The sequence below is a fragment of the Streptomyces sp. NPDC045899 genome (genome assembly GCF_056431485.1).
Genome location: NZ_JBWKKP010000012.1, coordinates 168,106 through 225,129, shown reverse-complemented (window position 1 = coordinate 225,129; position 57,024 = coordinate 168,106). Strand labels below are relative to the sequence as shown.

The following is a 57,024-nucleotide window of genomic DNA, read 5'->3' as shown; positions in this document are numbered from 1 at the left end:
GGGCTGAGCGAATAGCACGGGTCCGGGCACCGGCCGTGAACCCCGCTGACCCCGATTCTATCGAAATCCCTAGTCCCGGGCCCCGGAACGAGCCTGATCAGGCATTGCTGGCGTAGGAATGTGCCTGTTCCCCGAAAGCCCCGAGGGTCCGGCTGACAAATCGTCACTCCATGTCAGGAAAGACTGCTTCGGGGGCCGTACGCGGGGCGGCAAGCCCGAAGCAAGGAGAATGCAAGCTCACGCCAAGGACATTACCCGCCCGGCACCTGGACGTACGGTCCACAGAGGGAACGTGGGAAATCCCACGGTCATCGAGCATACGGTGACACCGAATTCCTTGAATTCGGAGCAAGAACGACCAGAGAGGTGTACCTGATGTCCGCAACCCACGAATCCCGCATTGCCGGCTGGGCCCAGAGCAATGCCGCGGAGCACACGGACTACCACGTGCCCCACGCCCCGGAGACCGTCCCGGCTCTGGGCGCCACCGATGTGGCCGCCGCCGCGCCGCCGGAGATCCCCACCGCCTACTGGACCGGCTACCAGGCGGGCGACAAGACCCTTCCGCGCACCGGCCTGGAGTCCGGCGGATCCGTTCAGGACCTGCTGCGCGGCCACCCCGGGTGGATCTGACCGGCGCGCTCGGGCGGATCTGACCGGTAGTCCGCCCCTCTGACCGCTCGGCGTCCCCGACGGACCACCGATCCGCCGGGGGCGCCGAGCTCTCATTCGTCCGGCACACCGGTGCCGCACCTCTCCACGCCGCCCCATCTGCTCCGGAGCGCATATGCATGACGAAGAGCGCGATGCCGTTGACGCCGTCTTCCGCAAGGTCGAGCTCATCACCTCGATAGGCCAGGTCATCGGCAGTCTGGAACAGCTGGCCACTTCCGCCCAGTTCGCCGGCAGCGGCCTCTTCAGCTGGCGCATCGGCAAGCTCCGCATGTCCCAGGCGTGGCCCGGCGTGGGAGACCGTCTGGACAACGTCTTCGGCTATCCGAACGTCATGGCGCTGGTGCACACCCGCGGCGTCGCCGGTCTCGGACTGCTGCTGCCCGACGCGAGCCGTGCCCGGCGCGGTGTCCTCGCCGCCACGATGTGCGCGACGGCCTACGGGTTGCAGACCCGTACGCGGTACGGGTTCGACGGCTCCGACCACTTCGCCTTCGTGAACTACGCCTGCGCGGCCCTGGAGAAGGCGTTCCCGCACGACGAACGCGCCCGGGAGGCCGTCGTGGCCTTCCTCGCCGCGCAGGCGTGCCTCTCCTACGCCACGTCCGGGGCGGCCAAACTCATCTCACCGGTGTGGCGCGACGGAAGCGCCATCCCCCGCATCTTCCGCACCACCACCTACGGCGACAGCTCGTTCTACCGGATGGTCCACGACCGCCCGTGGCTGGCCAAGGCGGTGGCCTGGTCCACGATCGCGGGCGAGTTGGCCTTCCCGCTGACGCTGGTGGCCCCGAAGCCCGTCGCCCGGGGGATCCTGGCCGCCGGAGCCGCCTTCCACCTCGGCAACGCCCGCTTCATGGGGCTCAACCGGTTCGTGTGGTCGTTCGGCGCGACCTATCCGGCGGTCGCCCATGTGTCGCGCGCGCTGGGACCGGGCCCCGGGGCGGCGTCGCGGTCCCCGCGCCGTCCTGCCCCGCCGAAGTCCCCGCCGGCAGCGCCGACCCGACCAGGTGTGGTGCGCAACGCGGTACTCGCGGGCGCGGGGGCCGCTGTGCTCGCGGGCGCGGCGGTCCACCGCGCCGCCGGGCGCCGCCGAGCGCGGCTGAGGACATCGGCACCCGGTGAACTGGTCCGTGTGTACGGGCACGAGGTGCACGCACTGGCGAACACCGGCGGCGCCGGGCCGACGGTCGTCTTCGAGAACGGCATGGCCTGTCCGGCCACCGAGTGGGGCTGGGTGCTGGGCAAACTCGGCCCCGGCACGAGCTACGTGGCGTACGACCGTCCCGGTATCGGCTGGAGCGCCGCGGCGCCGGTTCCGCGGGACGCGGACTGGAGCAGCGCGAGACTGGGCGCCCTGCTCTCCGCGCTCGGTGCGCGGCCGCCGTTCCTGCTCGTCGGCCATTCGGTCGGCGGGGTGCTGATCCGGTGCTTCGCGCGCCGCCATCCCGAACTCGTCGCGGGGCTCGTGTTCGTGGACTCCTCCCATCCGGATCAGCTGAGGCGGTCGACGGGTCAGCGGAAGACCTTGCCGTGGGTCCGGCAGCAGGTGACCACATCGTGGCTCCGGGCCGTGGCCGGCGTGCCGCGCCGGTCGCCGGAGTACCGGCCGTTCGGCTCCCTGCCCGGCGACATGGCCGAGGCGACCGAGAGGTGCGTGGAGGCGCCGGGCACCTGGTGGGCGACCCGTCAGGAGATGCACCACTGGCAGCACTCGTGGTCACCCGACGCGGCGCGGCTGTCGGCGGTCTCCCGGCCCGTGGCGGTGCTCACCGCGGAGGAGACCGTGCGGGCGGACCCGGCACACGAGGGCCTCCAGCGCGAGCTGGCGGGGCTGTCCACGGTTTCGCGGCATGACGTCGTGGCGGACGCGGGCCACAACGCCCTGGTGATGGCGCCGGAGCACGCACCGGCGGTGGTCGAGAGCATCGAGTGGGTCCGCACTCACGCGACCGGACTCGCCAACAACCGCCCCGGCTGAAAACACATCACGGTCCCCGATACGCCCACCGACTCCGAATGAGGAGAACCACCGTGGCCCTCCGTACACCGCTCCCCCGGTACGGCCTGTACGGGGTGCTGCTCTCGTGGTTCGGGCTCACCGTCGCCCAGCAGTTCAAGAAGCGGCCACGCTTCCTCGAGGCGGTCGACCCCGCCAACGTGACCCTGCCGATCTCGACGTTCTTCGCGCCGAACCCCGGCAGCAACGACACCCACCTGCTGATCCGGAACCGGCTCGCCGACGGCGGGGTGAGCGTATGGATGGAGCACGCGATGACACAGGCCAGGTCGGTGCGGCAGATGGTCTGGCACCCAGGGCGGCGGGGCGAGAAGGCCCTGCTCGACATCGTCACCGACCTCACGGCGGTGCTGCGTGTGGAACGGCGGGTGGAGCACGTCCAGATGACCGTCCCGTACCTCAGCCTCCTGAACTTCGTCACGCACCACGGCGAGCACGTGCCGAACGCCGTGCAGGTGCAGTTCCTGCTGGTGTCCTCGGCGGGGTGCGATCAGGACGAGGAGCCCACGACCCTCCTGGCCTCCGCGTTCCACGACATCGGGACCTAGTGCCCCATCAAGCCAAGGTTTGCCCCGCTCGCCGCCCTGGCACGGCCATCTGCGGGCGACGAGGCCGATCCGGCGCCTCGCAGCCGACCGCACCAAGACGCCTCGCTACCGGGCAAACCCTGGCTGACGCGGCACGAGGTGTACTGACCTGGAGCGTTGTTCACGCGGGTGATCGGTGGTTGTCCACGGTCGGCCAGGACCGCGTCGCCCTTCGCCCGAACGGTCAACCGGGCATGACGGTGGGACATGAAGACCTCCGGTGCGGTGGAGACCCGACGTCTCCACCGCACCGGAGGTCTTTGCCATGATCAAGACACCTCCAGGGCTTCCACGCAGCACACACGGCGACTGTCAGACGACCCCGGACCTCAGAAGCCTCAGGAATCAGCCATCAACTGGAGAAGGTCGCGCAGGTCGCGCCGCTGGTTCTGGCCGAGGGCTGCCAGCGGGTCGCTCGCGAACCGCAGCCGCTTCTGCAAGTCCCGGACCACCGCCTTCCCCGCATCGGTCGTGGCCAGAAGCTTTACCCGCCGGTCGTTCGGGTCGGGGCGGCGCTCCACGAGGCCGCGGGCCTGAAGCCGGTCGATGACACCCGTCAGATTGGACGGCTCGGCTCCCACACGCTCGGCGATCCGCCGCATCGGCAGCGATGTCTCATCCAGGGCGAGAAGCACTTTGACCTGTTGCGGCGTGATGCGGTGTTCGGCGGCCGCCGCTTCGTACTCCTGGGTGTAGCGGGTCGTGATCTTCCCGAAGAGGGCGATCACCTCGGAGGACAGCGGGTCATGCGCGGAAACCATGGCCCTCAGCCTAGAGGAACTGGTACAGGACTACCAGTGTTGACAATAATGGTTATGCATCATAACTTCATGTCCATGAGAGCGCCGCCAGACGCGCACCTCCACACTTCACGCAGAAGGAGCCGCACCATGAAACTGCGCACCCTCGGTACCGACGGGCCTACGGTCCACCCCCTCGGACTCGGCCTCATGGGCATGTCGGAGTTCTACGGAGCCGTCGACGACACCCAGTCGATCGCCACCATCCACCGCGCCCTCGACCTCGGCGTGAACCTGCTCGACACCGCCGACGTCTACGGTTCCGGCCACAATGAGGAACTGCTCGGCCGCGCCCTGGCCGGCCGCCGTCGCGAGAAGGCCGTCGTGGCCACCAAATTCGGCGCCCGCCGGCACGGGAACAGCGTCACCGTCGACTCGACCCCCGAGTATGCAAAGCAGGCGGTCGATGCCTCACTCGCCCGCCTCGGACTGGACCACATCGACCTGTACTACCTGCACCGACGCGACCCGCAGGTCCCGATCGAAGACACCGTCGGCGCCCTGGCCGAACTCGTCGCCGCGGGAAAGATCCGCCATATCGGGCTGTCCGAGGTCAGCGCAGCGACCTTGCGCCGTGCCCACTCGGTCCACCCGGTGGCCGCCCTGCAGACCGAGTACTCACTGTGGGAGCGCTCGGTGGAGGAGGACATCCTGCCCACAGCGCGCGACCTGGGCATCGCCCTCGTCCCGTACTCCCCCGTGGGCCGCGGTTTCCTCTCCGGCGCCGTGACCGACCTCGCCTCGCTCGCCCAAGACGACTACCGCCGGGTCGACCCGCGCTTCCAGGGGGAAAACCTCCGTCACAATCTGCGCCTGGCCGAACAGGTCCGCGCCCTCGCCACCGACATCGGAACGTCGCCGACGCAGCTCGCCCTCGCCTGGCTGTTGCACCAGGGCGAGAACATCGTGCCCATCCCGGGCACCAAGCGCATCGCGTACCTCGAGGAGAACGCGGCGGCAGCAGATGTCCGCCTGGACCAAGCGCACCTCGCGGCGCTCGATCAAGCCCTGCCGCCCGGCGCGGCCGCGGGACTGCGCTACCCGGAGCAGCTCATGGACCGTATCAACAACTGAACCACGCCCCGCCACCACCTCGGCTGCCGGAGAGGGACAGATCCGGTGTTCCTCATGACGCCGGGCCCTGCCCGGCCGTCCAGCGATGGCCGTCTTCGTCCGCGGCCGGACGGAGCCCGACCCTGCTGCCGGACGTCGCATTCTGCGGGGTGAGTTCGAACCCCGGAGCGATCAGCGGCCGTATGCTTCCCGACGGATCGGCCCTGAAGACCAGGTTCTGCGGTTGACTTCCCTCGATGGGATTGCAGGGCCAGACGCCCACGTTCCCCTCCGTGCTGCCCCGGGTGTCGAGGCAGAAGTCGGGGTTCTCCCCCAGGTGCACCAGCCCACGCTCGTCCAGCCCCCATTGCTGCGAGCGGGAGCCGCCGCAGGGGGCGGTCATCACGTCCGGACGCTGTGCGAGCTCGGGGGACGCCACGTCCAGGCAGAGCCCGGAACCGGCGTTCACCAGCGGGGAGAACCTTCCGCCGAGGACGGGGGGCACCGTCGCCGAAGGCGAGGTGGAAGCTGTGGGCGCCGGAGTGGGCGTCCTGGTCGCCCTGGTGGGTCGCGGCGTCGAAGGGCCCGGGTCCGGCGGGCCCTCGGTGGTGAACGTAGCGGCAGGAGTGGACGGCGCGGGCGGAAGAGGCACGGGCGGCAGGTCGCCGCCGACAGCTGCCTCCGGTGCCCGGTTCCCCGTGTCGGACAGGTGAAATGCGACCGTGACACCCCCCACCACGGCCAGGGAGAGGAGGAGGAACGGCAGGACCCACGACACGTCCCGGTCCGCCCGCCCGTCAGAGCGGGCGGAAGCTGTGTCGGCCCGGAGGAGAGCGGACACGGCGGGCTGGAGATCCGCCGTGACGATCGAGGCGGTGAGGTCCCGGGATGGACAGTCAGTGACGTACTCCGCCGCGCCCCACCCGAGCAGGCGCTCGGCAAGGGTGTTCCCTGGATCCCGCCGGAGCGCGTGGAGCTCGTCCATCGCCTGCCGGCAGCACGGACATCGGGAGAGGTGCTCATCGAGGTCCTCTTCCCGCTGCCCGGCGGCCGCCTCCGTCGCGGCCTCCATCAGACGGTGGAAGGCCCGGCAGGTGGCGTTGTCGGTGTCCTGTGAATAACGGTGCAGGTAGGCCTGGCGTACGGCCTTCAACGCCTGGGATGTCAGCAGTGGTACGGACGTCGGGGCAACGCCCAGGAACAGGGCCACATGGGATGCCGGTTCCTTCTCCACGACTCCGTACCAAAGGACGCCGCGGGTGCGGGGAGGAAGGCAGCGGAATGCAGCGCGCAGGACGGATGAGGTGCCGGGCGGCAGCTCGTCGCACGGCGGCTGTCGCCCCTTCTCGATCCAGTCGGTCAGATGGGGAGCCAGCCGCGCTTCCTGCCCGTTCGCAATCCGATCGTCGGCCACGCGCTGGACCAGCAGCAGCAGGTGGTATCCCCAGGGCCCCGGGGGGTCGATGCCCCGGCACGCCTCCACCGCCGCCTCCGAGAAGGTCTGGGCGGCGAGCTGCCTGGCGGTCTCCTCGTTCCGGGCGGCGAGACGCGCGTAGGCAAGGACCGCGGACCTATGACGCCGACGGAGCTCCTCCATGGCCGGGCCGGCCTCGGGGGCACCCGCCTGGACGCACCGGCTGAGTTCCTCGTCCGGCAGGCCGGCCGGATCATTTGTGCCTGGCGCGGTGTCCTCAACGGCTGGTTGAGCCCCACGCACATGCTTCTTCCGCACCTCATCCACTCCTCGTACGCGTTCACGGGTGCGTGCGAGCGAGACAACTCGCTTCGTACAGCGGGCAACGGGGTCCCGTTCGTGTTCCCGGTTGCCCGCCCTCCGGCCGGGCCGGCTCGTACGGGGGCGCGCATCGCTCAGTCACGGGTACCGGCAGGCGGCAGCGGCAGCGCGATCCACGCCACCTTGGCACCGTCGCCGAGCTTCCGTATGCCCCATCGCCCGCTGGTGAGGCTGTGCACGATGTGCAGTCCCCGTCCTTGCTCGGGCAGCGCGGCGCAGGAGGCGTACGAACTCCCTCCGCCGTCCTCGGGTTCCGGCTCGAGAACAGAGGCGGAGGGGTGGCCGCGGGCTTCCGGGAGTCGGGGATCGTGGTCCAGGACTTCACAGATGACCTCCCCGCCCGTACGGCGCAGACGCAGCTCGTACGGACCCACGGCGTGCTCGTCCGCGTTCGCAATGAGTTCCGACGCCGCCAGAACGCTGTCGCCGATGAGCTCCGCCGGCAAGCCGGTCCGGTCCAGGGCCCGGCGCAAGGCGGAGCGCGCTTCGGCAGTCGGGTTCGCGGTACTGCTGGTCCAGCGGTAGAGGTTCACCACATGGCCGCTCGAGATGGTGGTCATCGCTCTGTGTCACCCCGGGCGGAGTGGTGCTCCCGGAGGGCACGGCGGAGCAGCATCGAGCCGGTGAGCGTCGCACCCTCGCGGGAGGTGTGGAACAGGGTGGTAGGCAACATGAACGCCTCCGTGGGCAATCCGGTGGGGGCAACCACGACGCTGTGGTGCTGCGGCAGGAGCGGCACTTCCCCCGGCGTGCACTCCGAGTCCTCGAGCCCACGACCTCGCGGGCTGAACGACCTCGCGGGGCCGGGGCACCGCGGAGGACGCGCCGGGTCGGGTAGGGGGCCGGGCGGCGCGCATGCCTCTGCCATCGGCTGGCGCGCTGTGCACCGCCCGGCCCTCGAAGTCCCGGGCGCTTACGCGAACGTGACGATCACCTCCAGTTCGACCGGCGCCCCCATGGGCAGCTCCGCCATGCCGATGGCTGAGCGGGCGTGCTTGCCCGCGTCCCCGAATACCTTCTCCAGCAGGGCCGATGCCCCGTTGATCACAGCCGGCTGGTCGGTGAACCCCTCGGCCGAGGCGACAAATCCGGTCACCTTCACCACGTCCACCACTGCGTCGATGCCGATCTCCTTGTCGATCACGGCAAGGGCGTTGAGTGCGCATGCCCGGGCCAACTCCTGCCCGCGCAGGGGGTCCACCTCGGCCCCGACCTTTCCTACGGTCCGGAGCCTGCCGTCCTCGTAGGGCATCTGTCCTGAGGTGAAGAGCAGGTTTCCCGCCCTCTTGGCCGGTACGTAGACTGCCGTGGGAGGCACCACCATCGGCAGTACGAGCCCGAGGTCGATCAGGCGCTGACTCGCGGTCATGAAGACATCTCCTTGTCGTTGATCACTTGCTCGACCCATTCCGCGACCGCCAGGACGCGTGGGTCACCGGCTCCGACGAGTTGCAGCCCTATCGGGAGTCCGGAAGTCGGCAGGGGCAGGCTCAGGGCCGGATGCCCGGTGAGGTTCATAGGACGTGTGTTGCGGAGCAACAGCTCCCTGACCGGCCGTGGTTTCCCGGTGTGCCCCACCTGACGCGCGTCAAGGGCAGGGGCGGTGATGGGCACGGTCGGCAGGACGACGGCGTCGACGGTGTGCAACAGCTCGTCCACCGCGGCACCGATCATCGAGGCGTGTGCGCGTGCCCTCGCGTGCCGCCAGGGCGGAACCCGGGACCCGGCGAGCAGTCGCTCACGAACGTCAGGCTGGTAGTCCCCGGGCTGACGGGCCAGGATCTCCGCATGGACGACATGTGCCTCAGGCCCCTGAAGGTCGAGGGCCGTTTCGTTCATCTCCGGCCAGTCGGGCAGGGCGATATCCACGAATGAGGCTCCGGCAGCGGCCAGTCGGTGGAGGGCGGCGCGGTAGGCATCGCCGACCGTCGGGGCACACTCCCCGGGTTCCGGATTCGCGAGCCGGCCCAGCGTCGGCGGCCCGGACAGCGACCACCCGGACAGATCGGCCGCGCCCAGAACCTCGACGGCGAGCCTGGCATCGGCCACGGACCCGGTGAGCACACCGGCATGGTCCAGACTGGGCGACAAGGGGAAGACGCCGTCCAACGGCAGTGTTCCGCGGGCCGGCTTCACTCCGACGACGCCACAGAGCGCGGCGGGGACGCGGACCGAACCCGCGGTATCGGAGCCGAGAGCCAGCGGGACCACGCCCGCTGAGACCGCGGCCGCCGAGCCGCTGCTGGAGCCGCCGGTCATACGGGCTGAGTCGGCCGGATGCCGGCAGGGCCCCAGCCGGTTGGAGGTTCCGGTGCATCCGTAGGCGAACTCGTGGCTGTGGCTGAGTCCGATGATCACCGCGCCCGCTTCCCTGGCGCGCCGTACGATCGTGGCGTCGTGGACGCCCATCCTGTTGGCGAAGACCCTCGATCCGCAGCGGTGAGGCATTCCACGCACCTCGATGATCTCCTTCACCAGCACCGGGACACCTGCCAGACGGCCCTGGCGGCTGCTCGCCACGGCCCGGGCAGCACGCCGAGCACCTTCGGCGTCGAGATGAACGACCGCACCGAGGCTGCCCGCCAGCAGCGCGCGCTCGATCGCGCGCTCGGTCAGCTCCACGGGGTCGAGCTCACCTGCTCGCACGCCACGGGCCAGCGACTCCACCGACGCCCAGGCGGCGTCCTCCCGCCCGCCCATCACACCGACACCGCCGGCTTCGTCCGGTGCGATCCGAATGTCACCTTCTGGCGCGGGTCCACGAACACCATGGCCAGCATGCCCAGTACGCAGGCCACCCCTGCCCCGATGAACATGGCGCCGTACCCGTGCTCGGACACGAGGAAACCGGTCAGTGTCGGCGCGAGGATCGTCGCGACATTGGCGAAGAAGTGCATGATGCCGCTGAATGTGCCGGCGCGCGCTGCCGCGATGTCGACGACCACAGCCCAGTAGACGGTGTCGGGAAGGAAATTCAGCGCATTGCCCACAGCCAGGAGCGTCAGCACGGCATACGGGCTGTCGACGAGCGGAATGCAGAGGAAGACGGCACCGGTGAGCGCCAGGCTGACGAACGCGAGCCAGGAACGGGCGATCTTCAGATTGCCGGTCCGGCGGGCCAGCCAGTCGGAGATCCTTCCGCCGAGCAGGATCGTGACGCACGCACCCGTCCAGGGCACCATGCCGAGGTACCACAGTGAGGACAGGCTGAAGCCGAACTCGTCCTCGAGGTACTTCGGAGTCCAGGTCAGCAGCAGGAAGTTGACGTAGAGGAAGGCGAAGAAACCCACGGTGTTGGCCACGAGCGACCGGCTACCGAAGAACGTGCGCCAGGTCTCGGCGCCCAGGCCCTTGCCGGCAGGCCGGGCGGCCACATCATCGGAGCCTGGTTTCAGCAGTTCCCGCTCGGCCGGGCCGACTTTGGGGTGATCGGCGGGACTGTCGGTGAACACCCGTGTCCACAGGGCCACCCACACCAGACCTGCCAGGCCGAGCACGACGAACATCACACGCCAGCTCCCCAGCGCCAGCAGACCGACGGCGATGGGCGCGGTCAGGAGGGCACCCAGCGGTGTGCCGAGAACTCCGAGTCCGATGGCGGTACCGCGTTCGGAGGGTGCGGCCCAGACCGCGAGGGTGCGGTTGATGGTGACGAAGGCGGGCCCTTCGGCAAGTCCGAACAGCACACGGAAGACCGCGAAGCCCACCAGCGCCGATCCACCGAACAGAGCGACGCCGACGTCCCCCGCAAAGATCATGCCGACTTCCAGCACCGACCACGCGGTGCCCGAGAGCATCCACATCCACTTCGGTCCCTTGGTGTCGGCCAGCATGCCGCCCAGCAGGGCGCCCACCATGTAGCCGTAACCGAAGTAGCCCAGGACCGAGCCCCAGGCGGCCTTGTCCAGGCCGAACTCGCTGGTGATCGGGCCGGAGGCATAGGCGATGGCACCCCGGTCCACATAGTTGATGATCACCATCAATGCCATCAGGCTCATCACGACGTAGCGATAGTTACGCATGGCCATCCAGTGCACCTCCCTTGGAAAGTTATGTGCAATCGATTGCATGCAATCGATTGCGGAAACAACCGCCGCCTGCGGGACCCGTGTGCAATCGATTGCATCCAACGTAGGTTCCTCATCCACCTGCGTCAATGGGTCTCCCTTAGAATGCTGGCGTGGACACATGGGGTGTACGGCGCGTGACGCTCAACGACATTGCCAGGGCTGCCGGGGTACACAAATCGACTGTTTCGCGAGCCCTGCGCTCGACCAGCCAGGACGCCCAGGTCCTCCGCATCAGAAAGCTGGCCGAGGAGCTGGGGTGGACCCCCGACCTCATCGCGGCCGGCCTGCGGAACCAGCGGATGCAGACCATCGGGGTCCTCGTCCCCCGCCTCACCGACCAGGTCCTCTCCACGATCTTCGAGGGGATCGACCACACCCTCTCGCAGCAGGGGTGGCAGGCGGTCGTCGCGAGCACCTGGGACGACCCCGAACTCCAGCGCTCGCGGTCCAGGATGCTCCTCAGCCACCGGGTCGGCGGACTGATCATGGCGGACAACCGGGAAGACGATCCGTACGTCACCGAGATCGCCGACCGGGGCGTCCCCATCCTCCTGGTGAACCGCTCCTTCCCCGGCTTCCCTTCGATCACCTGCGACGATGAGCTCGGCGGGCGACTCGCGGCCGAGCACTTGATCGATCTGGGACACCGGCGACTCGGCGTGATCGCGGGCATGGACTACGCGCGTAGCCTGAACAACCGCGTCCGGGGGTTCCGCGATGCGGCCCGCAACCGCGGTGTCGAGGTCACCGACGAACTGGTCATCCACTCCACCATCTACCCGTCCGCGGGACGGGAGGCGGGCACCCGACTGCTCGAACTCCCCGACCCGCCCACCGCGTTCTTCGTCGTCAACGACGCCGCGGCGATCGGGCTCATGGGACTCCTGCGGGAACGCGGTCAGCGGGTCGGCGAGGACATCAGCGTCATCGGATTCAACGACGTACCCGAGGCGTCCGAGTTGCACGTTCCCCTGACGACGGTCCGATCCCCGCTGCGCGAACTCGGCGCGGTGGCGGCGAATGAAGCCCTGCGCATGATCGGTGGCGAGAAGGTGGACAACCAGGTGCTGCGTCCCGAACTGATCGTCCGTTCCAGCACGGGACCCTCGCCCACCCGACGCAACCGCAGTCCCAGCCGGGCTCCCGGCGACCGGACGTGAGAGCTGCCCGCCACAGACGCCCCCGCAGAAGCAGGCACGCTTGCCGGGGCGGCTGACGGTGAACCCTCGCGTCCGCAGGGTATTTCTCCTGTCGGTAGGCATCGGAGCCAGGGGGGCAATGCACGCGAGCGCGGTCAAGAGCCCGGGAAGACGCATCGGTCGTGTGGTGTTCCACCTCGTCATGACGGTGCTGGTGGTCATGCTCGCCCTCCGCACCTATGAGGAGACCGCCATTGCGCACGCCCGGTCGGCCGGGTCCCTGCGGACGGCGTGGGCCACCGTGGTGAAGACGAACTCCCACACGACCTCCGGAGAGACCGGCGGTGGTCAGGACGGCGGAGGGAAGCCGTTCACCTCCAGCTCGTACTCGGTCGAACTACGCGTGGACGGGGAGCGGAGGACCGTCGACGAGATCGGGTCCGACGCCGCGCAGGAACTCAGCAAGGGCCGGACGGTCGAGGTGGGCCTGTGGCACGGGCGGGTCGTGGAGATCGCGGGGCACCCTGTGTGGCCCGGCTGGCATATCACCCCCGTGGACGGCACGCTGTTCGTGCTGTATCCGCCGACCATGGGCTATCTGATCGCCCTGGCCGTGGCCGCGCGCGCGTATCTGGCGCGCCGGACCTCCCGGATCCGGCTGACCCGGGACGACCGGTTCGGAGCGTTGTGGCCCGGCCTCATCGTCGGAACGGCGGCGATATTCGCGCTCCTGATCTGCGGTGCCCTGGGGAAGGCGCCCGTGTACTGGCCCGTCGTCCCCGTCGGCGCCGGGGTGACCGTCGCACTGCTGAGGTCGCAGGGGTTGATCCGGCGGCGCGACCGCCTCTCCTCGGAGGAAGCGGTGTGATCCGCTCGGCGGCCACCGTCGGCCGATCCCCCGGAAGAGCCAGGCGGCATCCCCATCAGGAGGGGGCCGCACTTCACTCCCGGCCGTGATGTGTCGGGCCTCTCCCGCTGCGAACGTGTCTCACGACCGTTCCGCGCTCGGTGAGCGCGGCCGATTCACGTGCACGGAGAGGCAGTTGTGAAGTCGAGGTTCATATCGAGTCCCGGGACCCCCCGGCGGGCGGTGGCCAGGATCGGCGCCGCCGCGTGGGCGCTGAACGCGGCGCAGTTCCTGGTGGTGCAGCTGATCGTGGGGTCCCGGTGGCGGACTCCCTACAGCTGGGGGGAGAACAACATCAGCGATCTGGGCAACGTCCGGTGCCGGATGTGGGACGAGTCCCGTCCACGCTACGTCTGCTCCCCGCTGCACACCGCCATGAACGCGTCCTTCGTCGTCCAGGGTGTTCTCCTGCTGACCGGCATGGTGCTCACCGGATTCGTCTGGGGCCGGGGAGCGATGGCATGGACCGCTCGGACCCTGTTCGCCGTCGGCGCGGCGGGCTGGCTCCTGGTCGGGATGGTCCCGGCAGACGTGAACGAGGATCTGCACGTCATCGGCGCGCTCCTCATCATGGGACTGGGCAACCTCGGGCTGCTGTGCGCCGGATGGGTCCGCAAGGGCTCACCGCTCGGCCGGGCGCGGTTCGTGAGCCTCGGTCTCGCCGCCACCGCGATCCTCGCGACCTGGATGTTCTTCGCGCGCCACGACCCTGGTATCGGCCTCGGCGGTACGGAACGGATCGCCGCCTGTACCTCACAGGTCTGGACACTCGCCGTCGCCCTCGTCGTCTTCCGCGCCACGGGAAGGTCCCCTTCCCGGCAGGGCCGGTCCGATCATCAGCCGGACGTGGCCCCGCTCAGAGGCAGGGCCATCTCCAAGGAGTGACGTGTGTGCGGTTCGACGTGCCTCACCGCGCGTCGGCGCGGGTCAGCCGCGAGACTCACCGCCATGGATCTCTTCATCGGTGAGGTGGGTTCGCCATGACGGCGGTCAGCAGACGGCGGGTACTCCACGGAGGTGCGGCCGTCGGCGCGACAGCCATCGGGTCGGCCTTCACGGGATTCGGCGGGCTCGTCCACGCCGCGCCACGCGGCGCCCTTCCGGACATCGCGTGGGACGAACTCGCGCGCGGCCTGGACGGCACACTGATCCGGCCCGAGGACGACGGCTACGGCGAGTGGGGCCATCCGCAGAACCTCCGGTACGACGCCAGGCGCCCCGCCGGGGTCGTCGTCTGCCACACCGCCCGTGATGTGCGGACCGCGATCCTGTGGGCGCAGCGGACCGGCATCCATCTCGTTGCCCGGTCCGGCGGACACAGCTACGGCGGATACTCCGCCACCAGGGGACTGCTGGTGGACCTGGGGCAGTTGAACGATGTGCGGCCGGACCGCGAGGCGGGCACCGTCACCGTGGGAGCGGGCGCGCGGAACAGCGGCATCTACTCCGCCCTCCAGCCGCACAACCTGGCCATCTCCGCGGGGCGTTGCCCCACGGTCGGCATCAGCGGACTGACTCTGGGCGGCGGTTTCGGCTTCAGCTCACGGCAGCTGGGCCTGACCGCCGACGCCCTGGCGTGCACCAGGGTGGTGACGGCCGCGGGCAACTCCCTGGTGTGCGACGAGACGCGCCACCCGGACCTGTTCTGGGCCTGCCGGGGCGGTGGCGGAGGCAACTTCGGCATCAACACCGAGTTCACCTTCCGCACCACGCCCGTGGACACGGTGGCGGTCTACCAGCTCGACTGGGACTGGCAGGACACACCCGCGGCGTTCGCGGCCGTCCAGGCCCTGGCGGCGGAGGCGCCGAACACGTTCTCCTGCCGCATCGGCGGAGGCAGTGCGGGCCGGACCCGCCCGGAGATCAGAGCCGCGCGGAAGGTGTCGGCCCTCGGACAGTTCTTCGGGAGCGCGGACGATCTGCGGGACCTGCTCACGCCCGTCCTGCGGGCCGCGCGGCCGAAGCGGGTGCTGATCGACAACCGGACGTTCTGGCAGGCCAAGGACTTCTTCTACCACAGTGTCCCGAGCGACCGGTACGCCGTGACCTCCCGCTACCTGGACAGCCCGCTGCCCGAGCGCGGTGTCGAGGTGTTCATGGAAGCCGTTGACGACTGGCCCGGCAGCTCCAACCCCGACGGCGCGGGCGTCGCCGTGTTCGCGTGGGGCGGCGCGATCGGCGACGTCGCGCCCCGGGAGACCGCGTTCATCCACCGCACCGCCGGCTTCCTGCTGGCCTCCGAGACGACCTGGGCCGAACAGGACGACGCCGCGCTCGTCGCGGCGAACCTCCGCTGGCTGCGGGGGCTCAGCCGTGATCTGGACGCCTACGGCAACGGCGAGGCGTACCAGAACTTCATCGACCCTGGCCTGCGTGACTGGCGGCGGGCGTACTACGGCGCCAACTACCCACGGCTCGCGGAGGTGAAGCACCGGTACGACCCGGGAGACTTCTTCCACTTCGCCCAGGGCGTCACCGGCTGAGCGCGGAGCCCGCCAGCGCTGGACCGCCCGCCGTGACACAGACCCGGCGGGCAGGACCACCGACGTCGACGACCGGTGGCCACCGACCACCCGGCCATCCGGTCAGCCGCGGTCGGCGTCCCGGGCCACCTGCTCCAATCGGCTCCGGTGGCGCTCCCACCATGCCCGATCGCCCGGTGGCATACCGTCGTTGTCCTTCCACATCCCGACCGTCCCGTCGATGAGCTCCCGGACGATGTCGGCGTGGCCCGCATGCCGATGGGTGTCGGAGACGACACGGACCAGGATGTGATGCAGGGTCACTTCCCGACGCTCCCGCGGCCACCATGGAACCTGGCCGGTCGCGTTCAGCGCCAAGGACTCGATGGTACGGTTCGCGTGCTCCCACGCCTGGTGGTAGAGACCCACGATCTGCTCACGTGACTCCTCCGCGGTCGCCCACATGTCCGCGTTGGGTTCGGCGTCCTCCGTGTACCACCACGGCGGGGGCTCCTCAGCGAAGTACGGCCGTGCGAAGGTGTCGCCGAAGTAGGCCAGCTCCACCCCGGCCGCGTGTTTGACCAGTCCCAGCAGATTGGTCCCGGTCGGCGTCAGGGGCCGGCGGACGTCGTACTCGGAGAGCCCGTCGAGCTTCCACACCAGCGCTTCACGGGCGGACTGCAGATAGCGGAGGAGCTCCGCCTTGGGATCGCTCATGCTCGCATTCTGCAGTGGAGGACCGACAACGGAGACCGGCCGGTCCCGGCACGCCCGTAGGGTGGAGGGATGAGTACTCGTACTTTCCGTATCACCGTCCGCGGTGTCTTCGACGGACTCAGCACTGATCAACGGGCCGAACTCATGGCCGACGCCGCGGAGCACGACCCCCTTCGCGCGTCCTTCACCCCTGAGGGGCACCTCAGCTACGAGCTGGCCGCGCGTGCCGCCTTCACCTTCCGCTTCCAGGACTCCGGAGAGGAAGAGGAGGACATCCTGGAGGCCACCGAACGCGCCGAGGAGGCGGCGAAGACGTGGCTGACCGAACGTGGCTACGGCTACAAGAACCTCCGGAGCAAGGCCGAGGACCTCTCCCAGGCACCACTGGGCAAGCGGCAGCGACGCGCCGCGGCACAGAAGCACAGCTGATCCCGCGGGCGGCCATCGCCCTGCCCCGTCGGCCATAGCCGACCGCGCCATCCACCTCGGACGGGCGCTCGTCACCGCACCTCGACATACTTCCTTGACTGCTCGAGCTTTCGGCATATGCTTGAGCAGTCAAGGAGGTAGCAATGAATGAGGCACTGGACGTGTCCCTGCGTCTCGTGCGGGCCCAGACGGCCCTCGTGAAGCGGTTCGACTCCGGTCTGTCGGGGCTGCACGGTGTGAGCCTGGCCGATTTCACGATGCTGCTGCGTCTGGCACAGGCACCCGGCGGCCGGATGCGCCGGGTGGACCTGGCCGAGGCACTGGGGCTGACCGCCTCCGGCGTGACCCGGGGGCTGGCGCCGCTGGAACGGATCGGACTGGTCACACGGGAAACGAACGCCCGCGATGCGCGGGTGGCCTACGCGGCACTGACCGACACCGGCCGGGACCGCCTCGCGGACATGCGCACCACGGCCGAACAGATCGCCGCCGAGGTCTTCTCCGCCACCATGTGGAGCAAGGAGGACCTCGGAGGGCTCTCCGTCCTCCTCACCCGCCTCGGTGGAGCCGGACTCCCCGACCACACGTCCCCGGCCACCTGACCTGACATGACCTGACGGACCCCCAGGGTGTCAGTGGGCCGCGAGCGGATCCGGCGCCCCTGACCACCCACTGATGGTTCGTCACGCCCTCTCGACGATCCGTCGTGAGCGGCGAATCAGGCTCCGCAGCCGCAGCCGGAGGCAGCCGCGGGCTCCCCCGGCTCGGGCTGGTTCGCGCAACAGGCGTCGGCGGCGCCGGGCACCGCAGCCTTACCCAGATGGCCCGCGTCGGCCTTCACCACGTAGACCTCCCAGGGCTCCTTGCCGGGGCCGTGAACCCACACCTTGTCCTGGAGGGCATAGCAGCACGAGGTGTCGTTCTCCTCGAAGGTGGCGAGTCCGGCGTCCTTGAGGCGATCGGTGGCGGCGTTGACCTGGTCGGTGGAAGCGACCTCCACGCCGAGGTGATCGAGCCGGGTGTCCTGGCCCGCCTCACCTTCGATCAACACCAGCTTCAGCGGCGGCTCGGTGATCGCGAAGTTGGCGTAGCCGGGGCGGCGCTTGGCGGGCTCGACTCCGAAGAGCTTGGAGTAGAACGCCACCGAGGCATCGAGGTCGGGGACATTCAGAGCAAGCTGTACGCGGGACATGGCGGTCTCCCATCCGGTTGTATCGATGTCCTTCAATGCAAGGTTGCATCTTGGATCGAAGAACGTCAACATAGAAGAATGTCGAAACAAGACCTTGTGGCGTTCGGGCAGGACGGCTCCGAGGGCTGCTGCCCCGGGCTGCTGACCGCTCCTCTGGACGAAGCGCAGTCCGTCGAGCTGGCGCAGGTGTTCAAGGCCCTGGGCGACCCGATCCGGCTCCGGCTGTTGTCGATGATCGCCTCCCGGGCCGGGGGCGAGGTGTGCGTATGCGATCTGACCCCCGCCTTCGACCTCTCACAGCCCACGATCTCCCACCACCTGAAGCTGCTCCGGCAAGCCGGGCTGATCGACTGCGAACGCCGTGGCACGTGGGTCTACTACTGGCTGCTGCCGGAGATGACCGACCGGCTCGCGGGGATCCTCACCCGCCCCGCGGGTGAGCCGCTGCCCGACCGCGCCACGACGGCGGTGGACGTCTCGTGACCGCAGTCCCCTCGCCCCCTCCGGTCGCCGCGCGCCTGTCCTTCGTCGACCGCTTCCTCGCGGTGTGGATCGTGCTGGCCATGGCCGCCGGGCTCGGCCTGGGGCGGCTCGCGCCCGGGCTCGGCGACGCCTTGGCGAAGGTGACGGTCACCGGTGTCTCCCTGCCGATCGCGCTCGGCCTGCTGGTGATGATGTACCCGGTCCTGGCCAAGGTCCGCTACGACCACCTCGGCACGGTCGCCCGGGACCGCCGGCTGCTGGTTCCCTCGCTCCTACTGAACTGGGTCCTCGGCCCGGCGATCATGTTCGCGCTGGCCTGGCTCCTCCTGCCGGACCTTCCCGAGTACCGCACCGGCCTGATCATCGTCGGCCTGGCCCGCTGCATCGCCATGGTCATCATCTGGAACGACCTGGCCTGCGGAGACCGGGAAGCCGCCGCCGTCCTCGTCGCCCTGAACTCCGTCTTCCAGGTGATCGCCTTCGCCGCGCTCGGCTGGTTCTACCTCACCGTGCTGCCCGGCTGGCTCCACCTGGAACAGACCGCTCTCGACGTCAGCATGTGGGAGATCGCCCGCAGCGTGCTCATCTTCCTCGGGATCCCGCTGATGGCCGGGTTCCTCACCCGGCGCCTGGGCGAGAAGGCCAAGGGACGGACCTGGTACGAGACGAAGCTGATCCCGCGGATCGGTCCGTTCGCCCTGTACGGGCTGCTGTTCACCATCGTCGTGCTGTTCGCGCTCCAAGGTGAGGCGATCACCTCCCACCCGATGGACGTGGCTCGGATCGCCGCTCCCCTGCTGGTGTACTTCGCCGTGATGTGGGCCGGGTCCATGGCGCTGGGCAGGGCCGCGGGTCTGGACCATCCGCGCTCGACCACGCTGGCGTTCACGGCGGCGGGCAACAACTTCGAGCTCGCCATCGCCGTCGCCATCGCCACCTTCGGCGCCTCCTCCGGACAGGCCCTGGCCGGGGTCGTCGGCCCGCTCATCGAGGTCCCCGTCCTGATCGGGCTCGTCCACGTGGCGCTCGCGGCCCGCCGCCACTTCCCCCAGCCGTCCCCCGTCATCGCCGAGCGCGCACCCGCCCAGGAAGGATCCGCCCGTGTCTGATCCCACGAGGCCGTCCGTGCTGTTCGTCTGCGTCCACAACGCGGGCCGCTCTCAGATGGCAGCCGCATTCCTCACTCACCTCGCGGGCGACCGCGTGGAGGTCCGCTCAGCGGGTTCGGCACCCGCCGAGCGCATCAACCCCGCCGTCGTGGAAGCGATGGCGGAAGCCGGGATCGACATCGCGGCAGAGACCCCCAAGGTGCTGACAGCCGAAGCCGTGCGCGCCTCGGACGTCGTCATCACCATGGGCTGCGGGGATGCCTGCCCTTATTTCCCCGGCAAGACCTACCTGGACTGGAAACTCGAGGACCCGGCCGGTCAGGGCGTCGGGGCCGTCCGGCCGATCCGCGACGAGATCCGACGCCGTGTCGAGAGCCTGATCAGCGAACTCATCCCGGCAGACCACGGGTGACCGACCCTCACGCGCAGGGGACCCGCCCACCACGCACTGGATTCACGATTCTCTGAATTCAGGATTCGATGTACTGTCGGGGCGTGCTGACTCTCGCTACGGACATCGAGGTGCTGGCGCGCTTCGGCCGCGCGCTGGCCGACCCCATCCGCTGCCGCATCCTGCTCGCCCTGCGCCAGGCTCCGGCCTACCCCGCGGACCTCGCCGACACCCAGCGGATCTCCCGCACCCGCCTGTCGAACCACCTGGCCTGCCTGCGCGACTGCGGTCTGGTCGTCGCCCTCCCCGAAGGACGGCGCACCCGCTACCAACTCGCGGATGAACGCCTGGGCCACGCCCTGGATGACCTGCGGGCAGCCATGGTCGCCGTCGAGGCGGACAAGAGCTGCCCGGACGCCGATCTGAAGGGCTGTTGCTGAATGACCGCGATATCCCTCGGCCCGAGTCCATCGCGCCGGGACACGCTGACCCGGCGCATACGTCTGCTCGTCGCCGCGACGATCACCTACAACATCATCGAGGCGATCGTCGCGATCACCGCCGGTACGCTCGCCTCGTCCACCGCGCTCATCGGCTTCGGCCTCGACTCCGTCATCGAGGTCTCCTCCGCCGCGGCGGTCGCCTGGCAGTTCTCGGCCCGTGACCACAGCACCCGCCAAGCGCGTGAGAGCCGCACTCTGAAGATCATCGCCGTCTCGTTCCTCGCCCTCGCGCTCTACGTCACCATCGACTCCGTGCGCGCGCTGACGGGCACCGGAGAAGCCGATCACTCCGTTCCCGGGATCGCCCTCGCCGCCCTCTCACTGATGGTCATGCCGTTCCTGTCAGCCGCTCAGCGCAAGGCCGGCCGCGAACTGGGATCCGCCTCGGCGGTGGCCGACTCCAAGCAGACCCTTCTCTGCACCTACCTCTCCGCCGTCCTCCTGGCCGGCCTGCTGGCCAACCTGTTGCTCGGCTGGGCCTGGGCCGACCCGATCGCCGCCCTCGCCATCGCGGCCATCGCGGTCAAGGAAGGCCGCAACGCCTGGCAGGGCAAGGGATGTTGCGCTCCGGCCGTCGACCACGGGCCCGTTGACACCCGGCACGAAGAGTGCGGACGCGCCGAGGGCTGCACCTGCTGACGGCTCGCCGTCGGCCCACGCCCGGAGTCCGGGGCACGTCTGGAACGGTCGGGCCGCCTCGCGCCCTTGACGATCTGCGGGGCGGGGGCCGCGCCGCGCACACGGGCACGTAGCCGGCCGGAGCCGGAGAGTGTGACGCGGCGCCTGTGTGATGGGGTGTTCCCCTCGGGACCACCGCGCGAAGACGACAGGCTACGGACGCAAGGGACACCATCGGTGACATCAGGCTCAATGATCCGCTATGACCGGACCGGTGCACAGCTGCTCGCCCTGTTGCTGGCCGGGTCCGCTCCCGGTGACGCCGGGCGCATACGCCGCCGGTTGGACGAGGACACGCCCCGCTACCTCACCTGGGTGCCACTGGCCGCGGAGGCCCGGGCGAAGGCGGCGGCCGACCCCGATGTGCGCGTACGGCGAGCCCTGGTCCGGGCCGAGGGACTGACCGCCGACGACCTGGCCATGCTGCTCGAACGGCCCGACCCCGTCGTCGACCAGGGCGTGTACGAACACGCCGAGGCCCGCCCCTGGATGCGCCGTCTCATCCTCTCCCCCGGGCGGCACCCCGAGCCCACCGCACTCGCCACGTTGCTGGCCCGGATCCGCGCGACCACCCAGGAAGCAACGGCACTCCCCCACTTCGTGGCCGCGGCCGTGGTGAGCGACGTCCCCGAACTGGCCGAGCACGCTCTGGTCACCCGCGGCCGGGCATTGACGAGCGCCGAGCAACTGCGCGCCGTACTCGGGCTGTTGGCGCGCCCCGAGAGACTGCGCGCACTGCTCGACACCCCGTCCGGCCCCGCTCCTCTGCACCCCGCCGTCGCCGACATCGCACGCGGCGCGCTCGACAGCGAGAAGGGCTCCGGCGGTGACGCGTTGCGCGCCGCCGTGGCCGCCGCCGAGAGTCCGGACGGCATGGTGGCCGGGCTCCGCGCGGGCGAAGCCGAACCGGTCTGGCGCCGTACCGTCGACTGGGACGCCATCATGACGGCCCATCGGTCCGCGCCGCTGCCGGAGTCCGCCGTACATGTGCTCGCCGCTCATCCCGGCTGTCCCGAGCGGTTGCTCGCCGACCTGTACCGCAGCCATCCGGCCGTCGTCGCCGAGGTCGCGCCGCCCACTGCGGCGGTGCTGCGCGCCGCCGTGGCCACGTCCGGCCATCCCGAACTCCTCGGGCTCGCCGCGGGCGTGGGCCCGTCGGGTGATCACACGGAGATCAGCGCACTCGTCCTCGAGACCGTCGCCCCCGCGCGCACAGCGGTCGGCGCCCTGCTCGAGCTCGGACCCACCGCACCGCTGCGTGTCCTCCTCCACCAGCGGCTCGGCGGGGATCCCCGGCGCTGGGCCACCCTGCGCACCTCCCTGTCCCGGTACAAGGGCACCCTCGCCGGCCTGTTGGCCGGTATCGCCGACGGTACGGTCCCCGAGCCCGCGCCCTCGGTCACACCACCGGCGCTGACCAAGCCCTACCGGTTCCTGCTGTACGCCGCCGAACCCGACGATCTGCGTGGGCTGCTGCCGCACCTGCCGGACGAGCTGCTGGTCGCCCTGCTCGGCAAGGGCCCGCTCCCGGCGCACGCCCTGGACACCGCGCTCGCCGCGTCCGCGGCCCGCGTACGCGCCGCCGTCGGCAGGAACATCACCCTCGGCGCGAGCGATCTGCGCCGGCTGATCGAGCGCGACGAGCCGACGGTCAACGCCGCCGTGTACCGCAATCAGAGAGCCACCCTGTCCCTGCGGCGTGCGATCGCCTCCGGCGTGCCCCGCACCCCGGGCCGCACCGAGCCCGTCCCCCTCGACCCGGAGTTGCGCGCCGAACTCCTCGCCACCGAGGACCGGTTCCGCGGCAGCCCGCTGATCATGAGCGACGACCCCGAGTTGCTCCTGCATTCCTGGGGCCCCCGGGGCTCGTGGGCGAGCGATGAGGCGCGCCACTTCTCCGTGGTCCGGGTCTGGGAACGCGGCGGCCCGGACGCCGTACGCCGCCTCCTGGAACTGGCCCCCGACAGCCCGCCCCCGGTCCTCGCCGAGGCGGCCGCCGCGCTGGAGCACCCCGACGGCCTGGACAGCTTCCGGGAAGGGCTGGAGCCCTACGACGACCCCGAAGCGCTGCCCCGGGTCTACGCCACCCCGCGCGGACGCAACGCCACCCGCCGGTTGATGCGGGAGATCGTGCACGAACCCTATGCGTACGACTTCCCGCGCCTGATCGCCGCCCACCACGAGCACACCTTCGAGCCCGAGCCCGTCGAGGAGCTCCTCCGCCACGAGGATGTCGACGAGGCCGTCCGCCAGGCGTTCACCACCAGCGCGAGCGCCATCGGCTCCGAGCCGATCGACCATCTGCGCTCCACCGCCTACGGCACCGGCCTGCACCGCTGGTTCGTCGGCGCGGTCGAGCAGGGTCTGCTCGGGCCCGAGCGGCTCGTCGACACCGCCCAGCCGGCCCAGGCAGCCCTCGCGCACCTCCGCCGCGACGAGGCAGTCGTCCGGGCACATCGCCACGCCATCGACCTCGTACACGAACACCTGGCCGGTCACATCGAAGCGTGGGTCATCGCGCTCAACCTGGTCGGTACCTTCGTCGGCTCACTTGCCGAACTGATCACCGCGGCGGCGCAGGTGGCCGGTCCCCGTCCCGACTCCGAAGAGCTCGCTCGCCTCGACGCGGCCGCCCGCGCCGCCGACGCCTCGGAACCGGACGCACCCGCCGCAGCCACCCTCACCTACGCCGAACAGCGGCAGCGGGACTCCATCCTGGACCGGGGCGGGGCCCTCGCCTCCGCACACCTGCTGCGCTCGCTCGTGGCGGGCGCGCCGCTGCCCACCGACCCCGGTGTGCTCGATGTCCTCACCGCCACCACCACGGCGGACGTCCCCGGACTCGTCCCTCCCGACTGGCTCGTGGAAGCGTGCGACCGACACGCCTCGCCCGATACGCGCCGACGCCTCGCCGAGCGGATGACCGACCAGGTCCGGAAGGACGATCTGCTGGCCTGCCGACAGGGGATCCTCGCACCTGGCGAGATGGTCGCCCGGACCCCCGCACGCGAGATGTGCCCATTCCCGAAAACCTGGTACATCCGTGATGTACCGGCCTCCGCCGCCGTGCGCGCCGCGCGCCGGCTGGTCGCCGACCGGCTCGGCGCCGACCCCGAGCGGTGGCTGGGCGCGCTCGGAGCGATGGACGGCGAAGGGGCCGAGCGGCCCTTCGCCGAACTGCTCGAGCACGGCGGCGCGGACACCATCCCCACGGTGCTCACCCCGGCGACCGCCGGGCTCCTCCTCCACGCGGACACGGACGCTCTCGCCGCCGTGCTGCCACGGCTGGACGCGCGGGCCACGACCACCCTCTCCGAACGCGCGTGCAAGGCCCATCACCTGCCCGACGCCCTTCTGGACCATCTCTTCGGCCACGACGACCGCGCCGCACTGCTCGTCCTGGCGCGGAACTCCCGCAGCCGGGAGCTGCATCTGCGACTCCTGGCCGTCGACGACCCCACGATCAACGCGACGCTGTACGGGGCGGCCACCAGCAGCCACTCGACCGTCGAGATCCGCCGGACCATCCTCTCCCGACAGCCTCAGGGCCGCACCGCCGAGGGGCCGGAGGACCTCCTACCGCTCGCCCCCGAGCTCCGCGAACGGCTCGTCGCGAAGCACTACTCCGACAAGCGGCAGGTGAAGTACCACCGCGTTCTGGTCGAAGCGGCCGATCCGGAGATCGTGGAGCACGCGCTCTCTTCCTTCGGCAAGCGCCTTCCGCTCGCGGACCACCTCATGGCGGCGCGCAACACCCTCCGTCACGGTGGCCCCGACCGTCTCCGCTCACTGGTCGACCGGGGGCTGCTCAGCACGGGCGCCGCCAAGGTCGCCACGAAGGCGCTGTCCACGGCCGATCCGGACGCCGTCCTCACCGCCCGCCTCGACAAGGAGCTGAGCACGGACCGCCTCGTCGCCAAGCTCCGCGCCTGCGGGGAGTACGAACACACCGACATCCTGGACCTCCCCTACGCCCGCGACTGGGACGTCCTCATCCAGGCGCACCGACAGGAGCCGTTCCGCCCGGGGGTATGGGGCACGATCGCCCGGCTGCCGGACGCTCCGGACGAGCTCGCGCCCGCGGCGTTCGGGTTCTGGTCCTGCTTCATCGACCGCACCCTGACCGACCGCGGCCCGGCCTGGGCCCGTGCGGCCATCGGGAAGATCCCCAACCTGTCGCTGCAGCGCAAGGAGTGGGCCGCCATGCTCGACGCCCTGCTCGAACAGGGTCTGATATCCGGCAAGGAGCTCGTCCACAGTGGCGCCCTGGCCAACCGTATGCTCCACTACCTCGCCGAAGCCTCCGTCCGCCAGGAACCCCCCACCGCCCTCCGGGCGGCCGTCCGGGACGCCACGGACGAACTGGCCGCCCTGGCCGACAAGCTCCTGGGCACGGACGATGACACATGGCAGCGCCTCTTCGCCGCCCTGACCGGTAAGGACCCCCACTGGCCCATGCCCGACTCCCGGACCACCCCCGCCGCACTCCTCCACCACGTATCGCGCACACCGCTCGTCCAGCCGCGCCCCTGACGTCCGCACCCGCGGAAGAAGCACGGGCCACGGGCACCCCGAGCGGCTAGAGTCCGGCCAGGACGTGACGAAGGGCAGCCCGTGGCCAAGGTCAGTGTCAGTCTCGATGCCGAACTCGTGGTGGAGGTCATGGTCCTGTCCGGGGTGGGATCGCCCCAGGACGCCGTCGAGGCGGTGGTCCGGGACTACATCGCCCGGGGCCACCGCACGGAGGCCCGCACGGAGCTCAGGGACCGGAGTCTGCGCGAGTCCGACGCCAGACCACAGGATCCGCAGGGCTGACGGCCGTGGGCGGACCGCAACGCCCCGCGGCTGTCCGTCTCCACCGCCGGGGAGCCGCCCTCCGCCGGTAAGATCTCCTTGCGAGGGCAGCGTCGAGGGGAGGCGTCACGATGAATTGCGCCAACTGTGGGGCGTCCGTCATCCAAGGGCCTGACGGCAGTTGGTCGTGCAACAACTGCGGGGCGTCGGGGGTGGCGCCGACAGCGACCGACCTGTACTACCGGACGTACACCTGCACCGGATGCGAGAGCCAGGTCGATGGCGTCGGCGGCAGGTGGGCGTGCACGAGCTGCGGAACCACATCGCCGTACACACCACCGCCCGAGGGCTGGCAGTCGGAGCTGGACGAGCACGTGGGCCGCGACGGCTACGTGGGCACGACCTGATCCCACGGCCTGTTCCGGGAACAGCGCCGCGCGACCGACGCGTGGAGCAGCGCGGCCGCGGTACTAGCCGTGCTCCCGGCCGGGAAGTGGCGCGCCTCGGAGGAACGCCCGGTAGACGTCCGCGGCGTCATCGTCCACCCGCGGCCCCTCGGGTCCGTACCGAGTGTCGCTCCGGTCGCGTTTCGGTCCGGAGACCCAGAACTCCTCATCGGTTTCCACGTCGTAGAAGTTCGCGTCGGACAAGCCGAGACCGGTGGCACGCCGCAGGGTCCTCCCGTGGAGGTAGGCCGTCTTCCAGGTCTTGGAGAAATCCACCCAGCCGATCCACGAGGGTCCGCGGTCCGTGCCATAGCCCGTCTTGAGCTGGACGAACATGATTCTGCGAGGCATGGTCCCAGCTTGACCGATCGCGCCGCCCGGGCAAACCGATTTATGGACGCGCGAGCGCACGGAGTGCTCAGCGGCGGCCGCGCCGCTCCAGGTCTTCGGCGGTGTCCTCGGCCCACTGCCGCAGCACGGTGGTGGTGCGGATGCCCAGGTCGAGCGCGTAGGCGCCGAAGACCGGGTCGTCCGGCCCGGTGCGGGCATCCACCTCAGCCTTGATCTGCTCCAGTTGGGCCAGCTTCACGGCGTGCCGGTCCGCCTCGTCACGCATCACGGCCGCCGCCTGATCAGGCGGGAGGAGGGGGACGAGGAATCCGCGCAGGGCGGTCTCGTTGCGGGCGCTGCGGTACGGGTCCTCGCCGGTGACCCACTGGACGATCTCGTCCCGGCCCGCTTCGGTGACGGTGTAGACCTTGCGGCCCCGTCCGCCACCGGCGTCCTCCACGGTGACGGCGCCGCTCCGCGCCATCTTCGCCAGCTCGGGATAGATCTGGCTGTGCTTGGCCTGCCAGATGTGGTTGATCGAGGCTTCGAACCGTTTGGCCAGTTCATACCCGGACGAGGGGCCGCGAGAGGCGAGCATTCCGAGCAGGGCGATCCGCAGAGACATGGTCACAGAATACCTCTGGGTTGACGTGTAAGGATTTACATGTAGCTTCTTTCACATGAAACGAGACACCCGGCCCCACAGCGGGCTCCTCCTGGTCGCCGTCCTCGGTGGCATGTTCCTGGCGATGCTCGACCAGACGATCGTCGGCACCGCACTGCCCCGGATCACCCAGGACCTGGGCGGCGAGGACCTCTACACCTGGACCGTGACGGCCTACCTGCTGACCTCCACCGTCACCGTCCCGCTGTACGGCCGCCTCTCGGACCTCCACGGACGCAAGCCCATGCTGCTCACGGGCATCGTCGTGTTCCTGCTCGGCAGCGCGCTGTGCGCCCTGTCGCAGGACATGAGCCAGCTGATCGCCTTCCGCGCCCTCCAAGGGCTGGGAGCCGGCGCCCTGTTGCCCCTGTCCCTGGCGCTGCTGGTCGACACGGTCCCGGCGGAGCGGCGCGGCCAGGCACAGGGCGCGGTCGGCGGCGTCATGGCGCTGAGCTATGTGATCGGCCCGTACCTGGGCGGCCTGTTCACCGACCACGCCAGCTGGCACTGGGTCTTCCTGGTCAACCTGCCCATAGGCGCCGCCGTCCTGGCCATCGTCTGGCGGTACCTGCCCGCCGGCAGTCGCGTCTCCGGCACCGGACGGCCCGACTACGCGGGGATCGGTGTGCTGACGCTCGGGATCAGCTCGCTCCTCATCGGCCTGACGATGAAGGGCATCGACGACCACACCTGGACGGACACCGAGGTCATCGGCCCCATCCTGCTCGCGGCCGTCCTCCTGGTGCCGTTCGTACTGATCGAGAACCGGGCCGCCCAGCCGATCATGCCGATGGGCCTGTTCCGCAACCGGGCCTACACCCTGGCCAACATCGCCTCGTTCTTCTCGGCGTTCTGCCTCTTCTCGTCCGTGGTCTTCCTGCCCCGCTTCTTCCAGGAGGCACTCGGCCACAGCGCCAGCTCCAGTGGACTGCGCCTCTACCCGCTCATGATCGCCATGGTCGTGGGCAGTCTGCTCGCGGGCGCCCTGATCGGCGCCTCCGGCCGCTACAAGCCCTGGCTGCTCGGCGGAGCCGTCCTGTCCGCGGCGGGCTCACTGCTGTTCACCGGCCTCACCCTGGACACCTCGTCATGGACGATGGCGCTCTGGATGCTACTCATCGGCCTCGGCATCGGGCCCATGCTCTCGGGGCTGACCATCATCGTCCAGGGCTCCGTGGACCCCGCACACGTCGGCACCGCCAGCTCCAACATCACCTTCTTCCGCCAGATCGGCGGCTCCGTGGCCCTCGCCATCGCGGGCACCGTCTACGCCGACACCCTCACCGGCAACCTCGACCACGGCCTGAACCAGGCACAGGCCGCCGCCACCGCCAGCGCCCTGCCGTGGCTCTCCACCCTCGGCGCGGCCGCGACCCTGCTCGCCGTGGCGTTGCTGCCCCGCCCCCGCCGCGACCCCGAGCAGCCCGCCACCCCCGCGGCCTCGCTGAGCGCGATGGCCTGAGCCACCCCGGAGCCGGGGCGCATCCCGCCCCGGCGCCCGCCTCACCCGGACCGCGGTCGCCCTTGTTCCCGGTGGACGCGGCCACCGGACCGACCGTGGCGGAGGGCTCGCGATCGACGAGGTCAGGCTCCGATCATGCAGAAGCCGCCGTCGGCGTCGAGGTACACGCCGGTCATCCGCTCATCCACGCTCACAGCGCTGTGGACCCGCGGCTGCGTGAATATCCGGGTGGACGTCAGGGACAGCGATCCGTCCCCGCCGGTGGCGACCATGCTCCTCCAAGAGTGCTTCCAGCCCACCCAGCTCCACGGCGTGCACAACGGTTTCGGGGTCACCGAGGTGGTCCGCGAGAGTGCGGCATTCGGTCAGCCGGTCCTTGGCAACGTCGTTCTCGCCACGCAGCAGGGAGAGCCAACCCTCGGCCCAGAGCGCCTTGGCTCTGGCCGGGCTCGGCTGCTGGTCCAGGTCCAAGGCCCGGGCCAGCCAGTGCCGTTCCTCGTCCAGGTTGCCGGCGCTCAGCACATGGCTCCACAGAGGAGTCAGCATCCGCAGTCCGGCGCGGACTTCTTCCGGCGTGCTCAGACAGAACTTCAGGGCGGCACGGATATTGCCGCGCTCACCGCCGACAGGTGTCCGGAGCACTGGTCATGCCTGGCCCTGTCCGCTGCCGGGGAAGAGCGCGCTGCGGCGACCAGGAACGGCCCCCACCCGGGGTCGTCCACCGCGCGCGCCGGTGACGTGCGCGGGTGCGTGCGGGAAGGACGAAGGCGGTGAGCACAGACAGCAATGGTTCGAGCCGCCGATCGTATGGGTGCTTGGTCGACGTCGGATTCCGGTGGGACCGATGCCAGCGGGCAGGCACCACTATGCATCCGATGAACAGGCTACCGGTAGCGTAGAACCACGCGCTTTTTACGCGAACTTCGGAGTTCCTGACCAGTTTGATATCGGTTCCGATATTCCGGGTGGCGATGGCCTGCATACAGACGAGTCGTCAGCGACCAGCGGTTACGAGACAAGCCGCAACCTCAAGTGATCCTTAAGGAACCCCTAAGGCTGACCGTCCGACCATTTCTTACCAGGGGTTACAGCACTCCATGCGACTAGCATGCCAATGGCTGGAACCAGAGGGATCGCGCGCTTGCCACCACGATTCCCTTCCCCCTTCAAGGAACCCGAGCCGTATGCGTAACACGCCATGTGCGTGAAAGGGAGCACCGGAGCGATCAGTCCATGAGGACCTGCCCATACAGCGCCAGACGGTCAGTCAATAAAGCCCCACGTGAATTCATGGGATTCACTTCTCGCTCATCGCGAGGCGGTCGTTGACTCCTCCCGGGGTGGACGTACCCACGGTCGCCGTACAGGGCGATGGACGTCTGTTCCTGGACGGTACAGGAAGCAATCTGCGAAATGAATGAACCAAGGCCCATGTACGGCACCGCTCCAGGGCCGTACACCCCTTTTGTGCGGCCGGTGCTTCGGCACCAGGTGGCGGATGTGCCACAGGCTCGGCTCTTCGACGAGCAGAGAGCCACAGCCGCCGAGGCCACGACCGGTCCGACGGTTCCGGACAAGCGGGTGGAGAGCCGTCGGCCCGGACCCAGACACGGACGAAGGCGGCACCGCCGTCGCCGAACGGCCGGCTGGGGCACACCGGTCCGCCTGAGTTCGAAGGCCGTGGGCGCCGGCCTCCTCGCAGCGGCGGCGTTGACCGCGACACTGTGCGGTGACTGTACGGACACTCCCCCGTCCCCTCAGGGCAGAGCACCGATCGCGGCCCCCACACCGACGACGGCCCCGCCCCCCTCGTCGCCCGCATCGCGGACACCATCGATGCCGACGGCCGGCTCCCCGACGGAGTCGTCCGGACCGGGCGGACGGCCGACGTCGGAATCCGTGTCCGCTCGGGAGTCACAGACGGCCCACTGCCGCGACTCGCCGTCCTGCCGCGCCCACGCACTCTCCCTCAGCCGGGGCGACACGGGTCCCGATGTCCATCGGCTCCAGCGGTTCCTGTTCGGCCAGGGCTTCACCTACGTTTCGGCCTCCGGAGTCTTCGACGAGGCGACCTTCCGAGGTGTCGCGCAGTACCAGCGCAACCGCGGTATCACCGGCGACCCCTTGGGAGTGTTCGGCCCGGCGACCCGTGCGTCCGCACAGACCGCGGGTCAACAGGGCTACACCTGGGGGTAGTCGCATCCGCCAGCCGCGGGCGAGGTGTCACACCCGCCGTGGAACGGTACGGTTACTCCTTGCTCTTCGCCATGATCTCGGCCACGCGCCGGTCCAGGGCTTTCCGCTCGGCCTTGCACGCGCGCTCCGACGCTCGCAGCTCGGGGGTGTCCTTGATGATGACCTTTCCGTCGCTGTCAGCAGTCGGCTGGGTGTAGCCGCTCCGCTTCTGACACCGCTCCCACTTCGTCCTGAGTGTCTTGACCGTGGTGTCCGTGTCCAGTTCGGGTGGCAGTTCGTCCTCCCGCGCCTTGCCGGTGGGGGTCCCGCCGTCCGGCCCCCCGTCGCCGGTGTCCGGGGTCGAGCCACCGGACGGTGTGGCCGACGGCTTCCCCTTCTGGTCCCGCTCCTTGTCCTTCGCGGCGCCATGGCTCTTCGAGGGCGGCTTCTCCGGGGAGCCGTTCACCTCGCTCGAGCCGCATCCCGTCGCGACAACGGCGATGACGGCGCACGCGGTGACGGCGAGACGGACGCGCGGCACACGAACCGGGACATGCATGGTGTTCCTCCACGAACGCGAGTGGTGGACGACGATCGGGCGAGGTGGGGGGACAAGGGCCTCGATCGCGAAGGCACACTAGTGGACCGATCCCGCGGCGTGGTTCCGGTCGCTGGTTTCTCGTACACCGGTGAGTCCTCGGGCTGGCGACGCGGAAACGACGCGGGAATACAGACCACCGCACTTCACATCGCAGGAGAAGGCCCGTCCCACGGTCGGGATACCGCCCGGTGAAGGGATCCGGCCCTTCCCCGCCCTCGGTGCCGTCGGCCGGAAACGCTCATGTGCGGTGCACGGTTCCGGTCCACTGGGCCAGGTACCGGACGGCGTCGGGCACGTTGCCCGGAAGCGCCGTCTGATCGGGGCGGGAGCGCATGCCCTCCAGGCTCAGGGCGAGCAACCGCCAGCAGGCGTTGCGGTCGTCGTCCGTGGTGCGCGGGTGCTTGCTGAAGTGGACGATCAGAAGCGTGACGTCCAGCCATGTGACGTCAGGGCGGACAGTCCCATCGCCGCGGCCCCGCTCCAGAAGGGTTTCCATGCGTTCCCGGCCGCGCTCGTTGGCCGCTTCGATCTCAGGGGTGATGGGCAGCACGCCCGCGAACGCGCTGAAGGCTCCGGCTCGTGCCTCGACCGCCGTGCGGACGAAGTCGCCGAGCGCGTCCCAGGCGGGACCAGGACGGCTCAACGCCTCGTCCAGATCGGCGATCGACTGCTCCATGGCGACCGTGCACAGATGCTGGAGCAGTTCCTCCTTGCTGCCATATCGGCGGTACAGCGACCCCATGCCGATGCTCGCGCGCTTGGCGATGTCGGCCACCGGCGCCCCGGCCCCCTGTTCCGCGAAGACCTCGCGGGCGGCGCTGAGCAGCAGGACATCGTTGCGCCGGGCCTCAACGTACCGCCCTCGTCTGGCTTCTGAGCTCATACGGTCCAGCCTATTGAATTTCGGAGCGATGCGCTCCGATACTCCCGTAGTCGGAGCGAATCGCTCCGAAAACCAGGCGGGAGGAGTTCTCCGTGGAAGCCCCACCCAATCTCTTGACGCTGTCCGTCCCGCTCTACGCACTGCTGATCCTGATCGAGGTCGTCTACTACCGACTGCACCCCGACGAGAGCGCGAGCGGCTACACCCTGCGCGACACCGCGGCGAACGTGGCCATCGGCGCCGGGGTGGCGATCGTCGACATCTTCTGGAAGGGGCTGGCGTTCGTCGCCTTCGTCGGCCTCTACGAGCTGACGCCCCTGCGGACCCCGGTCACCTGGGCGACCTTTCCGCTGATCCTCTTCGCACAGGACTTCTGCTACTACTGGATGCACCGCGAGCACCACGTGGTCCGCGTCCTGTGGGCCTCCCACGTGGTGCACCACTCCAGCCGTCTGTACAACTACACGACCTCGATCCGCCAGCCGTGGACGGGCGTCACCTCACAGCTGTTCTACGTGCCACTGGTCCTCGTCGGTGTCCCGCCGTGGGCGGTGTTCCTGTGCGGCGGCATCAACATGCTCAGCCAGTTCTGGCTGCACACCGACCGGATCGGCACGCTTCACCCGGCTGTTGAGTACGTCCTCAACACGCCCTCGCACCACCGGGTCCACCACGCCTCGCAGGGCGACTACCTCGACCGCAACTTCGGTGGCATCCTCATGCTCTGGGACCGGGTCTTCGGCACCTACGCCGACGAGGTCGAACGTCCCGTGTACGGCCTGACCAAGAACATCGAGACCCACAACCCGATCCGGATCGCCTTCCACGAGTACGTCTCGATCGGCCAGGACCTCGCCGCGGCCCCGACATGGCGGCAGCGGGCCCGCCACCTCCTCGACCGACCCGGATGGCGGCCACCGGGCCCGGACAAGGTCACCGCATCCACGCATGACGAACCGTAGGGCTCGGCCCTGATGGGTACCGCTGCCCCGGCGGCGTCAGCTGGGTGCCTGCCACATGCCGGGGGCCGAACACCTCGTAGCGCACCGCGGACGGAAGGAGCGCACCTGGTGTGCCTCCTCGGTCCGTCGCACTACACGCCAGTACCGCCAGGCCAGACCAGGTTCAGCCTCGGCGTACGACGGCCCCGTTTCCCTTATGAAGGAGCCCATCATGTTGCCCGCTGTTTGGAGCCCCTCAGGAGGGGCACCGGGCAGCTGCGGGACGGGACCCCGCCACCGCGCGCCGGACGGCCGCGGCAGCACGGGGCAGCGGGTGTAACACCGGTGTCAACCAGCCGATGGTCCCGGTCCGGTTGCCCGCAAGGGAAGCGACCCGGCGCTCTCCGCCCGCCCTTCGGCCTCCTCCTTCCGCGCCCGGCCCGGCCTAGGTTCTCCTACGAGGACTTGCCGTACGGCGAGCCATTGAGATCACTGGAGAACCCGATGTCCACCCCCGTTGAGAACCAGCAGACCTACGACCCCAACGCGCCGGTCGAACACCTCGCGCAGACGTTGGAGAACGCCGGCTACCACGCGTCGGCGAGCGCGCTCCGCTCCTACTCGCCGGACAACCTCGGCTTCGACGGGAACCTGGGCACCTTCGAGGAGAACAACGTCGTCGAGACCATCGCGCAGCAACTCGCCCACCAGGCCGCCGAACAGGTGCAGGGGCTGACGCTCCAGGCAGTGGGCGAGTGGCTCGCACAGCACCGGTGGCCCCACCACTGACCCGTCACCGGGCCGCCGGCTCCACGCACGGCACACCGTATGAAGAAGCGCCCCCTCCCGGAAGTGATTCCAGGAGGGGGCGCCGTCGTCGTCCACCCACGGCGTTGTCCTCAAGGGCAGCCGCCCGGACACCGGGGACGCCCGATCGGCCCGCCGCCCGCTTCTCCCGACCGCCACGCGAGGCGCCCGAGGATGAGGGGCCGAGTCGCGACCTGATGCCTCGACACGCGGAGGAAGCCGATGACGGACATACCGATGCTGCACGCCGTGATGCACCAGGAATGGGAGACGAACCTGCCGACCGCGGGGTGGGGCGATTTCATCGAGCACCTGGTGACCACACCCGAACTCAGCGCCTACGCGGACTACTTCGAGGAGTTCACCCGGGGCCACACCGAGCTGTACCACCTTCCCGAAGGGGTCGCACCCGAGGAGTACCGACCCCACGTGCTCGAGCGGTTCATCTCCTGGTTCACCGAGCAGATGCACCAGTACGAGATGGCCGCGGCCGCCGGGACGGCCGCCGGTCAGGACGAGCACCACCACCCCGGGCAGCTTCCCCCCGACCAGCACGACGAGGGCGAATCCGCCGATCCCTTCGCGCTCCTCGACGCGCTGCACATCTTCGCGAGTCATCCGGAGGACGCGGACGACCTCACTCAGGACCACCTCGAACTCCTGGAAGAGCACGGCGTGGAGGTCCGCATGGATCTCGACACGCTCCCTCCTGCGACCGCGGACGCCTGACCCGCGACGGCCCTCCTCGACTGAAAGGGAAGCAGACCGTGAGCGCTCCGATCCCCCCGGTCGGCATCACCACCGCATGGCAGACCGCCGGCATCCCGGCCAATGCCTCAGCGGCAGCCTCCACCATCTACACGATCCTCAAGGACATCGGAGCCCGAACCGACTTCAGCATGACCAGCGGGACACCGATCGACGCGATCCCACCGGCGTACAAGGACGCCCACGTGGAATATCTGACGCGGCAGCACCTGTACGGCGTGTGGTACACCCACTCGATCATCTACCCGGTGGCACGGAAGCTCTCCCTGACGCACCGGCACACCCAACAGGGCGCCGAGGCCGAGAAGGCCCTGATGAAGGGCAAGAGCGTCAGCAGCATCGTGCCCTATGTGTTCAGCTACACCCCCGCCAGGGTGTCGGTCCGCACACAGGACCTCCAGGCGCTCACGGAGGCGGACAAACTGCGCAACGAGGCCCGCGGCATCAACCCCGAATACTGCCGCAAAGCCATCGCGTCCAATCGGGCGGAGGCGGAGAAGTCCCGGGCGGAGGCGGAGAACCTCACACGGGATCTCGAGCGCCGCACCGACGAACTCCGCCCGTTCCAGAAGCGCGACCTCCAGGAGCGCATCGCGGCACTGGAATACCGGGCGAGCGAGTTCGCCCAGGAGTCCCAGGAGGCCAACGACGCCCTCACGCGCCGGCACTACCTCCTCAAGGAGGCGGAGCGGCTGCGGAACCGCGCCTACAGCAAGGAGACGGACTCCCTGGTCTTCCCCACGAACTTCCGTGTGGACCTCGTCGAACAGGTGGGCACGATGAAGATGAGGCAGTCACAGGGCGTCAAGGCCGAGGGAAGCATGGCGATCTCCCCCGTCTTCGGCCAGCAGGACAGTTCCTTCATCTCCGTGCACTTCAACTGGAGTGAACACATCCTGGCGCACACCTGGGCCTGGCACGGAACGCTGAACATCGCGGCCGATCAGAGTTCCGGGGCACCGGTCGTCCTCGGTGGCGAGGGAAAGTTCTTCGAGCGGTTCCAGCAGTTCGCCCGCTGATCCCAGCGGCCCGGGGGCGGTGGCACACGGCCGACCGCCCCCATCGCGATGTCCACGTCACCGTCACACGCGAGGAGTTCACCGCATATGGCGTCATCGTTGCACCGCGCGACGCAGGGGCTCGCGGCGGTCGCCGTGGCGACCACCCTCGTCACGGTGGGATTCGCCGCGCAGAAGGGCGGGCGGAGCGCGGCGCAGGACGTCCCCGTGGACGCGGGGTCACAGGCGGTACCCCGACCGTTCGTCACACCACGGGTGGACAAGACCCCCGCACCGGGTACCCCGGACGCGAAGGCGGGTGAGCGGACCAGACCGCCGTCGTCGGAGCTGACCCTGCCGACCCTGGTCTACCGGGCCTACCTGAACGCCCAGACGCGCATCGCCCGGAGTCAGCCCGACTGCCATCTCACCTGGCCGGTCCTGGCGGGTATCGGCAGGATCGAATCCGACCACGCCCGCGGTGGCGCCCTCACCACCACCGGGGACACCCTTTCCCCGATCGTGGGGCCCGCGCTCAACGGTTCGGGGTTCGCGGCGATCCGCGACACGGACGACGGGCGGTTCGACGGGGACACTCTCTGGGATCGCGCCGTCGGCCCCATGCAGTTCATCCCCTCCTCCTGGGCGGTGTGGGGCAGCGACGGCAACGACGACGGCACGGCCGATCCGCACAACATGTCCGACGCGGCGCTCACCGCGGGCCGCTACCTCTGCGCCGGTGGACGCGATCTGGCCGAGCCGGACCAGTTGCGCTCGGCGATCCTCAGCTACAACGACTCGGCGGAGTACGCCACGACCGTCCTGCGGTGGATCGCCGCCTACGCGGGAGTCGACGAACCACGGCTCAGGCCCGGTCCGAGCCCCAGCCCGTCGCCCACCCCCTCGACCACACCCACCCCGCGTCCCTCCCCCACGGCGAGCCGCTCCACGCAGCCCCCGGAGACGTCCGGCGGTTCGCATACACCATCCCCCACCCCCACGCCGTCCCCTTCCACTTCCGCGTCCGGGAACACCGACGTCACGACGCACGGCAACAGATGAGGTGACTCCCGGCCCGGAGATGCTCCCGCCGCCGCACACCCGCTTCAGGTGATTTTCCTCGGTTGGCCATATGTAAGGGTATATACCTCTGGTAACACCGATTCAGTGCATGAAGTCGCCGCCCGGAGCCATGGTCCGTCGTCGTCCGGGGAGGGAGGCTGATGGGGCAACATCACATAGGCCGCGCTGTGTGGTCGGACGGACCGCGCAGGGGACGCACAAGGTGACCCTTCATGCCCACTGACAGAATCTTCGTACACGTCAAAACGGCGGATCCCATCTCCGAGGCAGGGATCGTGGCCGCGCTCAAGTCACGAGCCGAGGTGTGGATCGTCGACGAGAACACCCTCTCACGGGAAACCGTCGCACTCATCGTGTCCCATGAGATGGACGAGGAAGCCCTCAGGCTGCTGCGCTCGGTACGGGGGAAGGGTGTCCAGCAGGCCATCGTGGTGGTGTCGGAGCTGGATGACGCCGGACTCATGGTCGCGGTGGAAGCGGGAGTGGCCGGGCTGGTCCGCCGACGTGAGGCGACGGCCGACCGCCTGGTCCAGGTCATCAGCTCGGTCCACCACGGCGCCGGCGTCGTACCGCCCGACCTGCTCGGCCGGCTGCTCAAGCAGGTGTCCACGGTGCAGCATAAGGTACTCGGCCCGCGGGGCCTGCGGTTCAACGGCCTGACCGACCGTGAGGGCGAAGTGCTCAAACTCGTGGCGTGCGGGATGGACACCCGCGAGATCGCGAAGCAGCTGTCCTACTCCGAGCGAACGGTCAAGAACGTGCTGCACGATGTGACCAACCGCTTCCATCTGCGCAATCGCTCACACGCGGTGGCCTACGCCATCCGCGAGGGACTGATCTGACCCCTCACAGACCCCGTCTTCGCTCCGAGAAGGCTACTCCCTGATACGAGGACGGGGCAGGGAACGGGTACGGCGGGGTGGAGGCCGTCCGTCCACCGTTCCCACGCCCACGTCCACCGACCGGGGCGGAGCCTCCACGCCGATGTCCACGCGCGGGCGCAACGGGGCCAGCAGCGCGAGATGGAGCGGAGGAGAGGTCGGCGCGGGCTCCTCGCACCACCCCCGGGGGAAGGCGACGGCGTCGGGCGGGGCGACGATCAGGGGCATGGTGAGCGGCGTACCTCCGGTGGGTGCGCCGCTCGACGTGCCGACCGGGATCGTCGGCGAACCCACCGCCGCGCACATCACATCACCCAGCAGCCGCTGGGCCACGTCCCACCGCGGTGCGCGGGCCGTGAGCCGGTAGGAGTACCGGAACAGCCGGGTGGGCGCGACCCTGCCCACGGCCATCGCCTCGGCGTTGCGGACATACATCTCGCCGCTCTGCCGGTGTGGTTCCTCCCGGACGTCGTAGAGAAAGGCCGTCAGGGTCGTTTCCGCGTCGCCCTCCTGGTTCTCCCGTCGGCCGGCGTCGAAGCGCAGACCGGCGTCCGGAAGGTGCAGCGCCAGCCATGCCGCCAAGGAATGCGTCACCGAATCCATCATCATCTCAGCCTGTGCACGGGACCGTTCCCGGGCGAGGGACGAGTGGTCGGACGAACGAGCCGTTCCCGCCTTCCCGCAAGGGAGCTCAGGGCTGCCTCATCGGGCACCTGTTGATGACTGCCCGGACACGTTCACGCGTGGAATCCTCGATCCGCGCCATACACGAAAGCGAGGAGCGCGTTGCCCAACTATCTGACTCCAGGCGTTTACGTCGAGGAAACGTCCTCTGGAATCAAACCCATTCAGGGTGTCGGCACGGCCACGGCGGCCTTCGTCGGATTCACCGCGAAGGGCCCCCTCCATGAAGCCGTCCTGATCACCAGCTGGGACCAGTACAACAGCGTCTTCGGTGAATTCACCGCCGACGCCTACCTGCCCCAGGCCGTCTACGGCTACTTCCAGAACGGCGGCGGCAATGCGTACATCGTGAGCCTCGGGGACGGGGCGGCCACCGCGCATGAGACTCCCACGTTCGCACCGGCACAGGTGCGCGGCGAGCTCCCCGCTCCGGCCGGGGACCGGCCCGCCCTGGCCGTCGCCCTGGTGAAGGCGGACACCGGGGAGGGCTCGTCGACCGTGACCGTGGAGGTCCAGGACGCCGGCGATGGCGCCGACGACGCGTTCAAGCTGGTCGTCAGCCAGGACGGCCAGGTGGCGGAGGTCTACGACAACGTCACGGTCAAGCGCGGGCCGTCACATGTGACCACCGCCCTGCGGAAGTCCGCACTGATCACGCTGGAGGAGATCAAGGGAGCGACTCTCACCCGGCCCGCCACCGGTGCCAAGGTCGCGCTGACCCCGGCACGGACTCCGGCCCCCGTGACGTCAGGACGGCTGGATCCCACCGAGTTCATCGGTGACGCCGCCGAGCGCTCCGGGCTGTCCGGCCTGGAGGCCATCGACGACATCACCATGGTCGCCGTTCCCGACCTGATGGCCGCCTACCGCGACGGAACCATCGACGCCGAAGGGGTCAAGGCCGTGCAGTCGGCCCTGATCGCGCACTGCGAACTCATGGGTGACCGGGTGGCCATCCTGGACCCGCTGCCCGGCCTCAAAGCCCAGCATGTGCGCGAGTGGCGTCAGGACTTCTCCGGTTTCGACTCCAAGTACGCCGCGCTCTACTGGCCGTGGATCAAGGTCATGAACCCGGTCACCAAGAAGCCGGACTTCCTCCCGCCGAGCGGCCATATGGCCGGGGTGTGGTCCCGCAACGACGCGACGCGCGGTGTGCACAAGGCCCCCGCCAACGAAGTGATCCGCGGCGCCCTCGCGCTGGAGGTCGCGGCCACCAAGGGCGAACAGGCGGTTCTCAATCCGCTCGGGGTGAATTGCCTGCGCATCTTCCCGGGACAGGGCGTACGGGTGTGGGGAGCCCGTACCCTGTCGAGCGATCCCGAGTGGCGCTACCTCAATGTGCGCCGCCTGTTCAATTACGTCGAGAAGTCCATTCTGGACGGCACCAACTGGGTGGTCTTCGAGCCCAACAACGAACACCTCTGGAATGGCGTGGAGCGCACCGCCTCCATGTTCCTCACCAGGGTCTGGCGTTCCGGGGCGCTTTTCGGACGCACTCCGGAGGAAGCGTTCTTCGTACGGTGCAACGCGGACAACAACCCGCCGGAGAACCGTGACGCGGGAGTCCTCACCGTCGACATCGGAATCGCCCCGGTGAAACCGGCCGAGTTCGTCGTCTTCAGACTCTCCCAGTTCGCGCAGGGCTCGTCCCTCAACGAGTAGAACACGGACCATCACATGTCACTTGACCAGAGCCTTCCGCAGGCCATCACCGCGGCGTCCTTCGTCGTCACCTTCGACGGCGCCGCCCCCGCCTACTTCTCCGAACTGGGCGGTATCACCACCGAGGTCGAGCCCGCCGAGTACATCGCCACCAACGCGATGACGGGTGCCATCGTGCACACCAAGCAGTTCGGCAAGACCAAACCGCCCACCGTGACCCTCAAGCGCGGCGTCGACGGCAGCGCGACCATCTGGGCCATGCACGAAGCGGTGCGGATGGGGCAACCCGCGGCCCGGATGGGCGCCGACCTCAAGCTCATGGGCGCGGGAGAGAGCACACCGCGCATGTTCTACCGGCTGCACGGCGCATGGCCCAGCAAGATCGAGGTGACCAACCTCAAGGCGGGTTCTTCGGAGGTCGTCCTCGAGTCGGTCACGTTCACCTGTGAACGCATCCAGCAGATGCCGGTCGGCTAGGCATGAGCGACATCCAGGGAACGGACGGCCGGACCATGCGCACGGAGTACCCCTTCGTCCTCCCCCGCGGCTACGTGGACGCCCAGGGACGGGTCCACCGCGAGGGGCTGATGCGGCTCGCCACCGCGCGGGACGAGATCGCACCGCAGACGGACCCCAAGGTGCAACAGAACCCGGCGTATCTGACGGTGCAGCTGCTGGCCCGGACCGTCACCCGTATCGGTGAGGTCCCCCAGGTCACCACGGACACCATCGAGAACCTCTTCGCCTCGGATCTGGCGTTCCTCCAGGACCTGTACCGCAGGATCAACCAGGAGGGCCGCACGGAGGCACAGATCAGCTGCCCGTCATGCGCCCATGAGTTCCTCGTGGACGTCGCCGGGGAGTCGCCGGGGGAATCCTGACGTATGCGGCCGACCGTCTCTGGGAGGAGGTCGTCTACGTCGCCTACTACCTGCACTGGTCCGCCGATTCCGTTCTCGACCTGGAGCACCCGGTACGCCGCCGGGTGATCGAGGAGATCGGCCGGATCAACCAGAAAATCACCGCGAACGACACGCCGGCCGACTGACGTACGTGTCCCGCGGTTTCGGGAAGGAGGCCGCCGTGCGGCGGTCGTGGAAATCCATGTGGTCCTGGTTCACCAGGAAGCGCCCGGCGGAGCCGGCGGCGACCACCATGGCGAGGGGAGAGCGCGGGGAGCGGGGAGCGTGGCGACGGCTTCCGGTGTTGCGCACCACGGTGCCCACCACCCCGTGGACCGTGGCCGCGCCCCGGACGGCCGTCGCCGCCACGGCCTACCCTCTGATCCACCGCACAGCGGCCCCGCGGCGCGGGGAGGCGCCGAGCGGCCGGGTGGACGGGCTGGTGACGGCGGCCCCGGCATCCGTCCTGTCCGCCGCCCCCTCCGCTCCGGACGAGATCGGCATCGCTGACGCGGGCGGAGTGCCCGGCACGGTGGTGGCGGCGACGGGCGGCGGGAGACTGTCGCACGGGGTGCCGGAACGGGCCCGTACGTCCATGGGGCGGACCCGTACGTCCATGGGCTCCACCGGTTCCGTGAACACGGAGTACAACGCCACATCTGACATCACCACCGCGGACACCTCCGCCTCCTCCGCCACCGCGTCCGAAGGCCACCTCCCGGCCGTCCCCGAGCGCCGTGTGGTGGCCACGGGTACCGCACCCGCGGGCGGACTCCTCCCACGCCGCCTCACCCGGGCAACCGATGAGTTCATCGGTGAGCCACGTCCGGTGACACCACCGCCCACACGCTCCGAGTTCGACGTCATGCTGGACGCCTTCCGCCCGGCCTGGATGGTCCGGACCGACGCCGACACTCCCACCTACGTCCAGGCCCGTATGCACCAGGGCAACGGCCCCGGGAGCTCGGACCGCCCCGCTCCGCCCGACACCGCGGAACCCGCCGCCACCACGGAACCTCCGTTCAGAACGGGCTCGCGCGCGTCCCTGGCCGAATCGCGGAAGAGGAACCTCGCCGCCGGGCGCACTCCGCGGCCGCCCGCGGAGCCGACCAGGACCGCGGACGACAGCGGCACCGACACGCCCGCCACCCGGCCGGATGACGCGCCGCCGACCTGGGAGGCGGCGTGGAGTCTGCGTCACGCGCGGGGTGCCCGTCCGCGAGGACGGCGTGAGGAGGGCGCCGTGGACGAGACGACGGCGCCCGACGGCCGCCCCGCCGCCCGGCACCCCGCACCCCGCCGAGGTGGTGGCCGTGTCTCCGCGGCCACGGAATCGGAGGAGGACATATCCGGTGTGCCCGCCGCGGCCGTCACCACGGTGGACAGCACCGCACCGGCCGCGTCCGACGCCGCCGTCGCGCCCCCGGCCGACACCATCGGGCCCTCTCCGGCGTTGCCATCGGCTTCCGTCGGCGAGGCGTCTGACATACCGCCGAGCGAATCGGTGACGCGCGAGGTGAGCGCCTCGGCGCCCCCGACCGGAGCGACCGCGGAGACGGCCGGCGAGAGCCACGGTGCCGCGCCGTATCCCTCTCCGCCGGGACCCGACTCGCCCATGTCGCCGATGGCCCGTACGGACAGCCCGGCGCGCGGCCAGGCCGCGCGGTCCGACGCGGCCCCGGCCACGGACGCGACGGCGGCCGCCTCCCGGAGCCAAGGACTGCCGGACCACACCGGACACGACGCCCCCTCCGAACACGCCGCACGGCGGGCCGCCCCCCGGCCGGCGGCCATCACGCCACGACCGGGCACCACCGACGACGGCGCCACGGCGCGGCCCGCCGTCGGGAAGGGCCCGGAGGAACAGCCGGCCGCCACGCCCTCGCACAACACCATGACGGACGGCACGGCGATACCCGCCACTCCGAGACCCCTGCCGCCCCCGGCCGCGGTGTCCCTTCGGGAGGTCACTCGGACGGACCGCGGCCCGGTCACGCTCATGGCTCGCAGCGCGCTCCCGGCCCCGGCCCACGACGGGCCGTCCGCCGTCACCACCTATCCGCCGCTCGTCCACCGACGGGGGCCGGTGCCCCTGCCACCGGGAGGTGCCGCGATGCTCGCCACTCCGCGAACGCCCTGGGATCCGGCCGTACCCGTCATGCCCATCCCCCCGTCCGTCCCCGGCGGACCGCCCGGCCCGGCGGCCCCCGGCGCCCCACCGCACACCCGCGCGGACACGGGCACGAACGGGGGCACGGACACGGACACCCACCCGGCGGTCGACCACCCCACCCCGTCCGGAACCCGGCCCGCCGAACTGCGCCTCGTACATGCGGTCCCCGGAGAAACGGTCCCTGCGGACACACGTCGCCACGATGCCCCACGGCACCTGCGTGCCGTACCCCGGCAGACCGTGCCCGACGGCGAGCGGGAGCCCGCGGCGGAGCAGCACGGTGCGGTGCCCGCCCACGCGCCGGCATACATGGTGTGGCAGGAGGCCGTGGGCGGTACCTCGCCCCTCGGCGACATACCGGGCCTCCCGATGCCGGGGACACGTATCGCGGCCGACGGCGAACGACTGCCGCTCACCCACCTCCGACGCCGTGCACACCGCACGCCCGTCCAGCCGCCCACCGGCGTCTCCGCGTTCGAGGCCCCGGCCCAGGGGACTTCATCAGACGCTTCACCCACCGTGTCCCCCGCCATGGACGCGGGGACCTCACCCGGGATCCCCACCGGTGCGCCCTCCCCCGCGTCCCCTCCCGTCGACGGAGGAGGCGGCCGTGCACCCGGCGCCGCCGACGCGCCACCTTCCGCCGCCTCCTCCCAGGAGTCCGGTGAGTGGCGCAGGGTGAGCGAGACGCTGGCCGTGCTGTCCCGGCGGCGTCTGGTCGACCTGGACAACCCGGCCCACCTCGACGCCCTGGCCGACCGGCTGTACGAACGCGTCATGACCCATGTCCGCCGTGAGCTCGTGGTCGAGCGTGAGCGCCACGGCCTGCTGACGCCACCCCTCTAGTCCGATCGACGCGTTGCCCGCCGCCCGGGTATCCGGAGGAAGATCCCATGCGCGACTCCATCAACTTCAGCGACTCGTTCTTCGGCTCCGTGAGCATGACGCACAGCTTCACGGTGGCCATCGACCGCTGCGAGTACGAACTCGGCGACTGGGCCAGTGCCTCCGGGCTCAATGTGACCTGGCCGACCTGTGAGTACCGCAGTGGCGACAACTGGAACCACCCCCTGGTCTATCCGGGAGTGCCGCAGTACCAGCGGGTCAAACTGTCGCGTGCCGCCTGCGGTGACTCCCAGATCGTCCAGGAGTGGCTCACGGAGACATCGGTGCGCAACGAGCCGTTGACCGGTGCCATCGCGCTGGTCAACTGGGCCGGGGTGCCCACCGTGACCTGGGAGCTCAAGGAGTTCTTCCCGGTCGCCTGGGGCATCAACGAGTTCAGCGGTGCGGACGGCCGGGTCGCGCTGGAGAGTCTGGAACTGGTGCACACCGGGTTCCTCAACGACGACTTCGCCCCTCACAACCCCATGGCGTCGGTGGGGAACGGCCACGCCGGATCCTCCCGGACGCGTGTCCGGTAGATCCCCCTCCTTGAGCCCTAAGGAACTCACCATGCAACCGAAGCTGCCCTCCGCGCTGTGGACCCATCCCGACCAGGCGTGGGCCAACGCCCACAAGTTCGTGGGACCGGCGGTGGCCGGACGGACGCCCCGCAGCCGCCCCGGGGAGTACCCCCGTCTCGGGCTCGCCATGCGCTTCGAGGTACGGGTCGACGAACTGGACCTCGGAGCGTGGTCGAGCTGTCGTGGCCTCCAGGTGCAGTTCCTCTCGAAGGAGGTGAACGAGGGGGGACAGTACTTCCACGGCCATCTGCTGCCGGACCGCGTCACCTTCTCCGCCGTCACCCTCGAACGGGCCATGGCCCCGGACCAGTCGGACGCGGTCCACCGCTGGCTCACCGATGTGGCGGCGCGGTGGACCGGACACGAATACGGAGACACCGCCGAATACCCCGGGCAGGACATCACGATCACCCTGCGGGACTACCGGGGGACGCCCGTCCACACCTGGGTCCTGCGTCAGGCGTTCCCCAAGGAGTGGTCAGGGCCGGAACTCAGCGCGCAGAGCAACGCCGTCGCGATGGAGCGGCTCTCCTTCGAGCACACCGGATTCCTGGAGCAGTGGTGAGTCCCCTCTCCCCGCGGGGTTCGCTGCAGCGCGCGATCAGCAAGGCGCGGCTGTCCAGCGCGGCGGACCGGTCCCAGTTCATCGAGCTCCAGTACAACCCCACCGAGATCAGCATCTCGCACAACGCCGAGGGCATCTCCGACCCCATCGGAGGTGAGAAGAAGCAGGGGTTCAGCGGGGCACTGCAGAGCGTCTATTCCCTCGGTTCCTCACGCCTCATCCTCTCCCTCCTCACCTTCACCGGCCGGGAGTGCGGTGACGTGGTGGAGAAGCTCCTCGCGTGGGTGCGGCCGCTCTCGAAGGACACCTCCGGCGCTCCGGACGGGACCGTCGGCGCGGGCGAGCACGAACGTCTCACCTTCGAGTGGGGAAACTCCACCGCGGGGTTCAACTACGCGGTGCAGCTGATGCGTTTCGACTGTACGTACACCCGTTTCACCGGCGACGGGGTCCCCATCCGGGCGGAGGTCCGCAACCTCACCATGCACATCCTCGGCAAGAGTCCCCACTCCCCCGGCGTCCCGCTCCCGGTCGCGACCACGCGCCCGGGCGGCGCCGGACGTCCCCCGTCCACGTCCGCACGTCCGGTGGCGAACACGCCCGGCCCGGCTCCCGGCTCCGCTCGCGGTCCCGCTCCGGGCGGCAGCGCCGACGATCGCGCCGGGGGGCGTCCAGCGCCGACGGCGGCCACGCCCGAGGGGAGCCGGGGCGCGGCCGCGGAGGATCCTCTCCGCAGGCTGACCGCCGGGCTCAACAGACCGGTGGGAGGCTCCTGGTGATCACTCCGGTCAGCATGCCCCGGACCCGGGCGGTGCTGCGGGTGGGGGGTGCCTCCCCCCGGCCGCTCGCCGACGCACTGCACCAGCGGGTCCTGCGCACGGTCGTGGACAGCCGCCTCCACATGCCCACCATGGTCGAGGTGACGTTCCGCGACGACGAGGGCGATCTGCTCACCCGCGCGGGCATCACTTTCGGCACCACCATCGAGGTGTGGGCCCAGGACCCGGACGGCGCACCGCCCGTGCTCGTCGGCTCGGGCGAGGTCACCGCGCTCGAGGGCGACTACTACGATCTCGCGCTCGTCACCGTGGTCCGTGGCTACGACGCCGGCCACCGTCTGCAGCGCGGCTCACGGGTGCGCACCTTCCGCAACATGACGGACGCGGACATCGCGCGCCGGATCGCACGGGAAGCCGGGCTCACCATCGGCCGTGTCGAACCGTCCCGTACCACCCACGCCCATCTCGGCCAGCCGAACCAGACGGACTGGGACTTCCTCAGCTGGCGGTGCCGGGAGATCGGCTACCGGTTCGGAGTCGACGAGGACGGTTTCTACTTCCGGCCCGCCGCCCGGGAGACGGGCGCCCCGGTTCCCCTGACCCTCCAGGAGAACCTGCGGACCTTCCGCCCGCGTGTGACCGCGGGGAACCTCTCGCCCGAGGTGGAACTGCGGGTGTGGGATCCGCTGGAGGCCAGAGCCGTGTCCGTGCGGACACCGACCGGGGAAACGGCCGATGGGCCGGCCGACGCCCTGGGCGCGACGGTGGCGTCGGTCCTCGCCCCGTTCCGCGGCACCGGAACACCGTCCGCCCCCCGGACCGGAACCGACCCCTCGCTGGGCCCGGCGCCGACCGCCTCCGGGCGGATCATCACCCACTGCGCCCCGGCGGCCGGCCCCGCCATCGAGCCGGCGGCTCACGAGGCCCTCACCGGCGCCGCTCGCCGCGTGGCCGGGAGTCTCGCCGAGGCGCAGGCGACGGCCTGGGGCGATCCGCGGCTGCGGGCGGGCGCGGCGGTACGGGTGGAGGGGCCACCCGAACCCTTCGCCGGAACGTGGACGGTGGTGGCCGCACGGCATATCTTCGACCCCTCGGAGGGCGGCTACCGTACCCGGCTCCAGCTCGGGAACGGCGAGGACCGCACCCTTCTGGGGCTGGCCGGTGCCACGGCACCCACCGGTGCACCACGGATGAACGGCCTGGTGTGCGGGGTGGTGACGGATGTCAACGACCCCGCCGGAAAGGGCCGGATCAAGGCCGTCCTCCCCTGGCTGGCCCCGGACCACGAAACCGACTGGGCACCGGTCGTCCAGGCGGCGGGGGGCCGGCGCGCGGGCGGGCTCATGCTCCCGGAGGTCGGGGATCAGGTGCTCCTCGGGTTCGAACTCGGCGATCCGCGCCGTCCGTACGTGGTCGGCGGGGTCCTCGGCAACTCCAGCGCCTACACCCTGGGCGGTCCCGCCGTCGAGGCCACCGGCCGCAGCGCCGAGGTGGTGCGACGGGGCATCGTCTCCCCGTCGGGGAACATGCTCGCCTTCCATGACCGGATGCCGCCCGCGGCCGGTCAGCCACCGAACGCCTCCGCCATCGTGCTGGGCACGAAGGACGCACGCCTCGGGCTCGCCATCGACCAGGTGGCGGGCACCGTGACCCTCACCTGCAAGCCCCAGCCCCCGGACAGCAAGGGGGCGGGACGCCTGCACATCGACTGCGGAGACGGCGGCGCGGTGGACATCACCGCGGGTACCGGGGGCCGGGTCTCCATCGACGGCGGGTCCTCGCTCAGTCTGCGCGCACAGACATCCATCACTCTTGAGAGCCCCGGCACCGTCGCCATCAAGGGCGCGAAGATCGAGCTCAACTAAGCTGGCCAGGACGGTAGTTCATGGAAGACTTCATCGGCACGGGGTGGGCCTTCCCCCCGGGGGTGGGCGGTAACGGCGCCGTGCGCACCCGCTCCGGACACGCGCTCATCGAACAGTCCATGCGGCTGATCCTCACGACCTATCCGGGCGAACGGCCCATGCGGCCGCACTTCGGTTCACACCTGCGGGACTTCGTTTTCGCGGGCACCGACCCGGACACCCTCGACGAGATCAGCCGGGAGGTCTCCGCCTCGCTGGCCGCCTGGGAGCCGCGCGCCACCGTCTCGGAGGTGCAGGTGCACCGGGACCCCGGCACCCCGACGCTGGTCAACATCGTGATCACCTACGCGGCCGACGAGACCAACGACCCGCGAAACATGGTCTTCCCCTTCTACACCGTGCCGGATGACACCGGCACGGCCGATCAGCAAGGAGCGCACTGACCGTGCTGCCCACCCCCGACCTCGACGACCGGCACTTCCAGGACCTCGTCGACGAAGCGAAACGGCTGATCATGCGTCGCTGCCCGGAGTGGACGGACCACAACCTCGCCGATCCGGGTATCACCCTCATCGAAGCCTTCGCGCTGATGACGGACCAGATGGTGCATCGCCTCAACCAGGTGCCCGACCGGCTCTACGCGAAGTTCCTCGATCTCATCGGACTGCGCATGCTGCCACCGGCCGCCGCGCGGGTAGCCGTCACCTTCTGGTCCACCACCCCGGTCACGGAGACCCCGCTGGTGGTCCACGCAGGCACACGGGTCGCGACGGTACGGGCCGAAGCCGAGGAAGCGATCAGCTTCCGCACGGACCACGACGTGGCCCTGAGGCCGACCCGGCTCGTACGGGTACTGACGTTCCGCACGGACCACGACGGACATCTGGAGCACGACTACGGAAAACACGGGCTGCGCGACCCCTTCCCGGCGTTCGGGGAGTACCCGCGAGCCGGCGACAGCCTCGTGCTCGGTCTGGACCGTGCGGTACCGCGTTGCGTCGTACGGCTGGACTTCGACGGCCGGATCGACGGGGTCGGCGTGGACCCCGACGACCCGCCGCTCATCTGGGAGGCGTGGACCGGGGCGCAGTGGTCCGCATGTGAGGTGTCCCTGGACGAGACCGGTGGCCTCAACCGGTCCGGCCATGTCGTCGTCCACATCCCCGGCGGGCATACCTCCTCGGTCCTCGGCGGTCACATGGCCGGATGGCTCAGGGCGCGTGTACTCGATCCGCGGGACGACCTCCCCGGCTACAGCTCCAGCCCCGTCGTGCACGGACTGACCGTGGCGACGGTCGGCGCCACGGTCAGTGCCACCCATGTCGAGGGGGTGGACGAGGAGGATCTCGAGGAGGCCGAGGGCGTGCCCGGCCAGCGGTTCGCCCTGCGGCACAGCCCCGTCCTGACCCCCGGTGGACCCCCCGTTCTGGAAACCCTGGCCCCGGGCGGTGACACCTCGTGGGAGGCGTGGACACGGGTGGACGACTTCTCGTCCAGCGGACCCGACGACCGCCACTTCATCCTGGACGCGGTGGCGGGAGAGGTCCGGCTGGGACCCGCGGTGCGCCAACCCGACGGCACACTACGCCGGTTCGGCGCGTTGCCGGAGGCGGGAGCCGCAGTACGCATCCGGGGCCTCGCCCTGGGCGGCGGAGCACGCGGCAACGTGGCCGCGGGCGCGGTGCGTTCCCTGATGTCGTCCATCCCCTTCATCAGCGGCGTCGAGAATCGGAGGCCCGCACAGGGTGGTGTGGACGGCGAGACGCTCGCCGAGGCCGTCGCGCGGGGGCCGCTGCTGCTGCGCAGCAGCAATAGGGCGGTCACGGCCGAGGACTTCGAGACGATCGCCCGGCAGGCGGCGCCCGAACTGGCGCGCACCCGCTGCCTGCCGATGGAGGAACCGGGCAGTGTGCAGGTACTGGTCGTCCCCTCGACGCCGCCCGGAGAGCGGGTACGCCTGGAACACCTGGTCCCCGCCCAGGACACCCTGGACCGCGTGGCGACACGGCTCGACGAGGTCCGCCTGGTGGGCACCCGCATCATGATCGAACCACCGCTGTACCGGGGCGTCACGGTCGTCGCCAGGATCACCGCGCATCGCCGGGCCACGGCCGAGCGGGTGCGCCAGGACGCCGAGGAGGCCCTGTACCGGTTCCTGGACCCGCTGACCGGCGGGCCCCACGGCGACGGGTGGCCCTTCGGCCGACCGGTGCAGGTGGGTGAGATATTCGCCCTGCTGCAACGAGTCGACGGCGCCGATCTGGTCGACGACGTACGCCTCTTCGCCGCCAACCCCGTCACCGGTGAACGCGGCCAGGAGAGCCGTCGTATCGACCTCTCCCGCCACAGCCTCGTCGTGTCCTACGACCACCACATCAAGGTGGAGGAAGCACGATGAGGGCCGCCGTGCCCGGCCTGGGCAGCCCCTACTCCCTGGCCCAGCTACTGCCCGCCGTCTACCAGGACGACGACTTCACGCTCCGCCTCACCGCGGGCTGGGACGCGGTCATCGCCCCCGTCATCAGCACGCTCGACTGTCTGGACGCCTATCTCGATCCCTGGTTGACACCACCGGACTTCCTCCGGTGGCTCGCCGACCGGATGGGGACCCAGCTGGATGAGAACTGGCCCGAGCAGCGGCAGCGAGCGGCGACCGCGCACGCGGTGTCGGGCCACCGTACCCGGGGCACGGTCGACGGGGTCCGCGAGCGGATCGCCCTGGCCACGGGTGGAACGGTGGAACTCCTCGACAGCGGGGGTGTGTTCACCTCCACAGCTCCGGAGACACCGGTCCCCGCCGGGCTGCCGCCCGTCACCCTGATCCGCGTCACGGTTCGCGCGGGGCGCGAGGTCGATCCGGCCTCGCTGGAAGAAGTGGTGCGCGAGTTCCTGCCCGCCCATGTCCCGTACCGCACGGAGGTGATGACCCGATGATCATGTGCCGTCGCTGCCGCGGCCGGAACCAGGACACCGATGATTTCTGCGGTTCCTGCGGTGCGTTCCTGGAGTGGTCCGGTGAACGTGTCGAACCGGAGGTCCACCGCGAGGAGAACCCGCCGGAGCCGGAGCCCGAGCCGCCGCAGCGCCGAACGCCGTGGTTCCTCCGCGTGCAACAGGCCGCCGCCCAGGCGCTCACACCGACGGCCACGCGTGGCCCCGTGCAGGTGCCGACGGGTCTGGGCGGTCTCGGAGCGAGGCCGGGCGGGCTGCAACCTCCCGGTCTGGGCACCCCTCCGCCACTGGGCGGGGCGCGCCCGGGGCTCGGCACACCACCGCCGCTGGGCACCCCACGCCCACCAGGGCTGGGCTCGCCGCCACCACTGGGCACCCCACGCCCACCAGGCCTCGGCGCACCACCGCCACTCGGCGGAGCACGCTCGCCCGGCCCCGGCGCTCCCACGCCGCCACCCGGTGGCACACGGCCCCTGGGGCTCGGTACACCGCCACCACTCGGCGGAACACGCCCCCCGGGCCCCGGCACACCAGCAACTCCACCGGGAGGAGGGCAACCTCGTGGCCTCGGTACACCACCACCCCCACTGGGCACCCCACGCCCTCCGGGTCCCGCTAGCGCACCAACCCCACCGGACGGTACGTCGCACCCCCTCGCGCTCCGCACGCCACCACCGCTGGGCGGCACACGGCCGCCGGGCCCCGGTACGCCACCACCGCTGGGAGAGGCGCAATCAGCGGGCCTCGGCACAGCACCGACCGCGCCCACCCCCACAGGGGGACCGCCGCTCTCCGGCCCCGGTTCGCCACTGTCATCGCCCGGACTCCGCGCCCCGGGCACACCCTCACCGTCCCCCGCGGTGCGCGGGAACGGCGGTGAGCACGAAGGCTGGGACCCGGTACGTCCTGGTCAGATGTCGGACAACGACCCCGAGCAGACCATCAGCCTCCCCCTGCCGGCGCCTCCTCCTCCGGCTCCGGCCCCCGTCCCGGCGCGGGCGCCTGACGCCGCGCTCGTCGCGCCCGTGGCGCCACACCGCCCGGCGGACGACGAGCTGGACGACGAGGACGTGGACGAGGTCCTCCCCCAGACGCCCCAACACCGGCGCCGTCAGCGGGACCGACGCACCCCGCGCAGCAACCCGCTGCGCCCCGGGGATCTGATCTGCGGTGACTGCGGACAGGGGAACAGGCCCACCCGCAGGTTCTGCGCACGCTGCGGCACGGACCTCGACGAAGCGGAGGTCGTCAGACTCCGCTGGTGGCGCAGATTGCGCCTCCGACGCGGCCCGCGCGTCGTACCGCTGGGCACGGGATCGGGGCAGGCCTCGGGCGACACCGCGCCCAACGACCGGTGGCGGACGGCCTTCGACAAGATCAAGATTGTCGGAGGGCTGTTGTTCTGCCTGTCCTGCGTCGTCTACGCGAGCTATCCGCCGTACCGCAACGCGGTCAACGCGGAGGTACAAGGGGTGCGGGACAAGGCGAAGGGTTTCCTGGAGTCGCGGTACTCGCCGGTCCGACCGGAGAAAGCCACCTCCAAGACCTCGGTCAAGGGCCATGCGGCGGACAAGCTCGTGGACCAGTACAGCAACTCCTACTGGCTGGCGCCGTTCGAGGCCGAGGGCCAGGACGCCCAACGGGCCACCGCGAAACTGGAATTCGACCGGCTGGTCAGCCTCGACCAGCTGATCGTCACCTCGGGAGCGGCGGACGCACCGACCGAGCACGGACGTCCCCGCATCCTGCTCCTGACCTTCACCAATGGCAAGACGTCCGTGATCACGCTGGAGGACACGGCCAAACCTCAGAAGTTCTCGCTGAAGGGCGCCACCGGTATCAAGGGCGTCAAGGTGTCCGTGGGCGACACGTTCCCTGCCAAGAAGAACGACGACGTGGCCATCGCGGAACTCGAATGGTTCTCGCTGCTTTCCTGACCCCATCCCCACCCCCACCCCCACCAAACCCCGACCCCCACCGCCGCAGGAGGACCGCGGATGACGCCACACGTCCCCGCTTCCCCATCGTGCAGACCCTCGCGCCCTGATGGCCGGCCGGTGGACTCTGCGCAGTACGTCGTCGGAGGAACAGGCTGAGGACGTGGGAGCCATCGTTTTGCTGCTGGAAGACAACGTCACCGCGATCCCGGGCGAGGAGAGCAGGCAGACCGTCCAGATCGTCAACACCGGCTCGGTCGTCGACCACTTCCGGCTGGACATCGTCGGCGACGCCAAGGGCTGGATCTCGGTCGAGCCCACCGAGGCCAATGTCTTCCCGGACCAGTGCCTCGCGGCCGAGATCGTGTTCAAGCCCGCGAAGTCCACGGAGCTGGCCGCCGGTGAGGCCCGCTACGCCCTGCGCGTCATGTCCAGCGAGGACATCGAGGGATCCGTGGTGGAAGAGGCCACCGTCACGGTGGGCGCGTTCACGGACTTCGCCATCACACTGCGCCCCGGCACCGGACGCGGCCGGTTCTCCGGGCGGTACCACGTGGTGGTGGACAACCATGGGAACGCCCCGCTCGCGGCACGTCTGTTCGGGTCGGATCCGGACGCCGCCCTGCGGATGGCGTTCAAGCACGATGAGGTTGAGGTGGTGCGTGGCAAGGGTGTCGTGGTGCCGCTTCGGGTCAGACCGAGGCGGCTGCTGTGGCGCGGGGCCGACGTCAGCGTGCCCTTCCAGGTCCTCGTCGTGGGCGGTGACGACCAGGAGCGGACCGCGGAGGGCACGCTCGTCAAGGCTGCGGTGGTCTCGGCCGGGGCCTCGGCCTTCGTCCTGGCACTGGCGGCCGCCATCATGGCGTTCATGGCCCTGTGGTTCCTCGTGCTGCAACCGACGGTCGAGAGCGAGGCCCGCAAGCAGGCCAACGATCCCACCGGGCAGGAACCCGCGGGCGGGGGCGGCTCGCCAGGCGCCGGCGGCGGCAAGGGGGGCAAGGGCGGCACGACGGGTGGAGCGTCGGAAGCACCGGGTGGCGGAGGCGCCGGTGGCGGTGGTTCACCGCCACCGGATGAACCTCCCGCGAACGGTGGGAAGGACGGAGATCCGGGCGACGCGGGCGGTTCCGCCGGCGGCGGGGAGAGTCCACCGGAGGACGCGTCCGGAGGAGCGGACGACGGTACGCCCCAGGCCGCCGGTTTCCGGATCGAGGCCGAGGCCACGGCGTCCGACGACTTCAACACCGAGGCACGGTACACGGTGCCGGACGGCACCACGATGTACATCAGCGACATCTTCTTCGAGAACACCGCCGGGGACACCGGCATCGTGCGTCTCCAGCGCGATGACGAGGTACTGATGCAGCTGGGTCTGGACTCCTACCGCGATCTTGACCGCCATTTCAACAAGCCGCTCGAGTTCAAGGCCGGTGAGGACGTGGTCCTCGCCGTGCGCTGCAAGGCACCCGGTGGCCAGGGCACCGACGGGGGCACCTCGTGCACTCCCGCCGCCTTCCTGTCCGGGCGGGCCGCGGTGCGGAAGCCGTGACGGGACGACGGATCAACGAGCTGACGAATACGGAAAGGAGGGTGCGTCATGGCGCAAGCGCCCGCCGCGGCCATGGGAGACCGGATCGTGGGGGTGGACACCCACACCGTGCTGGTCCCGTCCCCGGGTGGTCCGGTGGAAACACCCATGCCGTTTCCCTTCTCCGGCACGCTCGCGGACGGCTGCTGCCAGACGGTTCTGATCGGCGGCAGGCCCGCCGCGACGGTGGGCTCCACCGCCTACAACACCCCTCCGCACATCCCCCCGGTCGGCACCTTCAAGGCCCCTCCGGAGAACAAGGGCAGTGTGTCCCGGGGCAGTTCGACGGTGTTCATCGGTGGTGACGCCGCGGCCAGGAGCGGGGACCCGGCCACGACGTGCAATGACCCGGCGGCGCAACACACCGCGTCCGTGGTGGCGGCGTCCCGTGTCTTCATCGGCTCGTGACGGCCGGGGCCCTCCGTACGCGGTACGCCTGGGGCGAGATGTCCATGACGGCCTTGAACTGTCTGCTGAACAGGAAGGAGTCGGGATAGCCATAGATCATGGCCACCTTGGTGACGGACATGTCCGTCTCATCGAGCAGTCTGGCGGCGTGCTGGACACGTCGGCGGATGATCCACTCCCGGGGTGGCATACCGAAGGTCTTCCGGAAGACCCGGGTGAAGTAGTCGGGCGAGAGCCCCGCCACCCGGGCGAGGTCGGCGACGCGGAAGCGCTTGGCGATGTTGACGTCCACGTACTGCTCGACCGCCTGCCGTGCCTGGGCATTCATCAGACCGGCGACCGTGTCGCGCTCGACCCCGCGGAAGAGCGACGTGAAGATCACGAGGAGCAGACCGGTCATCCGCTCGTCCTGATGCGGAAGGGTGGAGCCGAGTTCGGTGGCGAGCAGGTCGAAGACCCCTCTGAGGTCCCAGACATCATGCACCTGCATAAAGGGGCCGAGGCTGGCGTCGGCCCCCGCGTCGGCGGTCAGATGGAAGCGATACATGACCGTGCGCCGGTTCAACGGCGTCGAGAGTGTGAACGGGGTGCCCGGTCTGATCCACGAAACGCTGCCCGCGTCGAGGGTGAACTCCTCGTATCCGGCCACCCCCGCGCACTGACCACTGACCACGAAGCACACTAAATGCTCAGCGATTCCGAGCGGTTGATCAAGTTGCCAGCCGGCTGCCGTTTCATGGTGCCCGTAGCCGCTGGGAGTTCGAACGGCCCGACTCGCCGTGAGCTTCTGCAGCCATACCTGTCTGGACCGGTCAGTTTCATGCGCCATGATCATTACATTATTCACCATCGATCATCAGAGAGAGGTGAAGTGTTCCCCGGCACGCACACATATGGCTCAACTGACCGACCTCACTGGTGAGAACGGACGAAGACCGCGCGGCGCACGCCTTCGTTACCCTCATGACGGGATGCCCTCGGTTATACGAGGGCGTACCCACACCGTGTGCACAGCCACTCAGAGTGCGATGAAACGCTGCGGCCGGAGCCGTGGAGTCACTAGGCTCGAACGTTTCCCTCCACGCAGACCGACCCGGGCCCTCGCATCGCTGGTGAAGGGATTTCTGACGTCCAGTCGGCAGGCCGCCGATGTCATGGGCCCACTCAACACCAGGGAAATTCCCCAGGCAACCCGAGGGTCGACACTCAACAGCCCGCCGTGGCAGGGTGAGCGCGGCCCAAGCCGCTCAGTGACCATATCGTGCGCTGAATGCGCGCCCTGTTTCCTTGGTGTCTCGAATGGTGTCCCGAATTTGTCAATGATCAAGGGTGGTCATGGCCCTTGGACGATTTTCCCCCTGCGATGGCCTGAGCGTCCCGGCCCGGCGCGACACGATGCGTTCGCCCTCCGTCAGGCGGCCGGACTCCGGCCCGTAACAGGCCGCGCCCCTCCCGAGGGCAGCCCTCCGCTACCGCATGGCCAGCCAGCATCGCAGAACGAGGAGTGGATAGCGTGTCTCAACCCCACGGGGCCGACGGGTTGCCTCCCGCGGAGGGGATCGGGCAAGGGGCATCGGAGACGGAGGCGGATCCGGGGGTCATCTCCTACACCTCCCTCCCGGATGTCCAACTCACGTCGCTGATGCGCTCCGCGGGCCGCGCCGCGGAGTACGTCACCACCGAGTTCCGGGGGCGCCACCTGGAGGCGGTACGGGCGTACGCCCGTATCTGCTGCCGCGACGCACAGGCCGCCGAGCGGCTCACCGACGCCGTGTTCAGCCGCGCCGAACAGGACATCGACACCCAGTCACGCCCCAGGGAGGCATGGCGGCACCACCTGCTCCTGCTGGTGCACCGGACCGCCACGGCCTGGACCGCCACCGCCCGGTACGCCGATGTGGCCCTGGGGTTCGCCGCCTCCTGCGGTGACACCGGCGGGGACACGGTGCGCGGCCCCGGAGACACACCGTCGTTCGAAGGGGGATCGCTGCTGCTCAGCAGCTTCCGCACACTGCCGGAGCGCACCCAGGCCGTCCTGTGGCACTCACTGGTGGAGGGAGACGCGGACACGCACACCGCCCGACTGCTGGGCCTGGAGCCGCAGAGTGTCGTCCTGCTGCGGCAGAAGGCCCTCGGACAGTGCCGCGAGGTCTATCTGCACACCCACGTGGCCCATGCCCATCTGGCGCAGGGCGGCCCCGTA

General features: G+C 69.9%; 58 protein-coding genes (2 of these 58 cut by a window edge). 43 read left to right on the top strand and 15 right to left on the bottom strand.

Translation table 11 applies throughout. From position 1 onward, the window contains the following. From AC07FT_RS20150 to AC07FT_RS20135, 4 genes are all read left to right on the top strand, one after another. Positions 1–15, top strand: the 3' portion of a protein-coding gene (locus AC07FT_RS20150) for a hypothetical protein (protein WP_479177419.1). It extends 603 nt beyond the left edge of the window; 15 of the gene's 618 nt are visible here — the last part of the coding sequence; its start codon lies off the left edge, out of view; its stop codon occupies positions 13–15. 360 nt (positions 16–375) lie between these two features. Further along, positions 376–633: a hypothetical protein gene (locus tag AC07FT_RS20145; RefSeq protein ID WP_471197147.1), complete on the top strand. Its 258-nt coding sequence runs from the start codon at positions 376–378 to the stop codon at positions 631–633. Positions 634–787: 154 nt separating this feature from the next. After that, positions 788–2,653 (top strand): alpha/beta fold hydrolase, encoded by a 1,866-nt coding sequence (locus AC07FT_RS20140; protein WP_479177417.1) that lies wholly within the window; start codon positions 788–790, stop codon positions 2,651–2,653. 53 nt (positions 2,654–2,706) lie between these two features. After that, entirely contained in the window at positions 2,707–3,240 is a 534-nt protein-coding gene (locus tag AC07FT_RS20135) for a hypothetical protein (protein WP_479177416.1), read from the top strand. A 377-nt stretch (positions 3,241–3,617) separates the two neighbouring features. On the opposite strand, the gene AC07FT_RS20130 is transcribed toward AC07FT_RS20135, so the two are convergent. Continuing rightward, positions 3,618–4,040 (bottom strand): MarR family winged helix-turn-helix transcriptional regulator, encoded by a 423-nt coding sequence (locus AC07FT_RS20130; RefSeq protein ID WP_479177415.1) that lies wholly within the window; start codon positions 4,038–4,040, stop codon positions 3,618–3,620. A 129-nt stretch (positions 4,041–4,169) separates the two neighbouring features. Here AC07FT_RS20130 and AC07FT_RS20125 point away from each other — a divergent pair, with 129 nt between their 5' ends. Continuing rightward, positions 4,170–5,153, top strand: coding sequence for an aldo/keto reductase (locus tag AC07FT_RS20125; RefSeq protein WP_479177414.1), 984 nt, complete (start codon positions 4,170–4,172; stop codon positions 5,151–5,153). A gap of 52 nt (positions 5,154–5,205) precedes the next feature. Here AC07FT_RS20125 and AC07FT_RS20120 read toward each other — a convergent pair whose 3' ends face one another. From AC07FT_RS20120 to AC07FT_RS20100, 5 genes are all read right to left on the bottom strand, one after another. Further along, a complete protein-coding gene (locus AC07FT_RS20120) occupies positions 5,206–6,729 on the bottom strand; it encodes a ricin-type beta-trefoil lectin domain protein (RefSeq protein WP_479177413.1) in 1,524 nt (507 codons plus the stop codon). A gap of 272 nt (positions 6,730–7,001) precedes the next feature. After that, positions 7,002–7,487 (bottom strand): ATP-binding protein, encoded by a 486-nt coding sequence (locus tag AC07FT_RS20115; RefSeq protein WP_479177412.1) that lies wholly within the window; start codon positions 7,485–7,487, stop codon positions 7,002–7,004. Positions 7,488–7,840: 353 nt separating this feature from the next. Then, the gene (locus AC07FT_RS20110) at positions 7,841–8,296 is read right to left on the bottom strand and encodes a RidA family protein (protein WP_479177411.1); all 456 of its coding nucleotides are present in this window, start codon (positions 8,294–8,296) and stop codon (positions 7,841–7,843) included. Further along, positions 8,293–9,627, bottom strand: a complete 1,335-nt coding sequence (locus tag AC07FT_RS20105) for an amidase (protein WP_479177410.1) — start codon at positions 9,625–9,627, stop codon at positions 8,293–8,295. The genes AC07FT_RS20110 and AC07FT_RS20105 overlap by 4 nt, the downstream gene beginning before the upstream one ends. Continuing rightward, positions 9,627–10,955: an MFS transporter gene (locus tag AC07FT_RS20100; protein WP_479177408.1), complete on the bottom strand. Its 1,329-nt coding sequence runs from the start codon at positions 10,953–10,955 to the stop codon at positions 9,627–9,629. Before AC07FT_RS20100 ends, AC07FT_RS20105 begins: the two co-directional genes overlap by 1 nt. A gap of 152 nt (positions 10,956–11,107) precedes the next feature. Here AC07FT_RS20100 and AC07FT_RS20095 point away from each other — a divergent pair, with 152 nt between their 5' ends. The 4 genes from AC07FT_RS20095 (at position 11,108) to AC07FT_RS20080 (ending at position 15,526) form a co-directional block, all read left to right on the top strand. Then, entirely contained in the window at positions 11,108–12,157 is a 1,050-nt protein-coding gene (locus AC07FT_RS20095) for a LacI family DNA-binding transcriptional regulator (protein WP_479177407.1), read from the top strand. A 118-nt stretch (positions 12,158–12,275) separates the two neighbouring features. Beyond that, entirely contained in the window at positions 12,276–13,004 is a 729-nt protein-coding gene (locus tag AC07FT_RS20090; RefSeq protein WP_479177406.1) for a hypothetical protein, read from the top strand. A gap of 177 nt (positions 13,005–13,181) precedes the next feature. Then, positions 13,182–13,928 (top strand): DUF998 domain-containing protein, encoded by a 747-nt coding sequence (locus AC07FT_RS20085; protein WP_479177405.1) that lies wholly within the window; start codon positions 13,182–13,184, stop codon positions 13,926–13,928. A gap of 95 nt (positions 13,929–14,023) precedes the next feature. Beyond that, positions 14,024–15,526 carry an FAD-binding oxidoreductase gene (locus AC07FT_RS20080; RefSeq protein ID WP_479177404.1) on the top strand — a complete coding sequence of 501 codons (1,503 nt, stop codon included), beginning with the start codon at positions 14,024–14,026 and terminating at the stop codon, positions 15,524–15,526. 102 nt (positions 15,527–15,628) lie between these two features. On the opposite strand, the gene AC07FT_RS20075 is transcribed toward AC07FT_RS20080, so the two are convergent. Next, on the bottom strand, positions 15,629–16,222 hold the full coding sequence (locus tag AC07FT_RS20075; RefSeq protein ID WP_479177403.1) for a DinB family protein: 594 nt from the start codon (positions 16,220–16,222) through the stop codon (positions 15,629–15,631). 69 nt (positions 16,223–16,291) lie between these two features. Between AC07FT_RS20075 and AC07FT_RS20070 the strand changes: the two genes are divergently transcribed. Next, positions 16,292–16,651: a DUF6204 family protein gene (locus AC07FT_RS20070; RefSeq protein WP_479177402.1), complete on the top strand. Its 360-nt coding sequence runs from the start codon at positions 16,292–16,294 to the stop codon at positions 16,649–16,651. Positions 16,652–16,794: 143 nt separating this feature from the next. Next, positions 16,795–17,253 carry a MarR family winged helix-turn-helix transcriptional regulator gene (locus AC07FT_RS20065; protein WP_479177401.1) on the top strand — a complete coding sequence of 153 codons (459 nt, stop codon included), beginning with the start codon at positions 16,795–16,797 and terminating at the stop codon, positions 17,251–17,253. Between the two features lie 116 nt (positions 17,254–17,369). On the opposite strand, the gene AC07FT_RS20060 is transcribed toward AC07FT_RS20065, so the two are convergent. Beyond that, positions 17,370–17,843: an ArsI/CadI family heavy metal resistance metalloenzyme gene (locus AC07FT_RS20060; RefSeq protein WP_479177400.1), complete on the bottom strand. Its 474-nt coding sequence runs from the start codon at positions 17,841–17,843 to the stop codon at positions 17,370–17,372. A 78-nt stretch (positions 17,844–17,921) separates the two neighbouring features. Between AC07FT_RS20060 and AC07FT_RS20055 the strand changes: the two genes are divergently transcribed. The 8 genes from AC07FT_RS20055 to AC07FT_RS20020 all read left to right on the top strand — a co-directional run bounded on the left by AC07FT_RS20055 (position 17,922) and on the right by AC07FT_RS20020 (position 26,208). Further along, the gene (locus tag AC07FT_RS20055) at positions 17,922–18,326 is read left to right on the top strand and encodes an ArsR/SmtB family transcription factor (RefSeq protein WP_479177398.1); all 405 of its coding nucleotides are present in this window, start codon (positions 17,922–17,924) and stop codon (positions 18,324–18,326) included. Beyond that, positions 18,323–19,435 carry an ACR3 family arsenite efflux transporter gene (gene arsB, locus AC07FT_RS20050; RefSeq protein WP_479177397.1) on the top strand — a complete coding sequence of 371 codons (1,113 nt, stop codon included), beginning with the start codon at positions 18,323–18,325 and terminating at the stop codon, positions 19,433–19,435. Before AC07FT_RS20055 ends, arsB begins: the two co-directional genes overlap by 4 nt. Continuing rightward, positions 19,428–19,847 (top strand): arsenate reductase ArsC, encoded by a 420-nt coding sequence (locus AC07FT_RS20045; RefSeq protein WP_479177396.1) that lies wholly within the window; start codon positions 19,428–19,430, stop codon positions 19,845–19,847. Before arsB ends, AC07FT_RS20045 begins: the two co-directional genes overlap by 8 nt. Positions 19,848–19,930: 83 nt before the next feature. After that, positions 19,931–20,266: an ArsR/SmtB family transcription factor gene (locus tag AC07FT_RS20040; protein WP_479177394.1), complete on the top strand. Its 336-nt coding sequence runs from the start codon at positions 19,931–19,933 to the stop codon at positions 20,264–20,266. Further along, positions 20,267–20,968 (top strand): cation efflux transmembrane domain-containing protein, encoded by a 702-nt coding sequence (locus AC07FT_RS20035; RefSeq protein WP_479177393.1) that lies wholly within the window; start codon positions 20,267–20,269, stop codon positions 20,966–20,968. Positions 20,969–21,184: 216 nt separating this feature from the next. Next, positions 21,185–25,540, top strand: a complete 4,356-nt coding sequence (locus AC07FT_RS20030; RefSeq protein ID WP_479177392.1) for a hypothetical protein — start codon at positions 21,185–21,187, stop codon at positions 25,538–25,540. 81 nt (positions 25,541–25,621) lie between these two features. Further along, positions 25,622–25,822 (top strand): DUF2191 domain-containing protein, encoded by a 201-nt coding sequence (locus AC07FT_RS20025; RefSeq protein ID WP_479177391.1) that lies wholly within the window; start codon positions 25,622–25,624, stop codon positions 25,820–25,822. Between the two features lie 191 nt (positions 25,823–26,013). Then, the gene (locus tag AC07FT_RS20020) at positions 26,014–26,208 is read left to right on the top strand and encodes a hypothetical protein (protein WP_479177390.1); all 195 of its coding nucleotides are present in this window, start codon (positions 26,014–26,016) and stop codon (positions 26,206–26,208) included. Positions 26,209–26,271: 63 nt separating this feature from the next. Here the strand turns inward: AC07FT_RS20020 and AC07FT_RS20015 are convergent, their stop codons facing one another. Together AC07FT_RS20015 and AC07FT_RS20010 are read right to left on the bottom strand one after the other, a co-directional pair. Then, a complete protein-coding gene (locus tag AC07FT_RS20015) occupies positions 26,272–26,598 on the bottom strand; it encodes a hypothetical protein (RefSeq protein ID WP_479177389.1) in 327 nt (108 codons plus the stop codon). Between the two features lie 67 nt (positions 26,599–26,665). Then, a complete protein-coding gene (locus AC07FT_RS20010; RefSeq protein WP_479177388.1) occupies positions 26,666–27,202 on the bottom strand; it encodes a PadR family transcriptional regulator in 537 nt (178 codons plus the stop codon). Positions 27,203–27,257: 55 nt separating this feature from the next. Between AC07FT_RS20010 and AC07FT_RS20005 the strand changes: the two genes are divergently transcribed. Next, entirely contained in the window at positions 27,258–28,703 is a 1,446-nt protein-coding gene (locus AC07FT_RS20005) for an MDR family MFS transporter (protein ID WP_479177387.1), read from the top strand. Between the two features lie 180 nt (positions 28,704–28,883). On the opposite strand, the gene AC07FT_RS20000 is transcribed toward AC07FT_RS20005, so the two are convergent. Then, positions 28,884–29,345 (bottom strand): hypothetical protein, encoded by a 462-nt coding sequence (locus tag AC07FT_RS20000; RefSeq protein WP_479177386.1) that lies wholly within the window; start codon positions 29,343–29,345, stop codon positions 28,884–28,886. Between the two features lie 1,257 nt (positions 29,346–30,602). Here AC07FT_RS20000 and AC07FT_RS19995 point away from each other — a divergent pair. Further along, a complete protein-coding gene (locus tag AC07FT_RS19995; protein ID WP_479177385.1) occupies positions 30,603–30,899 on the top strand; it encodes a peptidoglycan-binding domain-containing protein in 297 nt (98 codons plus the stop codon). A gap of 52 nt (positions 30,900–30,951) precedes the next feature. Here AC07FT_RS19995 and AC07FT_RS19990 read toward each other — a convergent pair whose 3' ends face one another. Further along, complete coding sequence (locus AC07FT_RS19990) at positions 30,952–31,437, bottom strand: hypothetical protein (protein ID WP_479177384.1); 486 nt, start codon at positions 31,435–31,437, stop codon at positions 30,952–30,954. A 280-nt stretch (positions 31,438–31,717) separates the two neighbouring features. Next, positions 31,718–32,362 (bottom strand): TetR/AcrR family transcriptional regulator, encoded by a 645-nt coding sequence (locus tag AC07FT_RS19985; protein ID WP_479177383.1) that lies wholly within the window; start codon positions 32,360–32,362, stop codon positions 31,718–31,720. Positions 32,363–32,454: 92 nt separating this feature from the next. On the opposite strand from AC07FT_RS19985, the gene AC07FT_RS19980 reads away from it, so the two are divergent. The 6 genes from AC07FT_RS19980 to AC07FT_RS19955 all read left to right on the top strand — a co-directional run bounded on the left by AC07FT_RS19980 (position 32,455) and on the right by AC07FT_RS19955 (position 37,801). Further along, positions 32,455–33,324 (top strand): sterol desaturase family protein, encoded by an 870-nt coding sequence (locus tag AC07FT_RS19980; RefSeq protein ID WP_479177382.1) that lies wholly within the window; start codon positions 32,455–32,457, stop codon positions 33,322–33,324. A 483-nt stretch (positions 33,325–33,807) separates the two neighbouring features. After that, positions 33,808–34,092 carry a hypothetical protein gene (locus AC07FT_RS19975; RefSeq protein ID WP_471197236.1) on the top strand — a complete coding sequence of 95 codons (285 nt, stop codon included), beginning with the start codon at positions 33,808–33,810 and terminating at the stop codon, positions 34,090–34,092. Positions 34,093–34,332: 240 nt separating this feature from the next. Further along, positions 34,333–34,839 (top strand): hypothetical protein, encoded by a 507-nt coding sequence (locus tag AC07FT_RS19970; RefSeq protein ID WP_479177381.1) that lies wholly within the window; start codon positions 34,333–34,335, stop codon positions 34,837–34,839. Between the two features lie 38 nt (positions 34,840–34,877). Beyond that, positions 34,878–35,897: a hypothetical protein gene (locus tag AC07FT_RS19965; RefSeq protein WP_479177380.1), complete on the top strand. Its 1,020-nt coding sequence runs from the start codon at positions 34,878–34,880 to the stop codon at positions 35,895–35,897. Between the two features lie 87 nt (positions 35,898–35,984). Continuing rightward, positions 35,985–36,938, top strand: a complete 954-nt coding sequence (locus AC07FT_RS19960) for a lytic transglycosylase domain-containing protein (RefSeq protein WP_479177379.1) — start codon at positions 35,985–35,987, stop codon at positions 36,936–36,938. A 233-nt stretch (positions 36,939–37,171) separates the two neighbouring features. Continuing rightward, positions 37,172–37,801: a helix-turn-helix transcriptional regulator gene (locus AC07FT_RS19955; protein WP_479177378.1), complete on the top strand. Its 630-nt coding sequence runs from the start codon at positions 37,172–37,174 to the stop codon at positions 37,799–37,801. Between the two features lie 33 nt (positions 37,802–37,834). Here AC07FT_RS19955 and AC07FT_RS19950 read toward each other — a convergent pair whose 3' ends face one another. Further along, entirely contained in the window at positions 37,835–38,434 is a 600-nt protein-coding gene (locus AC07FT_RS19950; protein WP_479177377.1) for a Pvc16 family protein, read from the bottom strand. Between the two features lie 192 nt (positions 38,435–38,626). Between AC07FT_RS19950 and AC07FT_RS19945 the strand changes: the two genes are divergently transcribed. From AC07FT_RS19945 to AC07FT_RS19875, 15 genes are all read left to right on the top strand, one after another. After that, positions 38,627–40,186: a phage tail sheath family protein gene (locus tag AC07FT_RS19945; RefSeq protein ID WP_479177376.1), complete on the top strand. Its 1,560-nt coding sequence runs from the start codon at positions 38,627–38,629 to the stop codon at positions 40,184–40,186. 15 nt (positions 40,187–40,201) lie between these two features. Then, positions 40,202–40,663, top strand: coding sequence for a phage tail protein (locus tag AC07FT_RS19940; RefSeq protein ID WP_254752711.1), 462 nt, complete (start codon positions 40,202–40,204; stop codon positions 40,661–40,663). Between the two features lie 2 nt (positions 40,664–40,665). Next, entirely contained in the window at positions 40,666–41,067 is a 402-nt protein-coding gene (locus tag AC07FT_RS19935; RefSeq protein WP_254752709.1) for a hypothetical protein, read from the top strand. Further along, positions 41,061–41,234 carry a DUF6760 family protein gene (locus AC07FT_RS19930; RefSeq protein ID WP_479177453.1) on the top strand — a complete coding sequence of 58 codons (174 nt, stop codon included), beginning with the start codon at positions 41,061–41,063 and terminating at the stop codon, positions 41,232–41,234. The genes AC07FT_RS19935 and AC07FT_RS19930 overlap by 7 nt, the downstream gene beginning before the upstream one ends. Positions 41,235–41,269: 35 nt before the next feature. Beyond that, a complete protein-coding gene (locus AC07FT_RS19925; RefSeq protein ID WP_479177375.1) occupies positions 41,270–44,107 on the top strand; it encodes a hypothetical protein in 2,838 nt (945 codons plus the stop codon). A gap of 47 nt (positions 44,108–44,154) precedes the next feature. Next, a complete protein-coding gene (locus tag AC07FT_RS19920) occupies positions 44,155–44,685 on the top strand; it encodes a phage tail protein (RefSeq protein ID WP_471197261.1) in 531 nt (176 codons plus the stop codon). Positions 44,686–44,716: 31 nt separating this feature from the next. Further along, positions 44,717–45,292, top strand: a complete 576-nt coding sequence (locus AC07FT_RS19915) for a phage tail protein (RefSeq protein WP_479177373.1) — start codon at positions 44,717–44,719, stop codon at positions 45,290–45,292. Beyond that, positions 45,289–46,071: a hypothetical protein gene (locus AC07FT_RS19910; RefSeq protein ID WP_479177372.1), complete on the top strand. Its 783-nt coding sequence runs from the start codon at positions 45,289–45,291 to the stop codon at positions 46,069–46,071. The genes AC07FT_RS19915 and AC07FT_RS19910 overlap by 4 nt, the downstream gene beginning before the upstream one ends. Then, on the top strand, positions 46,068–47,936 hold the full coding sequence (locus AC07FT_RS19905) for a phage baseplate assembly protein V (RefSeq protein ID WP_479177371.1): 1,869 nt from the start codon (positions 46,068–46,070) through the stop codon (positions 47,934–47,936). Before AC07FT_RS19910 ends, AC07FT_RS19905 begins: the two co-directional genes overlap by 4 nt. Before the next feature lie 20 nt (positions 47,937–47,956). Continuing rightward, positions 47,957–48,379 (top strand): GPW/gp25 family protein, encoded by a 423-nt coding sequence (locus AC07FT_RS19900; RefSeq protein WP_479177369.1) that lies wholly within the window; start codon positions 47,957–47,959, stop codon positions 48,377–48,379. Between the two features lie 2 nt (positions 48,380–48,381). Further along, positions 48,382–50,334, top strand: coding sequence for a putative baseplate assembly protein (locus tag AC07FT_RS19895; protein WP_479177368.1), 1,953 nt, complete (start codon positions 48,382–48,384; stop codon positions 50,332–50,334). Next, positions 50,331–50,870 carry a phage tail protein gene (locus AC07FT_RS19890; protein WP_479177367.1) on the top strand — a complete coding sequence of 180 codons (540 nt, stop codon included), beginning with the start codon at positions 50,331–50,333 and terminating at the stop codon, positions 50,868–50,870. The genes AC07FT_RS19895 and AC07FT_RS19890 overlap by 4 nt, the downstream gene beginning before the upstream one ends. A 932-nt stretch (positions 50,871–51,802) precedes the next feature. Continuing rightward, positions 51,803–52,825, top strand: a complete 1,023-nt coding sequence (locus AC07FT_RS19885; RefSeq protein ID WP_479177366.1) for an NADase-type glycan-binding domain-containing protein — start codon at positions 51,803–51,805, stop codon at positions 52,823–52,825. A 163-nt stretch (positions 52,826–52,988) separates the two neighbouring features. Continuing rightward, on the top strand, positions 52,989–54,374 hold the full coding sequence (locus AC07FT_RS19880; protein ID WP_479177365.1) for a COG1470 family protein: 1,386 nt from the start codon (positions 52,989–52,991) through the stop codon (positions 54,372–54,374). A gap of 48 nt (positions 54,375–54,422) precedes the next feature. Continuing rightward, the gene (locus AC07FT_RS19875; protein ID WP_479177364.1) at positions 54,423–54,821 is read left to right on the top strand and encodes a PAAR domain-containing protein; all 399 of its coding nucleotides are present in this window, start codon (positions 54,423–54,425) and stop codon (positions 54,819–54,821) included. Here AC07FT_RS19875 and AC07FT_RS19870 read toward each other — a convergent pair. After that, on the bottom strand, positions 54,808–55,494 hold the full coding sequence (locus tag AC07FT_RS19870) for a helix-turn-helix transcriptional regulator (RefSeq protein WP_479177363.1): 687 nt from the start codon (positions 55,492–55,494) through the stop codon (positions 54,808–54,810). The genes AC07FT_RS19875 and AC07FT_RS19870 overlap by 14 nt on opposite strands. 840 nt (positions 55,495–56,334) lie before the next feature. Between AC07FT_RS19870 and AC07FT_RS19865 the strand changes: the two genes are divergently transcribed. After that, on the top strand, positions 56,335–57,024 hold the beginning of the coding sequence (locus AC07FT_RS19865) for a ricin-type beta-trefoil lectin domain protein (RefSeq protein WP_479177362.1). It continues 1,137 nt past the right edge of the window; the window shows 690 of its 1,827 coding nt (coding positions 1–690); it begins with the start codon at positions 56,335–56,337; its stop codon lies off the right edge, out of view.

What these genes read in the sequence shown, in the direction of transcription:
- AC07FT_RS20145 (WP_471197147.1), top strand. Translation starts at nt 376, where the DNA reads ATGTCCGCAACCCACGAATCCCGCATTGCCGGCTGGGCCCAGAGCAAT.
- AC07FT_RS19875 (WP_479177364.1), top strand. Translation starts at nt 54,423, where the DNA reads ATGGCGCAAGCGCCCGCCGCGGCCATGGGAGACCGGATCGTGGGGGTG.
- AC07FT_RS20080 (WP_479177404.1), top strand. Translation starts at nt 14,024, where the DNA reads ATGACGGCGGTCAGCAGACGGCGGGTACTCCACGGAGGTGCGGCCGTC.
- AC07FT_RS19970 (WP_479177381.1), top strand. Translation starts at nt 34,333, where the DNA reads ATGACGGACATACCGATGCTGCACGCCGTGATGCACCAGGAATGGGAG.
- AC07FT_RS20010 (WP_479177388.1), bottom strand. Translation starts at nt 27,202, where the DNA reads ATGTCTCTGCGGATCGCCCTGCTCGGAATGCTCGCCTCTCGCGGCCCC.
- AC07FT_RS20060 (WP_479177400.1), bottom strand. Translation starts at nt 17,843, where the DNA reads ATGTCCCGCGTACAGCTTGCTCTGAATGTCCCCGACCTCGATGCCTCG.
- AC07FT_RS20115 (WP_479177412.1), bottom strand. Translation starts at nt 7,487, where the DNA reads ATGACCACCATCTCGAGCGGCCATGTGGTGAACCTCTACCGCTGGACC.
- AC07FT_RS19955 (WP_479177378.1), top strand. Translation starts at nt 37,172, where the DNA reads ATGCCCACTGACAGAATCTTCGTACACGTCAAAACGGCGGATCCCATC.
- AC07FT_RS20125 (WP_479177414.1), top strand. Translation starts at nt 4,170, where the DNA reads ATGAAACTGCGCACCCTCGGTACCGACGGGCCTACGGTCCACCCCCTC.
- AC07FT_RS19940 (WP_254752711.1), top strand. Translation starts at nt 40,202, where the DNA reads ATGTCACTTGACCAGAGCCTTCCGCAGGCCATCACCGCGGCGTCCTTC.
- AC07FT_RS19960 (WP_479177379.1), top strand. Translation starts at nt 35,985, where the DNA reads ATGGCGTCATCGTTGCACCGCGCGACGCAGGGGCTCGCGGCGGTCGCC.
- AC07FT_RS20075 (WP_479177403.1), bottom strand. Translation starts at nt 16,222, where the DNA reads ATGAGCGATCCCAAGGCGGAGCTCCTCCGCTATCTGCAGTCCGCCCGT.
- AC07FT_RS20140 (WP_479177417.1), top strand. Translation starts at nt 788, where the DNA reads ATGCATGACGAAGAGCGCGATGCCGTTGACGCCGTCTTCCGCAAGGTC.
- AC07FT_RS20015 (WP_479177389.1), bottom strand. Translation starts at nt 26,598, where the DNA reads ATGCCTCGCAGAATCATGTTCGTCCAGCTCAAGACGGGCTATGGCACG.
- AC07FT_RS20100 (WP_479177408.1), bottom strand. Translation starts at nt 10,955, where the DNA reads ATGGCCATGCGTAACTATCGCTACGTCGTGATGAGCCTGATGGCATTG.
- AC07FT_RS20110 (WP_479177411.1), bottom strand. Translation starts at nt 8,296, where the DNA reads ATGACCGCGAGTCAGCGCCTGATCGACCTCGGGCTCGTACTGCCGATG.
- AC07FT_RS20070 (WP_479177402.1), top strand. Translation starts at nt 16,292, where the DNA reads ATGAGTACTCGTACTTTCCGTATCACCGTCCGCGGTGTCTTCGACGGA.
- AC07FT_RS19890 (WP_479177367.1), top strand. Translation starts at nt 50,331, where the DNA reads ATGAGGGCCGCCGTGCCCGGCCTGGGCAGCCCCTACTCCCTGGCCCAG.
- AC07FT_RS20130 (WP_479177415.1), bottom strand. Translation starts at nt 4,040, where the DNA reads ATGGTTTCCGCGCATGACCCGCTGTCCTCCGAGGTGATCGCCCTCTTC.
- AC07FT_RS19900 (WP_479177369.1), top strand. Translation starts at nt 47,957, where the DNA reads ATGGAAGACTTCATCGGCACGGGGTGGGCCTTCCCCCCGGGGGTGGGC.
- AC07FT_RS19990 (WP_479177384.1), bottom strand. Translation starts at nt 31,437, where the DNA reads ATGCATGTCCCGGTTCGTGTGCCGCGCGTCCGTCTCGCCGTCACCGCG.
- AC07FT_RS20120 (WP_479177413.1), bottom strand. Translation starts at nt 6,729, where the DNA reads ATGGAGGAGCTCCGTCGGCGTCATAGGTCCGCGGTCCTTGCCTACGCG.
- AC07FT_RS19985 (WP_479177383.1), bottom strand. Translation starts at nt 32,362, where the DNA reads ATGAGCTCAGAAGCCAGACGAGGGCGGTACGTTGAGGCCCGGCGCAAC.
- AC07FT_RS19975 (WP_471197236.1), top strand. Translation starts at nt 33,808, where the DNA reads ATGTCCACCCCCGTTGAGAACCAGCAGACCTACGACCCCAACGCGCCG.
- AC07FT_RS20105 (WP_479177410.1), bottom strand. Translation starts at nt 9,627, where the DNA reads ATGGGCGGGCGGGAGGACGCCGCCTGGGCGTCGGTGGAGTCGCTGGCC.
- AC07FT_RS19915 (WP_479177373.1), top strand. Translation starts at nt 44,717, where the DNA reads ATGCAACCGAAGCTGCCCTCCGCGCTGTGGACCCATCCCGACCAGGCG.
- AC07FT_RS20035 (WP_479177393.1), top strand. Translation starts at nt 20,267, where the DNA reads ATGACCGCGATATCCCTCGGCCCGAGTCCATCGCGCCGGGACACGCTG.
- AC07FT_RS19885 (WP_479177366.1), top strand. Translation starts at nt 51,803, where the DNA reads ATGTCGGACAACGACCCCGAGCAGACCATCAGCCTCCCCCTGCCGGCG.
- AC07FT_RS20065 (WP_479177401.1), top strand. Translation starts at nt 16,795, where the DNA reads ATGAATGAGGCACTGGACGTGTCCCTGCGTCTCGTGCGGGCCCAGACG.
- AC07FT_RS19935 (WP_254752709.1), top strand. Translation starts at nt 40,666, where the DNA reads ATGAGCGACATCCAGGGAACGGACGGCCGGACCATGCGCACGGAGTAC.
- AC07FT_RS20090 (WP_479177406.1), top strand. Translation starts at nt 12,276, where the DNA reads ATGCACGCGAGCGCGGTCAAGAGCCCGGGAAGACGCATCGGTCGTGTG.
- AC07FT_RS20005 (WP_479177387.1), top strand. Translation starts at nt 27,258, where the DNA reads ATGAAACGAGACACCCGGCCCCACAGCGGGCTCCTCCTGGTCGCCGTC.
- AC07FT_RS19920 (WP_471197261.1), top strand. Translation starts at nt 44,155, where the DNA reads ATGCGCGACTCCATCAACTTCAGCGACTCGTTCTTCGGCTCCGTGAGC.
- AC07FT_RS20055 (WP_479177398.1), top strand. Translation starts at nt 17,922, where the DNA reads ATGTCGAAACAAGACCTTGTGGCGTTCGGGCAGGACGGCTCCGAGGGC.